Consider the following 57218-nt stretch of genomic DNA (forward strand, 5'->3'; position numbering starts at 1 on the left):
CGGTCTGCACCAGCCAGCATTGCTGGCACACCGCAACCTTGAGCGGCACCCATTGCTCGGCCTGTTCCAGGCGCTCGGCGTGCACGTAGGCGTTGGACGGTGGCGAGGTGCCGAGGTCGATCAGCGGCAGGCTCAGCGGTGCGGCGCACCCACGGCAGTTCATAGACGCACTCCGGCAAAGTGTTGATCGAGCGCGGGATGGCTGGCATCACGCGCTGACAAATTATTGACAGGCAACGGCCAGGCAATCGCCAGCCGTGGATCGTTCACCGACAAGCCGCCCTCGTGCTCCGGCGCGTAATCGGCACTGTGCAGATAAAGCAGTTCGGCGTCGTCGGTCAGGGTCTGGAAACCGTGGGCGAAGCCGGCCGGAATCAACAGGCTGCGACCATCGCCAGCCTTGAGGTGCTCGGCGTGCCAGTGCAGAAAGGTCTCGGAATCCGGACGCAGATCCACCGCCACGTCCCACACTTCACCGCGCAGACAGGTGATCAGCTTGGCTTCCGGCGCATTGCCATTCTGATAATGCAGACCGCGCACGCTGCCCTTCTCGCGGGTGCAGGAATGGTTGATCTGGCGGATATGAAATTCGCTGCCGAACGCGCTCAGGCTGCCTTCGCAGAACAGCCGCGCGAAGTGCCCGCGCTGATCTTCGAAGCGTTTGTGCTGGACGCTGAACAGCCCGGCCAGCGGCAGCTGTTTCAAGGAAAACTCGCTCACAGCGCGCCTCGGTACAGGTTCAGTTGGCCGAGAGTGACATTGCGCATGTCATCGCCGTTCTGCCACGCCAGATGCCAGTCGAGGGTCTGGGTCAGGCATTGCTGCAAGGTCCAGCGTGGCTGCCAGCCCAGCACCTGACGGGCGCGGCTACTGTCGAGGCGCAACAGACCGGCCTCGTGCAGTTCGCTTTTCTCGATGCGCAAACCGCGTGCCTGTGGCCAGCGGTTGGCAAGCAGTTCGACCACTTCGCCGACGCTGCACATGTCGGCCTCGCCCGGGCCGAAGTTCCACGCCCCGGCGTATTCCGGGCCTTGCTCGTAGAGGCCGGCAGCCAGTTGCAGGTAACCGGCCAGCGGTTCCAGCGCGTGCTGCCACGGGCGCACGGCTTGCGGGTAACGCAGGGTCACCGGCTCGTCTGCGGTCCAGGCTTTCAGCACATCGGGAATCAGCCGTTCAGGGGAAAAATCGCCGCCACCCAGAACGTTGCCGGCGCGCGCGGTGGCCAGGGCCAGACCGTGTTCGGCGTACTTGTCAGCCGGGAAAAACGACGCGGCGTAAGACTGCGCCAACAGTTCACAGCAGGCTTTGCTGCTGCTGTAAGGATCGTGGCCGCCAAGCGCTTCGTCTTCGCGGTACGGCCACAGCCATTCCTTGTTGGCGTAGACCTTGTCGGTGGTCACCAGCACGCAGGCGCGCACGCAACCGACCTGACGAATCGCTTCGAGCAGGTTCAGCGTGCCCATGACGTTGCTGGAATAGGTGCCCAGCGGGTCGCGATAGCCTTCACGCACCAGTGGCTGCGCAGCCAGGTGCAGGACGATCTCCGGCTCGGTATCGGCGATGATCTCCAGCAGCGCGCCGAGATCGCGCAGATCGCCACGTTGATCGTTGATCCCTTCATGGACCCGCGCCAGTTCATACAGGCTCGGTTCAGTCGAAGGATCCAGCGAGAAACCGCTGACTTGCGCGCCAAGGCTTTGCAGCCACAGGGTCAGCCAGCTGCCCTTGAAACCGGTGTGACCGGTGACCAGTACACGCTTGCCGCGCCAGAAATCCGCACTCAGGCCCATTGCTTCCATGGGGCCTCCCCGCTCTGCCACAGCGCTTCGAGGTGGTTCTTGTCGCGCAGGGTGTCCATCGGATGCCAGAAGCCTTCGTGTTCGAAGGCGTTGAGCTGTTCGTCCTGAGCCAGACGCGCCAGCGGCTCGGCTTCCCAGGTGGTTTCATCGCCAGCAATGTAGGACAGGACTTTGGGTGACAGCACGAAGAAGCCGCCGTTGATCCAGCCACCGTCGCCGCGCGGTTTCTCGGTGAAACCCAGGACCTGATCGCCTTGCCGCTCGAGGGCGCCGTAACGTCCCGGCGGCTGCACCGCGGTGACAGTGGCCAGGCGACCGTGGGCTTTGTGGTAATCGACGAGTTGAGCAATGTTGATGTCGGAAACGCCGTCGCCGTAGGTGAAGCAGAACGCTTCTTCATCCTTGAGGTAACGCCCGGCACGCAGCAGACGGCCACCGGTCATGGTTTCCTCGCCGGTGTCGATCAGGGTGACGCTCCACGGCTCGCTGTAGTTCTGGTGCACGTCCATGCGGTTGTTGCGCATGTCGAACGTGACGTCGGAGGTGTGCAGGAAGTAGTTGGCGAAGAAGTCCTTGATCGCGTAGCCCTTGTAGCCCAGGCAGATCACGAAGTCGTGAATTCCGTGGGCGGAATACTGCTTCATGATGTGCCAGAGAATTGGCTTGCCGCCGATCTCGATCATGGGCTTGGGCTTGAGGTGCGACTCTTCACTGATGCGCGTGCCGAGGCCACCCGCCAAAATAACTGCCTTCATCGTCTCCCCTCTCGTTCGTCACCGGGCTGCGCATGGCTTGGTTGAGCGATGCGGGCCGTCTGGCTAACCCTTTTGCCGCCTGCGGCGCCGCTGCGATGACCGCGAGCGCTCGTTTTATGGCGATTTGAGGGGGACTTGCAGGAAACGCGCCAGCTCCGCGAGCGCTGCGTCGGCGGGAGTTCAAGGCATGAAAAAGGGATGAGTCCGTTGCCGGAATCATCCCCTTCATCAAGCGACTTCAATGAATCGGACGGATCAGCCAAACATCGCGAATCCATCGATCGTGGCCGGCAGGTCGTAGGACTGGCCGTCAGCGGTCTGCAGATGTTCGATGTTGTTGTACCCACCCACATACCAGTCCACCAGTTTCACGCCATTGGCCGGCACACCGCTGCTGCCGTCATTGGCGCCGTGCAGGTAGGCATCGTCGCCGACGCGCGTGACGCTCAACTGACTGAGGTTGGCAATGGTGTTCATGATCAGGGTGTCGTTGTAGCTGCTCGCCATATCCTGAATGGATACCAGGCCTGGGGCATTCACCACATAGGTGTCATCGCCATCGCCACCTATCAGCGTATCGTTCTGCGGCGCCTCGCCATCCAGACCGGATGCCAGGCCTCCATAAAGAATGTCCGCACCTGCGCCACCCTGAATGAAATCGTCGCCCGCACCGCCTTCCAGAATGTTGTCGCCCCAATCACCTTGCAGCACATCATTGAAATGGCTGCCACGCAGGTTTTCGATGTCGATGTACGTGTCGTAGAGAGCGATCCCGCTCTGCGGGCCCCAGCCGAGAGAAACGCTCAAACCCTCAGTGCTGTCTTCATAGCTGACGGTATCGACACCGGCTCCGCCTTCGAAGCGATCGCCACCCGCGCCGCCGAACAGGACGTCGTTGCCGGCGCCCGAAACGATGACGTTGTCCCCGTCATTGCCATAGCCCGTGAAGTCTGCGGTGCCGGTATACGTCATTTTTTCAATGAAGGGGTCCATGTGCAGCGACGACAGGCTGGTGTACACATGGTCGATGCCACCAAAGAGGTCTGTCTCGACGATGCTGACACCGGTGCTGTTGATGGTGTACACATCGTCGCCCATTCCACCTTCCAGCGTCACGCCCGCGATGTTGGCCGTGAATTGGTCAGCGGACGATGTGCCGATGACCTTCTCCACGTTCAGCAACGTGACACCCGCGGCACCGGCACGCTGGCCGATGTCGACGCTGACGCCATCCCAGGATTGGCGATAGCTCACGGTGTCGTAGCCATCGGCGCCATCCACGGTCATGGCGTTATCGAGCAGGTACACCTCGTCATCGAAATTCGATCCCTGGATTGCCTCGATGCCGGTGAACGTATCGCCATAGGCAATGGTCAAGCCATCGTAGTTGGCAAAGTCCAGAACCCGAACACCTTCAAGGCTGTCGGTGTAGCTGACAGTATCGTAACCATCGCCACCGACAAAGTGGTCGGCACCGGCGCCGCCCCACAGCCAGTCATTGCCCGCACCGCCAATGATTTCGTTATCACTGGCGTTGCCGTAACCCTTGAAATCGCCGGTACCGGTAAACGTCAGCTTCTCGATGAACGGATCCATCTTGATCGTGTTGAGGCTGGTGCGCAGTTCGTCGTAGCCACCGTAGTTTTCTTCAACGAGGGTCACGCCTTCGGCGTCGACGATGTACAGATCATCACCGCCGCTGCCCTCCAGCGTCACCCCGCCCACGGAAACGGTGAACGTGTCGTTGTGGTAACTGCCGGCCACCTTCTCCACCGACACCAGCGTATCGACCTTGCCGTCAGACCCTGTGACCGTTGCCGCACCGGTGCCAAACTCGACGTTGACTCCCGCCCCCATTGCGTAATAGTTCGCCGTGTCAAAACCTTCACCACCGTCGAGCAGGTCGGATCCCGCACTGGCCAGCAGTTGATCGTCGGACTCCAGTCCATGGAGTTCGTCATTGCCATCGGTGCCCGACAGGACATCCGCTTCACTCGTTCCATTTACTACTGCCATTTGCTTCTTCCTTGCGTTGTTGTCGAATCCGGAAATCGGTCACCTCAGACACTGGCCGGACAGGTCTTCGCTGACCGTGCCAATTGAGCGCATGGAAAGGTATCGACAGAAAAATCCCGATGCTTGAGCCCGCCGCCAAAAAAAGTATCCGGCTTGATACAAAAACTTTTTGCCATGCAAAAAAAAACAGGCGACTCGAAAGTCGCCTGTTTTTCAGTGGGCCGTGCGCGAATCGATCAATCCGCCAGCCAGCCATACTCCCAATACCGCAGGTTATCGCCACGCAACACGTAGTCACGCAGCACTACCTCACGCAACTCATCACCCATGCGGTAACTGGCATCCGGATCGGCCAGGTGCATGCGGATCGCTTGCAGCCACTCGTCCGTGCTGTTGGTCTTGATCCGGGTACACGGCAGATAACCACGGTAGGCCTCGGTGTCGGTGCAGATCACCGGATAGCCGCAGGCACCGTACTCCAGCAGCCGCAAGTTGCTTTTGCAGTCATTGAAGACGTGGAATTCCAGCGGCGCGAGGGCCAGGTCCAGGTTCAGGCTGGCCAGCTTCGCCGGGTAGACCTCCAGATCAATCACGCCGTGGAACTCATGCATGTACGGCAGCAGATCGTCCGGGCACATGCCGAAGAAAACCCAGTCGACTTCGTTGGCCAGTTCGCGCACCACATCGGCGATCACCGCCAGATCGCCGTGGTGACTGGTCCCGCCGCCCCAACCGACCCGTGGTTTCTTCGAGGTGCGGCGTTGACTGTGCAAGTGGCTCCACAAGTCCTTGGACAGCATGTTCGGTACGACACGAATGTCGTGGTGCATGTCGGACAGCACGTTAGCCAGAGGCTGGGTCGATACGACCACACGATCACACAGACCGATGGCACGGCGCACCATACGCTCCATGTCCTGCTTGCTCGGCATGTTGCGGATGTGCGCATTGCGGTGGGGAACGTCGATGACGTAGTCATCGAGCTCGAAGATGCGCCGCGCATTGAAGTATTTTTTCAGAGGCGGGATTTCATCGATGGCGTGTTCCGAATAGCGCCCTTGCAGCACGATCACATCAGGCGACTGGCGCTCGATATCAATGATCGACGGCAAACCGTAGCAAATGCGCCCCTCGACTCTGTTAGCCGCCTGCAACTCGATCATCGGCTGACTCATGCGGTAATGGCCGATGGCCGAGGCGTTGATCGGCACCACCAGCACATTCGGCAACTGCGCTTTGGAAAAGGCACTCCAACCGGTTCGCAGGCCAGGCTCAAGACTGAAGTTGGTGGCACCGACACCCTGCAGAGTCAGGTTAATGTTGTAGGCCGGATCGCGGGCGATGGTTGGCAACCAGCGCTGGTAGAAGGTTTCCCTTTCCTCGGCGAACAGCGCTTCGTCTTCAGTCGTCGCCGCGGCGCTCGGGCGTGCGCCCACGGCGAGCATGGCGTGGGGATTCAATACCACCAGGTAGCCTTCGCGGCCGACCCGCAAACACAGATCCACGACGTTCAACGTCTGCTTCAGATCCTGTTCGTCGAGCCCACCGGCAACCTCGAAGACCGACTTGCGAATCATCAGGCAATCGCCGCCAACCGCGCTCAGGTCATGCACCGCTTGCAGGCGGAACATGTACCCGTCCGACTGCACGGGCTGGCCATAGAACGGCAGCCCGACCGGGCCGTTCAAACCGAGAATCAGCCCGGCGTGCAGCACACCACCGTCCGGGTTGAACAGCTTCGCACCGACTACACCGACTTCCGGGCGTTGCGCATGATTGAGCAGTTCGTCGAGCCAGTCGGCCTGAGTGATCACCGCAAAAGCATTGAGCAGCAACACATACTCGCCACGCGCATGGCTGACCGCAAAGTTGTGCGCGGCCGCCGCATTACCCTTTTGCGGATAGCTCAGCACACGAATTCGCTCGCTGCCCAGTTGCGCCATGCCGTCCAGCCACACCCGCGCCTCGGCGCTTTCGCTGCCGTTGTCGACCAACAGTAATTCGTACTCGGTGTAAGCGGTCTTTTCCAGCAGCATTTCAACACAGCGCTGCAATGCAGCCGTCTGGTCTTGAGTGACAATCACCACCGACACCAGCGGTCGTCGCGCATGAAGATAATCCACGCGGTTGAGCAGTTCGCTGCCGCCACGGCGGATGTCATGGGCAATCCCCAGGCGTTGCAGATGCGCTTCGAGAATCCGCGGGCTTTGCGCCACGACACCGGGCTCGGTCAGCCACTGGGAGAGGTCGAATTTGGACTCGAGCAACACTTCGGCGATGTGCCCCACGACGTGCAAGCCGTCGTTCTCGACCATCCGCCACAGCGCATCATGCGGCGCCAGTTCGGCAAACGTCGGCGTAAAGCCGCCGAGCGCCAGAAATCGCTCACGCTTGAACGCCAGGGCGCGCCCGACGTAGGGATAACTGCGCATCAGGTCGAGGTTGAAATCCGGTTTGAACGCAGGTTCCGCCGACTCGCCGTTGCGCAGGCTACCTTCGTCGCTGTACAGACATGTCAGGGTTGGGGTGTGCGCGATCCGGTCGGCCATGACCAGCAACGCCGGCGCCACCAGGCGATCGCCTGGCTGCAACAGATAGAACCAGTCAGCCCCTTCGAGCTGCGGCAGCAGTGTGTTGATCTGCTCCAGCCCATCATCCTGCAACGGCATGTGGAACACTCGCCCGTCAAGGCGCGCCTCGGTACACGAAGCGGACAGGACCAGGATCAGCTCTGGCGGATAATCCTGCGCAGCGAGCGCCTCCAACGTGCGCTCCAGACCATCGCGGCTGCCCTGCCCGTCAATGATGATCGGTACGATGCGCGGCTGGCAGGGCCAACTGGCGAGCGTTTCCGGCAACCAGTGGCGTTGCTGCTCGGTGAGCACCCGACATGCCAGCCACTGTGCGTACAGTTCGCCGAAGCTGAAGCTGTTGACGCCCACTCCCCACTCCTGACGGCTCTGCTTGGAACCCAGCGTTCGACTCAGGGGCAACTCTTGCCAGACCCGGGGCAACTCATCGGCCCGGGACAGCGGAACATAACGCACCCATCCCGGCGCAGGCGCCGATTCACCGCTGCGCGCCTTGAGCATTTGCGAAATCCACTCGCGCTCGACTTGCGCAGCATCCTTCATCGGTTGCTGTGCACTCAGACGCTCCGGGTAGAGGCGTTCGGCACTGAGTACGCTGTTGGACACCGCCAGATTGCCGCGCCGCAGCAGGCAGACATACAGGGCAAAATCCAGCGTCGCGACGAAGCAGGCGCCATCCTCGGTCAATGCTGGCAACAGCTCGACGACGTCGGCACGACGCATCAGCGCATTGCTGAATCCACCGAGCACGTTGACCGGGAATTTTTCAAAGATGCCCAGTACGTCGTCGCCCTTGAGCAAGCCACTGACTGGCGACAACGGCGTGTTTTCGATGCGCGCCGGCAGAATGATGTCGTTTGCGTCCCAGAGCAGCCGTTGCGCCACCACCAGGCTGACTTCTTCACGCTGCATTTCATGGGCCTGCTGCTCGATGCACGCGGAATAGAGCAGATCGTCATCGCACAGAAACTTGATGTACTCGCCCTGCGCCTGCTCGAGACAAGCCTTGAGGTTATCGACCAGCCCCAGCGTCCGCGGATTGCGCACGTAGCGTACGGCCACACCTGTCTGTTCGGTCACAGACGCGGTGATGGCTTCGATCTCGTCGCCGCGACTGTCGTCGCACACAATGATTTCGAGTTGGCCATAAGTCTGGCTCACCGCACTGTTCAAGGTCCGCTCGAAGAAGCGCGGATTGAAGGCGGGAATGACCAGACTGACGAGAGGAAGTGAATTCACGGCGGGCTCACAGGCGGTACGAGCCCGCTCGGTAAAGCGAGCCCATGAAACCGCAAAAAACATTAACTGAGGGACGAGACAAACGGGCGCCGAGGCGCCCGTCAAACGTCAGATCTTGTTGAACAGACCCAACTGACTGATCTTGCTGAACGCCAGTTGCGAGGCTTGCAGCATGGTCTGTTGCAACGTCAGGCGGGTCATCACCTCGGCCGGATCCGAATCACGGATCGAACCCTGGGTCGTGGTGTTGGCCTGGATCAGGCTCTGGTTGGTCGTGTTCTGATCCTCCAGCGACTGGCCGCGAGCACCGATCGAGGTCACCGCTGCGCCGATTTGATTGGACGCGCTGTCGAGGTTACCCAGCGCCGATTCCATGGCCCCCTGGAACTGCTGCTTGACCACCGGATCACCGTCGACCGGCAGGTTCAGCGCCGTGACCATCTGGCCCAGGGTGTCGAGCACGTTCTGGGTCTGGTGGTTGTTGGACTGGATCGAGAACTGATCGCCCGCGCCCGGCGTACCGCCAATGGCGAAGGTCACACCGGCGGCCGTGGCGTTGCCGCCGACCATGGTGCCCGACGACACCGGCTTGCTGTCGGCGGTAACAGGTGCCGCGTACAGGTCGAAATCGGTGGCGCTGGTGAATTTCAGCACTGCCCCGCCGCCCGACGGGAAGGCTGCGCTGTAGGCTGCCTGGTTGGTCACACTGGAGCCGGTGATAACCGCCGTCGACGGGTTGCCCGGGCTGCGCGCGGTGGTAAACGAGTCAGGCGTGGCCGACAGCTGGAAGCTGTGACCGGCGATGACCGCATCCGGGTTGGTGTCGCCGGCTTTGAGGTTGATGTTCAACTTCATGTCGACGCCACGGAAGCTGACGGTCTGGTTGGCACCATTGCTGTTGCTGATCAGGCCGTTCTGGCTGGCCTCGGACGTCACGTCGTTGCCCAGGGCATCGGTGATTTTCAACTGCGTGCTGCTGATGAAATCCACGGTGTATGGCTGGCCCGCCGTGAACTTGGCGTTGTAGGTCGCCGCGGTGCCAACCGTACCGTTGGACAGCACCACACGACCGTCATCCACCGCCGGAGCGGTCATGTTGGTCTGCGTACGGCTGGTGTTGATGGTCTGCTGGAACGCATCCCAACCGGTGGTGTTGGTCGCGACCGACATGCCGTCGCCAATGCCCAGGTTGATCTGGGTCTGGTCACCGTTGTAGGTGTAGGTGCCGTCGACGTTTTGCGAGTACGGCGCGGTATCGGTCTTGGAACCGGAGAACAGATAGTTGCCGTTGGCATCCTTGGAGTTCATCAGGCCCAGCACTTGTTGCTGGATCTGGCTCAGTTCTGCCGCATAGGCCTTGCGGTTGTCGTCGGTGGCGATGCCGTTGTTGGCCGCCAGGCCGATTTCCTTGGCGCGCTGCAAAGCCGTGGTAATGGAGTTCAGAGTGGACTCCTGCACGGTCAGCGCACTCTTGGTGGTGTCGATGTTGCCCTGATACTGGTCGAGCATCGCACTTTGCTGACCCAGCTTGAGCAGACGACCGGCGCCGATCGGATCGTCGGCAGCGGTGTTGATGCGCTGCAGGCTGCTCGCTTCGTTGGCGGTCGCGACCGTCTTGCTGTAGTTGCGCTGATATTGAGCAGCTTGCGTCGCGTAATACTGGGCGGTGGAAATGCGCATGAATTACGACTCCTTAAAGACTGTTGATCAGCGTGGCGAAAGTTTCCTGCGCAGCTTTGATGATCTGCGAAGACGCTGTGTAGTACTGCTGATACTTGACCAGGTTGCCGGTCTCTTCATCGAGGTTGACCTGGGACAGCGAATCACGCGCGCCCTTGGCCTGATCGAGGATCACCGAGGTGGCGTCGTTGTCGGACTTGCTCTGCGCAGCCTTGGTACCGACGTTGGTCACCAGTTTGTTGTAGGCGTCGGTCAGGCTGATGCCTTTGCTGCCGCTGCCGGTGTCCACGGTCTGTTTGGTCTGCAGGCCAACCAGTGCCTGGGCGTTGCGGTTGTCCGAAGAGGCCGCGCCGGTCAGGTTGATGGTGAAGGTTTCGCCGGCCTTCGGCGTCGCGCCCACGGTGGTCTGTACGGTGAAAGTCTTCTGCACGTTCGGCGTGACCGTGGTGTCCATCACCGGCGCGCCGGTGGAGTCGACCATGCCGACCTTGAGGTTCAAGGTGTTGGCCTGCCCCGGCACGATGGTGCCCGAACCGATGGTGTTGCCCTTGGCGTCGACCATGTTGTACGACTGGCTGCCACTGGCGACCGCACCGAACACCAGCTTGACCGGTGTCGAATATTTGAGCGCATTTTGCAACTCGGTCTGCGACGCCGGGTTGTAGATGTCGATCGAGTCGGTCAGCGTCGGCTGGGTGTAGGTACCGGAATTGTTGGCACTGGCCACGCCGGTCAACGGTGCTGCCGCCGCGACTTTCTTCGGATCGGTCAATACGGTCTGAATCGAGCTCGCCGCGTTACGGGTCGGCGTCACCTTGAACGTGTCGCCCGCGCTCAGGGCGCCGCCGTTGAGGGCCAGAGTGAAACCGTCAATCACAGGTGGCGGCGTGGTCGTGGTGCTGAACGAGCCCATGTCGGTGCCATCGGAGCGCTTGACCGAATAATTGGTGGCGCTGGTGAAGGTCACCTGGTAATCGCTGGTGGTCAGCTTGCCGGTGTCCTTGATGGTGACATCGAGGTTGCCCGAGCCGGCGCTATTGCCCGCCTGCGCGATGCTGCGCTGGCTGATCAGCGCGGCACTGTTGATGTTATTGAAAATCGCTGCACCGAAGTCACCGTTCTTGTCGATGCCCTGGGCCTGCTGGCTGTTGACTTGGTCGGCCACCACCAGCGCGACACGGCCCAACTCATTGAGCGACGGATCGAGCACTTCTTTGCGATAGGTCAGCAGACCACCGATTTCGCCACCGCTCATGGCCGACGTGATGTCGATGACGCTTGAGCCACGGTCCATCTGAATGGCCATGCGCGTCGGATCGTCCTTGCTCGGCACGGTGCTCAGGGTGTTGGTGGTGTTGCCGATCACCAGCGGCTGGCCGGTGCCGATGTACACATCAAAACTGGTGCCACGCTCGACGACCTGTGCACCGGTCAGCTCGGAGAGCTGACGCACGGCTTCGTTACGGCTGTCGAGCAGATCGTTCGGCTGACCGCCGCTGGTGGAAATCTCGCCGATCTTCTGGTTGAGATTGGCAATCGAGGTGGCCAGTTTGTTCACTTGCGACGTCATGTCCGCAAGGTTGCCGTTGATCGTGGTGTTCTGATCGTTCAGCTGTTTGGCCAGCGCATTGAAACGGCTGGTCAGCGCCTGCGCACCGGTCAGCACCGACTGACGGGAAGTGTCGTCAGTGGCCGAGGTCGCCACGCCCTGCATCGAGGTGAAGAACTTCTGCAGCACACCGGTCAGGCCGGTGTTGGTGTCGGACATCGAGGCATCCAGCGCAGTGGCCTGGGCACCGTACGCAGCCGCTTCGCTATTGAGCGAGGTGGCGGTATGCAGCTGGTTTTCGAGGTAAGAGTTGTAGACCCGGCGCACGTCGGCCAGGGTCGTCCCCGTCCCGATGAAGACGTTGCCGAACTGCTGCGAGGACTTGGTGCTCTGCACGGTTTGCTGGCGTGAATAACCGGCGGTGTCGACGTTGGCAATGTTGTTACCTGTGGTCGCGAGAGAGGAAGAACTCGCGGACAACCCCGACATCCCGATATTGAGCAAACTCATGATTCAAACCTTACCGTGTGTTTATAGAGGCGTCGTTGAAACGCCGGCCGCAGCGTAGTTTTCGAAACTGTTCATCTGCTTGGCTATCTGCGAAATCTTCGTCGCGTAGTTCGGGTCGGTCGCGTAACCGGCCTTTTGCAACTCGCGTACAAACTGTTCTGGGTTATCGGCCGACTTCACGACATCTTGATAGCGATTGTTGGTCTGCAGCAAAGTCACCAGATCGTGGAAACTGTCCTTGTACGAGGCATAGGAACGGAACTGCGCCGTCTCCTTGACCATCTGCCCGTTGCGGAACTCGCTGGTGATTGCCCGGGCCGAATCGCCGATCCAGTTGCTGCTGGCCTTGATGCCGAACAGGTTGTGGCTGCTGCTGCCATCCTGCGCACGCATGACCGATTTGCCCCAGCCGGTTTCCAGTGCGGCCTGCGCCACCAGATAACGCGGATCGACGCCAATACGCGCGGCGGCTTCTTTGGCCATCGGCAGCATGGTGTTGACGAATTCATCGGCGGAGCTGAAGGCGCGCTTGGCCGGCGCCAGCGGAATCTGCGCCATCGCTCGGCCGTAAATCTGCATCTGCCCGCCGGACGCCTTGGCGTCTTCGGCACGGGCCAGCCAGTCGCCGTTGTACAGCGGACCGGCGCCGGTGGTGGCCGTCGTTGCGGCACGTTGCGGCAAGGCATTGGCGACGGTCGGCGTGGCGGAAGGCACCAGACCGGCGAGCAAACGATCGGCCAGTTTCGGCGGCAAGGCCAGACGACGTTTGTTGATCATGGCCATGTCATTGCTGTGCGAGGCTTCGGTCGTGGCGACACGCCCGGAACGCGACGCCCACAACGGACGCTCACCATTGAGCCGCGATAACGGCCCGCTGGTGGCGGTCGTGCCGGCCGCAATTGGCGTCTGCACCGCAGCCGCTTTCGCCGCCTCTTGCTTGGCGGCGGACGCTGCCGCCGCCTCACCTGGCGCCAGCGGTTTATTCCTCGACATCTGCTTCATCAGCACGTCGGCCAGACCGATACCCCCGCCCTCACGGGACAGCGAGACCGCCAGTTGCTGGTCGTACATTTCCTGATATTGCTTGGCCGCCGGGGTGTTCATCGGGTTGTCTTTACCCAACGCCTCGGTGGCCGAACGCATCGACTTGAGCATTTCGCCAAGGAACAGCGATTCGAATTCCTGCGCCACCTTGCGCATGTTCGCATCGCTGTTCTTGTCGCCGACCTTGAGCTGATTCAGACGATTGAGATCGGAGTACGAACCCGAATCGCCCGTGCCCACCAGACTGCCTTTGCGCATATCCATGGTCGCCGTCCTCAGATCACGATCAGGTCGGCTTGCAACGCGCCGGCCTGCTTCAGAGCTTCGAGAATGGCCATCAGGTCACCCGGTGCCGCGCCCACCTGGTTCACCGCCCGCACGATCTCGTCGAGGGTGGTGCCCGGGCCGAACTTGAACATCGGTTTGGCTTCCTGCTGGGCATTGACCCGCGAGCGTGGCACCACGGCCGTCTGCCCATTGGATAACGGGCCCGGCTGGCTGACGATCGGGTCTTCGGTGATGGTCACGGTCAGACTGCCGTGGGTCACGGCGGCCGGCGAGACTTTCACGTTCTGGCCGATGACGATGGTACCGGTGCGCGAGTTGATGATGACTTTCGCCACCGCCTGCCCCGGGTCCACTTCAAGGTTTTCGAGGATCGAAAGATAGTCGACGCGCTGGCTCGGATCGAGCGGCGCCGTCACACGGATCGAGCCGCCGTCGATGGCTTGCGCCACGCCAGGGCCGAGCATGTCGTTGATCTTGTCGACGATGCGCTTGGCGGTGGTGAAGTCGGAGCGGTTGAGGTTCAGCGTCAGGCTGTTGCCCTGGTTGAAACCGCTCGGCACCGAACGTTCTACCGAAGCACCGCCCGGAATACGACCGGCCGACGGAACGTTGACGGTGATCTTCGAACCGTCACGCCCTTCGGCATCGAAACCGCCGACCACCAGGTTGCCCTGAGCGATGGCGTAGACGTTGCCGTCGATACCTTTGAGCGGGGTCAGCAACAGGGTGCCGCCACGCAGGCTCTTGGAGTTACCGATGGAGGACACGGTGATGTCGACCTGCTGACCCGGTTTGGCGAACGCCGGCAGATCGGCACTGACCGACACCGCGGCGACGTTTTTCAACTGCACGTTGCCCGATCCCGGCGGCACCTTGATGCCGAACTGCGAGAGCATGTTGTTGAAGGTCTGCAGGGTGAACGGGGTTTGCGTCGTCTGGTCGCCGGTGCCGTTAAGCCCGACCACCAGGCCGTAACCGATCAACTGGTTGGAACGCACGCCGGAAATGCTGGCGATATCTTTCAGCCGCTCGGCGTGGGCACCAAAGGCAGCGGACAACAGGGCCGCCGCCAGCATGAGGCTCTTGAAATTCAAAGTCGCCACCTAGAAAGGGAACAGCGGGCTGAGGAAGAAACGGTCGAACCAGCCTGGCTGACTCGCATCGGCAAACGAACCGGTGCCCGAGTAGGTGATGCGCGCATCGGCGACACGGGTCGACGACACGGTGTTGTCGGTGGCGATGTCATCGGCACGCACCAGACCTGCGATCCGCACCAGCTCGTCGCCGGTGTTGAGGGTCATCCACTTCTCGCCGCGCACGGCGATGATGCCGTTGGGCAGCACGTCGGCCACGGTCACGGTGATCGAGCCGGTCAGGGTATTGCCCTGCGCGGCCTTGCTGTCGCCCTTGGTTGCACGGTCGCCGCTGTAACCGACGTCGAGGCTCAGGTCATTGCCACCCAACGGGTTGTTGGTGGTGCCACTGCCGCCAAACAGCGAGGTCAGACCGATGCCGGTCTTGCTGTTCTTGGCCACCTGGGAGTTGGCGTTCTTGCTCGCCTGAGTCTTCTCGTTCAGGGTGATGGTGATGATGTCACCGACCCGGAACGCCTTGCGGTCGCTGTACAGGTTCTGCTCGAAGCCGGCCTGATAGATCGAGCCGTTGTTGGCCGCCGCCGGCAATGGCGTGCGTGGCAACACCGGAGCGTAGTAAGGGTCATTGGGCTTGGGCGTCGGTGCGACGCAGCCCGCGAGCGAGACGACCCCACCCAATGCCAGAACAGATACGAAGCGTTTCATGACCCTACCTCACGGTGTTGCTGGCGGCCTCAGGCCGCCCCATAGACTTGATTACAGATTCTGCGTTACGAACGAGAGCATCTGGTCGGCGGTGGAGATCACCTTGGAGTTCATCTCGTAGGCGCGCTGAGTGGTGATCATGTTGACCATCTCTTCAACGGTGCTGACGTTGGAACCTTCCAGGGTGTTCTGCAGCGTGGTACCGAAACCGTTCAGGCCCGGGGTACCGATTTGCGGCGCGCCGGAAGCAGCGGTTTCCAAGAACAGGTTGTTACCCACCGCCTGCAGACCGGCCGGGTTGATGAAGTCGGCGGTTTGCAGGTTGCCGATCACTTGAGCGGCCGGGTTGCCTGGCACGGTGATCGAGACGGTGCCGTCGGTGCCGACAGTGAAGCTCTGCGCGTTGTTCGGGATGACGATGGCCGGCTCCAAGGCGAAACCGCTGGCGTTGACGATCTGGCCGTTGGAGTCGAGGTGGAAAGTACCGTCACGGGTGTAGGACGTGGTGCCGTCCGGCTGCAGGATCTGGAAGAAACCGCGACCGTCGATGGCCATGTCCAGCGGCTGCTCGGTGGTTTGCAGGCTGCCGGCGGTGAAGTTTTTCTGGGTACCGACGATGCGCACACCGGTACCCAGTTGCAGACCCGACGGCAGTTCGCTGTCCTGGGTCGACTGGGCGCCTGGCTGACGCTTGATCTGATACAGCAGGTCCTGAAACTCGGCACGGTCACGTTTGAAACCCGTGGTCGAGACGTTGGCCAGGTTGTTGGAAATGGTGGTCAGGTTGGTGTCCTGGGCGGACAGACCTGTTTTGGCAACCCATAGAGCCGGAAGCATTCGATTCTCCTCGTGCGCCTGTTTTACGGCGCGACGTTCTGATAATTAGCTGATCTGCAAGACCCGAGCCATGGCCTGGTCGTCGTCTTTGGCGGTGTTCATCATCTTGACGTGCAACTCGAACTGCTTGGCCAGGGCCAGCACCGAGGTCATTTCTTCCACGGCATTGACGTTGCTCGACTCGAGGAAACCCGACACCAGTTTGACGTTGGCGTCGGCCGGCGCCGGCTGACCGTCCTTGGTGTAGATCGAGCCGTCGAGGCCTTTGTTGAGGTTCTTGATGTCCGGGTTGACCAGTTTGATCCGGTCGACTTCCGCCATGACGCGCGGGCCTTCGCCCATCGCACGAATACTGATGGTGCCGTCTTCACCGACTTCGACCTGCTGCTCCGGCGGCACGGCGATCGGACCGCCGTTGCCCAATACCGGCATGCCGTTGCCGGCGCGCAATACGCCGAGGGCGTCGATGTTGAGGCTGCCGGTGCGCACGTAGCTTTCGCCGCCGTTGGGGTTCTGCACGGCAATAAAACCGTTGCCGGTCACGGCCACGTCGAGATCACGCCCGGTCTGCACCAGCGAACCGGCGGTGAAGTCGGTGGCGGGCCGTTCGCTCATGGCAAACGCACGCGCCGGAAAGCTGTCACCGAACACCGGCATCGAACGCGCCTGCTCCAGGTCGCGCTGAAAACCATTGGTGGAGATGTTCGCCAGGTTGTTGGCATGGGCCTTTTGCGCCAGTGCGTTCTGACTGGCGCCGGTCATTGCCACATAAAGGTACTTGTCCACACTCTTTCCTCTGCATGCCGGACGTTTGCCGCCCACCGCTGTACTGCTGAGCCATAAGCAATTTGCAGACCAACTTTTTTCTGGCGGCTTGCGGCCCGGTAAACAAAGGACTTGCGGGGTTTTGCGGGGCAATTGGAAATGTATCGAAGTCGAAAAACCGGCGGTGTTATGCCGCTTGGCGGCAAAGGATCAAAAGATCGCAGCCTTCGGCAGCTCCTACATTGAAATGCTTCCCCCTGTAGGAGCTGCGGCACGCTGCGATCTTTTGATCTCAAGCTTCAGAGTCTTTACCGACCTCATACTCGCGCAGCTTATTGGCAATGGTGGTGTGCGAAACACCCAGCCGCTTGCCGAGTTGCCGACTGCTCGGGTGCTCGGAATACAGTCGCTCCAGTACGGCTTTCTCGAAGCGCCCGACAATTTCGTCCAGCCCGCCCTCCAGCGAGAAATCGCCAAGCGGCTGACGCACGCCGTAGTCCGGCAAGCGAATATGCTCGGCCTTGACCGTGCCGCCATCACACAGCGAGACCGCCTGAAACAGCACGTTCTCCAGCTGCCGCACGTTGCCCGGCCAGTGGTAGTGACTGAGACGCTCCATCGCCGCCGGCGCCAGTTTCGGCAGCGAGCAACCGATCTGCCGACTGGCCTGATCGAGGAAGTGTTCCACCAGCGGAGTCAAACCGTCGAGGCATTCGCGCAGCGGCGGAATGTGCAGCGACAACACGTTCAAGCGGTGATACAGATCCTGACGAAACTCGCCGCGCGCGCACAGCTCGGACAAGTCGACCTGAGTGGCGCAGATCACCCGCACATCCAGATACACCTCTTCATCGCTGCCGACCCGGCGGAAACAGCCGTCCTGCAGAAAGCGCAGCAACTTCACCTGCAAGCGCGGGCTCATCTCACCGACGCCATCGAGGAACAGTGTGCCGCCTGCCGTCAGTTCCAGCAGACCGAGTTTGCCTTCGGCGCGCGCGCCTTCGAACGCGCCGGGGCCGTAGCCGAACAGTTCGGTCTCGGCCATCGACTCCGGCAGCCCCGCGCAGTTGAGCGCCATCAATGGCGACTGCCCGCGTGGACTGGCGAGGTGACAGGCCCGCGCCAACAATTCTTTGCCGGTGCCGGTTTCGCCTTCGATCAACAGCGGCGCATCCAGTGGCGCCATGCGCCGGGCCTCACGCACCACCGCCGCCATCACCTTCGAACTCTGGAAGATACTGTCAAAGCCACGCAGCTCCTGTTTGCGCACGTTATAGATGCGCTCGCCGACGCGGTCGGCGCGGTGCAGGGTCAGCACCGCACCGGCCATGGCTTCGCTGTCGTCGTGCTCCGATTGCAGTGGCGCGATGTCGGCGAGAAAGATGTCGCCCTTGACCTTGACGCGCATGCCGTTGATTCGCGATTTGTTGGCGCGTACCAGTTCCGGCAGGTCGAAATCCTCGGCGTAGCGCGACAGCGGAATCCCCGGCACCTCGTCCACGCGCACCCCGAGCAACTGCGCGGCCGCGCGGTTGGCGGCAACGATCGAGCCACCCATGTCGATCGACAGCACCGGAAATTCCAGCGCGCCAAGCAACGCATTCAACTCCATGTGCCGACGCTCACTGGGCATCAACCCGACGCGCTTGACCCCAAACACCCCGGCAATCGCTTCGAACTTCGGCCGCAGCGCCTGGAACTGAATGTTGATCAGGTTCGGGCAGTGCAGGTAGATCGCATTGCCATGCTCGCCGCCGACCTCACCGCGCGCAACGTTAATCCCGTACTCGACCAAGAGATTGAGAATGTCACGCAGGATGCCGATGCGGTTCTGGCAGTGGACTTTGATACGCATATGAATGACCCGACAAACCAGCAATAAGGTTGAACACAGACCTGTGGGAGCGAGCCTGCTCGCGAAGGCGGCTGCACACTCAGCATAGGTGTGTCAGACAGACCGCATTCACGAGCAGGCTCGCTCCCACAGGGGGTGGCGCCTGACTTTTCTGTCGAGGCGCGCAGATAGTTGTCAAGATTATGTGACAGCCACAGCCCTTTTCAAACCTTGAAATCAGCGCAAACGCGAGATATCCGCCAAAGCGTAACGATTTATTTACAAAATACGGTGATTGTTCCTACAACGACCGCGTTCAACCTGCTGCATACCGCCCCACTCTCGGGTAATCCTGACTCCATCGCTGGACATAACAAGAACGAATTCCCCTAGCAGGAGAGCAGTATGAAGCAGACGCAATACGTGGCCCGCGAGCCCGATGCGCAAGGTTTTATCGACTACCCCGCCGAAGAACATGCGGTGTGGAACACGCTGATCACCCGCCAGCTGAAAGTGATCGAGGGTCGCGCGTGCCAGGAATACCTGGACGGTATCGAAAAACTCGGTCTGCCCCACGACCGCATTCCGCAACTGGGCGAGATCAACAAGGTGCTCGGTGAGACCACCGGTTGGCAGGTTGCCCGCGTCCCGGCACTGATCCCCTTCCAGACCTTCTTCGAATTGCTCGCCAGCAAGCAGTTTCCGGTGGCTACATTCATTCGTACCCGCGAAGAACTGGACTACCTGCAAGAGCCGGACATCTTCCACGAGATCTTCGGTCATTGCCCGCTGCTGACCAATCCATGGTTCGCCGAATTCACCCACACCTACGGCAAGCTCGGCCTGCAGGCCACCAAGGAAGAGCGCGTATACCTGGCGCGCCTGTACTGGATGACCATCGAGTTCGGCCTGATCGACACCCCGCAAGGCAAACGCATCTATGGCGGCGGCATCCTGTCCTCGCCGAAGGAAACCGTTTATTCGCTGTCGGACGAGCCCGAGCATCAGGCCTTCGACCCGCTGGAAGCCATGCGCACGCCGTATCGCATCGACATCCTGCAGCCACTTTATTTTGTCCTGCCCAACCTCAAGCGCCTGTTCGACCTGGCCCACGAAGACATCATGGGCATGGTCAAGCAAGGCATGCAGTTGGGGTTGCACGCACCGAAGTTTCCGCCAAAACCGAAAGCCGCGTGATCCGCGACTTTTGCTGACAATTGAGTCTGTCAGTCGCCGCCACTTTGGTTTAGCGTGACGGCATTGACGGGCCGATAGTTTCTATAAAAAAAACACACTCGATTTCAGGAATCACACCATGTCCACTTTGAACCAAGCCCACTGCGAAGCCTGCCGTGCCGATGCGCCACAAGTCAGCGACGAAGAACTGCCGATCCTGATCAAGCAGATCCCTGACTGGAACATCGAAGTACGCGACAGCATCATGCAGCTGGAGAAAGTCTTCCTGTTCAAGAACTTCAAGCACGCACTGGCCTTCACCAACGCCGTCGGCGAGATCTCCGAGGCCGAAGGTCACCACCCGGGTCTGCTGACCGAGTGGGGCAAAGTCACCGTGACCTGGTGGAGCCACTCGATCAAAGGCCTGCACCGCAACGACTTCATCATGGCCGCGCGCACTGATGAAGTGGCCAAGACCGCAGAAGGACGCAAGTAATGCACTTTGACGCCATCGGCCGGGTACCCGGCGACCCGATCCTCGGTTTGATGGAGGCCTATGCGCAGGACAGTAACCCACGCAAGTTCGACCTCGGCGTTGGCGTCTACAAGGATGCGCAGGGCCTGACGCCGATCCCCGAGGCGGTGAAAATCGCCGAGGCGCGGCTGGTCGAACGCCAGGACACCAAGACCTACATCGGCGGGCACGGCAACCCATTGTTCGGCAAGGTCATCAATGAGCTGGTGCTTGGCGCCGACTCGAAGCTGATCACCGAACAGCGCGCCGGCGCCACCCAGACCCCGGGCGGCACTGGCGCCCTGCGTCTGGCCGCCGATTTCATCGCCCAGTGCCTGCCGGGCAAGGGTGTCTGGCTGAGTAACCCGACCTGGCCGATCCACGAAACGATTTTCGCCGCCGCCGGGGTCAAGGTCAGTCACTACCCCTACGTGGGCAGCGACAACCGCCTCGACGTCGACGCGATGCTTGCCGTGCTCAACGAAGTGCCGCAAGGCGACGTGGTGCTGCTGCATGCCTGCTGCCACAACCCGACCGGTTTCGACCTGAGTCACGACGACTGGCAGCGTGTGCTCGACGTCGTGCGCCGGCGTGACCTGCTGCCACTGATCGACTTCGCCTACCAGGGCTTTGGCGACGGGCTGGAGCAGGACGCATGGTCGACCCGGCTGTTCGCTGCCGAAGTGCCCGAGTTGCTGGTCACCAGCTCCTGCTCGAAAAACTTCGGCCTGTACCGCGACCGCACCGGGGCGCTGATTGTTTGCGCGAAAACCGCCGACAAGCTGATCGACATTCGCAGCCAACTGGCCCACATCGCCCGCAACCTGTGGTCGACGCCACCGGATCACGGCGCGGCCGTGGTCGCGACCATCCTCGCCGACCCGGAGCTGAAAGCGCGCTGGGCCGACGAAGTGGAAGCCATGCGCTTGCGCATCGCCCAGCTGCGCAGCGGTCTGGTCGAAGCACTGGAACCGCACGGTCTGCGCGAGCGCTTTGCGCACATTGGCGTGCAACGCGGCATGTTCTCCTACACCGGCCTGTCGCCGGAGCAGGTCAAACAATTGCGTGAGCAGCACAGCGTGTACATGGTCAGCTCGGGCCGGGCCAACGTCGCCGGGATCGACGCCACGCGCCTGGCGCTGCTGGCACAAGCCATCGCTGACGTCAGCAAATAGGTCCAGCTCCTACAGTTGTTTCGCGGTGACCCTCCTCCCCTGCGGCCATCTGTCGCATTAATTTGAATTAAAAGTCTGATTGTCATTTTTCCTGCTGTATCCTGCGCAGGCTTTCAAGAAGCGCGGATCTACCAGATCTATCAACAGACTTAGCGAGGAGCGCAACCATGCACGAGATTCCTAATCTCCCCTTCCCAAGCCTGCACGTACCTGAGCAGACGACCACGCAACAAGCCGGTGCCCAACAGCCCGAGCCGAAAGAAGCCGTTGACAGCCGCCAGGCCGACCACGAAGAGTAAAACCCCGCCGTACAGACCGTGTGGAAAGCGCTAAGATGCGCTTTCCACACTGCCTGAAACCGAGCCCGCCATGACCGACGAATTCTCCGAAAGCCAAGCTGCCGTCCTGATCGGCGCGACCGAGAAAATGATCGAGATCTGGCAGCGCCTCTCCCCGGAAAAACAGGCTGCTTTGCTCGCCCGTTTCGGCAGCGAAGAAAACGCCCTCGCCGCCCTCGTCACCACGCAACTGGTCGCCCCGGCCAAACCCCGATACCCCCTATCCGGCAAATAGTTTTACTTTTCCCCGCCCCAGATGCGTTCGCGCCGGTATCATAAGCAGCCTATCTAATCCTGCTTTGCCGTGGATCGTTCCCCATGTCGCCCTCTATGCCACAACCCCAGCGCCCCCTGGCGGTCACGCTGCAAGTCGTGTCCATCGTCCTCTTCACTTTCATCGGCTACCTGAACATCGGCATTCCGCTCGCGGTGTTGCCCGGTTACGTCCACAGTGATCTGGGCTTTGGCGCGGTGATTGCCGGACTGGTGATCAGCGTGCAATACCTCGCCACCCTGCTCAGCCGTCCGTACGCCGGCAAGATCATCGACAACCAGGGCAGCAAACGCGCGGTGATGATTGGTCTGGCCGGTTGCGGCTTGAGTGGTGTATTTATGCTGATTTCGGCCTGGACACCCAACTTGCCGATGCTCAGCCTGATCAGCCTGTTGATCGGCCGTCTGGTGCTGGGCAGCGCGGAAAGCCTGGTCGGCTCCGGCTCAATCGGCTGGGGCATCGGCCGCGTTGGTGCGGCGAACACCGCCAAAGTCATCTCGTGGAACGGCATCGCCAGTTACGGCGCGCTCGCGGTGGGTGCGCCGTTCGGGGTGTGGCTGGTCGGCCAGTTGGGATTGTGGAGCATGGGCGTCAGCATCATTCTGCTGGCGGCGCTGGGCTTGCTGCTGGCGTGGCCAAAAACCGCGGCACCGATTGTCGCCGGTGAGCGCCTGCCATTCATGCATGTGCTAGGTCGCGTGTTCCCGCACGGCTGCGGACTGGCACTGGGCTCGATTGGTTTCGGCACCATCGCCACCTTCATCACCCTGTATTACGCCACTCGGCACTGGGATAACGCGGTGTTGTGCCTGAGCCTGTTCGGCGCCAGCTTCATCGGCGCACGGCTGCTGTTCGGCAACCTGATCAACCGCCTCGGCGGCTTTCGCGTGGCGATTGCCTGTCTGTCGGTGGAAACCCTGGGCCTGTTGCTGCTGTGGCTGGCGCCCGACGCACATTGGGCGCTGGCCGGGGCGGCGCTGAGCGGTTTCGGCTTCTCGCTGGTGTTCCCGGCGCTGGGCGTGGAAGCGGTGAACCTGGTGCCGGCCTCCAGCCGTGGCGCGGCCGTTGGCGCTTATTCGCTGTTCATCGACTTGTCACTGGGGATCACCGGGCCGTTGGCCGGGGCCATTGCGTCGGGCTTCGGTTTTGCCTCGATCTTCCTGTTCGCCGCCCTCGCCTCCCTGAGCGGTCTGGCGTTGAGCGTGTACCTTTACAAGCACACGGCGAAGTACCGCGAAGACTAGAAATCCACCTTGCCCCGCCCGGCCTTGATGCTGCCACGCTTGGTCTTGGATTCGAGCCGGCGCTTCTTCGAACCGAGGGTCGGCTTGGTCGGGCGGCGTTTCTTTTCGACCTTGGTGGCGCTGAGAATCAGCTCGGTCAGACGCTGCAGCGCATCGGCGCGATTGGCTTCCTGCGTGCGGTATTGCTGAGCCTTGATGATCAGCACGCCATCGCTGGTGATGCGACTGTCACGCAGCGCCAGCAGCCGCTCCTTGTAGAACTCGGGCAAGGACGAGGCCGGAATGTCGAAGCGCAGGTGCACGGCACTGGAGACCTTGTTGACGTTCTGCCCGCCGGCGCCCTGCGCGCGAATGGCCGTCAGTTCGATCTCGGCATCCGGCAGATGCACATTGTTGGAAATCACCAGCATGGAAAAGCGTCCGTATTCAGAAGCAGCAGGATACGCCATCAACAGGCGCAATAAAAAACCCGGCACATTGGCCGGGTTTGTTGTTTGTTGCCTCAGCGCTTACTTCGAAACACTCGCCGCGTGCAGCGCCTGCTGCGCCCCACGCTTGTTCTTGATCACGTAGCAGACCCACATGAACACGACCCACACCGGAATCGCGTACACCGAGATCTGGATGCCCGGGATCAGCAACATCACGCCGAGAATGAACGCGACGAACGCCAGGCAGACATAGTTGCCGTACGGGTACCACAGCGCCTTGAACAGCGGCGTCTGCTGCGTCTTGTTCATGTGCTGGCGGAACTTGAAGTGCGAGAAGCTGATCATCGCCCAGTTGATCACCAGGGTCGCCACCACCAGCGACATCAACAGTTCCAGCGCCTGTTGCGGCATCAGGTAGTTAAGCAACACCGCCACCAGCGTGACCGCCGCGGACGCGAGGATCGAACGCACCGGCACGCCGCGCTTGTCGATTTTCGACAGGGCCTTAGGCGCATCGCCCTGTTCGGCCATGCCCAGCAGCATGCGGCTGTTGCAGTAGGTGCCGCTGTTGTACACCGACAGCGCCGCGGTCAGTACCACGAAGTTGAGGATGTGCGCGGCGGTGTTGCTGCCGAGCATCGAGAACACCTGCACGAACGGGCTGCCGCTGTACGAATCGCCGGACGCATTGAGCGTTTCCAGCAGACTGTCCCACGGGGTCAGCGACAGCAGGATCACCAGCGCGCCGATGTAGAAAATCAGGATGCGGTAGATCACCTGGTTGATCGCTTTCGGGATCACGGTTTTTGGCTTGTCCGCCTCGGCTGCAGTGAAACCGAGCATTTCCAGACCGCCGAAGGAGAACATGATGATCGCCATCGCCATCACCAGACCGCTGACGCCGTTGGGGAAGAACCCGCCGTGCGACCACAGGTTACTGACCGAGGCCTGCGGGCCGCCATGGCCGCTGACCAGCAGGTAGCTGCCCAGCGCGATCATGCCGACGATCGCCACGACCTTGATGATCGCGAACCAGAATTCGGCTTCACCGAAGACCTTGACGTTGGCCAGGTTGATCGCGTTGATCAGCACGAAGAATGCAGCGGCGGTGACCCAGGTCGGGATGTCCGGCGCCCAGTAGTGGATGTACTTGCCGACCGCGGTCAGCTCCGACATGCCCACCAGAATGTACAGAATCCAGCAGTTCCAGCCCGACAGGAAACCGGCAAAACCGCCCCAGTACTTGTGCGCGAAATGGCTGAAGGAACCGGCCACCGGCTCTTCGACGATCATCTCGCCGAGCTGGCGCATGATCATGAAGGCGATGAAGCCGCAGATGGCGTAGCCGAGGATCATCGACGGGCCGGCGGATTTCAGGACCCCGGCCGAGCCGAGGAACAATCCGGTACCGATCGCGCCACCGAGGGCGATCAGTTGAATATGGCGATTTTTCAGGCCGCGTTTCAGCTCGCCTGATTGCGAGTTTTGTCCACTCATGAAAAAGGTCCCACGCAAGGTTTGATGATGTTCAGTAGACGTTGCTGCAAGGTTGCGATTTCAGACAACCCCGATCAAACCCCAGCGCAAGCACCAGGAATTCAGCGTTTTTACAACGGTCATGCGTCACCTGTTTGTTTTTATCTGTGACGAAATCGAACCCGACACGCTTGTGACGTGGCGGAGTGAACAAGGCGGATAGCCCTGAGGTTTGCGCGATTACGCAGAGGGTCACAGTTAAAACGCGGCGCATTGTACACCGCTAACCCCCTGCTGCCAGACCCCGCTGGATCAGCGTGGCGCTTGCCGGGATTGCGTGGGTCCGCCTCGAGACACTCGGGCGGCTGCAAAAATTGAGTCAGGCCTTTGCAGGCCATCGACGGGGACGAGCGAAAAACCGCCCCACGGAGAGAAGTGAAGATCAATCTCGGCGTTCATTGCGCCTCCTTCTTGTTATGCACCTGCACGACAGGCATGAGGCGCATCTCACCCTGCAAACGAGGCTGAAACAAGCGCGCCAGAGCCCTGCGCGGGGCCTTTGCAGCCGGGCCTCGGCAGGTTTTCCTTACAGCGTCGGCAAGGACGTGAATTCACTGGGATTTACCGGGGTTTCCGTAAATTTTTCTTTACAACGCGTAACGCAGATTTTCCATTTCGGAAAATTCTGTAGGACGTCTGCAAATTGACGGTAGCTAGCTTGCTAATGAAAGTGGCCGCTTAGTTTTTTGTTTTCAAATAAGAAAAACGCCGCTTAAAAACAGAATAAAAAGTTTATTTAAATTTTAAATAAATAATTTTTTGCATTACAAAACACCCTGAACTAGGTTCTTCACGTCTTGCCGGCCACCTCGACCGGCCAGTCATAACCGTGAACGTCATCTAGGAGATCGACCATGCAAGCACTGGAAAAAGACCTGGACACCGAACTGCAACTGGACGAATGGTTTGAAGCGCCAACCCATGAGGCCGCCGTGGAAATGATGCAAGCCGACGCGGTGGTTCCGTTCGGCACGGCGATGTGGCCTCTGTAAAACATCCCCGGGCAGGCACGATCCGGCCGGTCGTGCCTGCCGCTTTCTCACGGTCAGTCAGGGAGGACTCATGGATAAGCCCCGCGCGATCTCGCATTTCCTTTACTACCTCGAACATCACCCTGCCCTTGCCGGTCTCGACTCGGCGAAGGTACTGCTCGGCCACACCACCGATTACGAAGCCCTGACCGGCGCCATCGCCGAACAGGCCGGCGATCATCCCCGCTTCACCTTCAGCGCCAGACGCCTGGACCTGGAAAGCACCGCAACGCTGACGGCGGCGATTGCCGACAGCGATCTGTACATTTTCTTCTACGACTCTTCCACGCTGCCCAACCCGCGCCCCGACGGCCCGGAGTTCGTGCGCGCCCTGCAAGGCGTGATGGCGGAAAACTGGAAGAAGTCGCTGTTGTTCAAAGATTACGGCGACTATTTCTACGACACCTTCAGCGTGACGCCGCAGCGTATCGCCGGGCTCAACAGTCACTTGATCCAGCGCATGTCCCAAGCGACCACGCTGAGTTTCAAGGACGACCACGGCTCATGGTTTGAAACGCCGCTGAGCAGCATCAAGAAGTGGACCGACATCAACGGCGTCGGCAACTTCGACCTGGCCCCCGGCGAAATCGCCACCCACAGCGAAGCCATCAACGGCCATGTGAAATTCAAGGGCACGTTCCTCAGCACCATCCCGTTTGCGCGCAAGTACGGCGTGCTGGAGTCGCCACTGGAACTGTGGATCGAGAACTCGACCATCAGCCGCATCGCCACAGATGTGCCGGGGCTGGAGCATGACTTCAACAAGTACCTGGACGCCAATCCGTCGAACCGGCGCATTGAGGAATTGGGGATTGGTACCAATGAAGGGGTGAAGGATCTGTATGCGCGCAATGCCGGTTTCGAGGAGCGCCATTGCGGCCTGCACCTGGGCCTCGGCGGTGGCGCCAAGGGCAGTCATCATTTGGACCTGATTTTCTCCGGCGGGGTGTTGGCGCTGGATGACAAGCCGGTGTTTGACGGACGCTTTGTGTTTTAGGCGACTGACGCCTTCGTGAGCAGGCGCGCTCCCACAGGGATTTGTGTTTGACGCAATTCCAGTGTGGGAGCGAGCCTGCTCGCGAAGAGGCCGAATCAGTCGCTACACAACTTCTGCCAGACAAAAAAAAACGCCAACCCTGCGGTTGGCGTTTTTCATTCAGGCACTAAACCCGATCACTCAGGCTTCTTGCGACCGAAGCCTGGACGCTGACCAGAACCGGCCGGTGCGCCACGGCGCTTGCCCGATGGCTTGTCGCCGTCGACCAATTTGATCCCCGGACGCTTCGGTGCTGGCTTGGCCGGACGCTTGTTGGTGGTGTCCGCAGGACGATCCGCCACTGGCGTACCGCGACCGGCCGGCGCACGACCTTCCCCACGCTCGGTGCGACCGTTGGCCGGACGCGGTGCGCGCTCGCCGTCACGGGCCACTGGCTTGCGACCCGGACGCTCGCCTTCGATCTGCGGCTCACGGCTCGGACGCGGACCGGTCGGCGCGCCAGCGGCGGGACGCAGGGTGCGCACGCGCTCGGTCTTGGCCATCGGCCGCGACGATTTACGCTGCATACGCTCCAGCTTGTCCTTGCTCTTGGCGTTGAGTTGCGGCATCGCCACCGGCGTCAAGCCGACTTCAGCGCTGAGCACGTCGACTTCGTACTGGCTCATTTCGCGCCAGCGGCCCATCGGCAGGTCGGAGTTGAGGAATACCGGACCGAAGCGCACGCGCTTCAGACGGCTGACCACCAGCCCTTGGGATTCCCACAGACGACGAACCTCACGGTTACGGCCTTCCATCACTACGCAGTGATACCAGTGGTTGAAGCCTTCGCCGCCCGGCGCCTGCTGAATGTCGGTGAAACGCGCCGGGCCGTCTTCCAGTACTACGCCGGCCTTCAGGCGCTCGATCATCTCGTCGTCGACTTCACCGCGGACACGCACGGCGTACTCACGGTCCATCTCGTAGGACGGATGCATCAGACGGTTGGCCAGCTCACCATCGGTGGTGAACATCAGCAGACCGGTGGTGTTGATGTCGAGACGACCGATGTTGATCCAGCGGCCTTCTTTCGGACGCGGCAGCTTGTCGAACACGGTCGGACGGCCTTCCGGGTCGTCACGGGTGCAGATCTCGCCATCAGGCTTGTTGTACATGATCACGCGGCGGACCGACTCGGCCGCCTCTTCGCGCTTGATCACCTTGCCATCGATGGTGATGGCGTCGTGCATGTCGACGCGCAGGCCGAGGGTGGCGTCTTTGCCATTGACCTTGATCCGGCCCTGGCTGATCCAGGCTTCGACGTCACGGCGCGAGCCGACGCCGATACGGGCGAGGACTTTCTGCAGTTTTTCGCCTGCCGGGCCGATTTCCTGGTCGTCTTTCTGATTGATGTCACTCATCTGGGCACCTCCCGGTGTGGTCTGTTCAGGCGGCGCCTGAAGCATTGAAATCTGATTTTCGGGCGAAGGGATCGCCGAAGGGTCGCGAATCATACGCGGATGTGCGCCATCGCGCATCAGAGACTAGCTGATCGATCGCCAGTTATTTCTTTTTCCGCCGACCGGCGCCACCGAGTTTGATCAGGCGCAGCGCGGCTTCCGCCAGCACTGTGCGCTTGTCATCCTTGTCGAGTTTCTTCCAGGCGCGGATTTCGCGCTTGTTGCGGCCACAGCCGAGGCAGATGTCGTCGGTGAATTTGCAGAGGCTGATGCAGGGGTCTTTGGTGGAACTCATCAGCATCTCCTGGCTGAACGTAGATCCAAATGTGGGAGCGAGCCTGCTCGCGAAAGGGTCCTGTCAGTCGACATCAACGCTGTCTGACACGCCGCATTCGCGAGCAGGCTCGCTCCCACAGTTGTTCGTTATCAGTCCTCGAACTCGCGGCGTTCGGCTTCGATGGCTTCCGCCAGCGCACGGGCCTCGGCTTCTTCTTCGCTCAGCTCGGGTTCAGGTGCTGGCGCCGGTTGTTCGAGAGCAGCGACGGCAGCGAGAAGTTTTTCCCGGGCCTCGGCAACGCCAAGAATGTCTTCTTCCGGTTCGGCTTCAGGCTCGGCCTCAAGTTCAACTTCAATCGCCGGCTCGACGGTCTCGACTTCCGGCTCAGCCGTCGACGCCTCCCCGTCCGCCGCATCGCGCAACAAATCATCGAAGTCGGTCTTGATCCCCTCCTCCATGCTGTCCAGTTCCAGCAGCAAGCTGTGGAAGCTGGTTTCTTCCTTCGGCTCTTCCGGCTCGGCGCTGGCGTCGGCCTGTTCCTGCAGGCCCTGCGGCACCGGTGCGTCGTCGAAATCGAGGACGGGCTCGGTTTCCATCTCGCGCAGTTCGGCCAGCGGCGGCAGGTCTTCGAGGTTCTTCAGATTGAAGTGATCGAGAAACGCCTTGGTGGTGGCGAACATCGCCGGTTTGCCCGGCACGTCGCGGTACCCGACGATGCGGATCCACTCGCGCTCGATCAACGTTTTGACGATGTTGGTGTTGACCGCCACACCCCGCACGTCTTCGATCTCGCCCCGGGTAATCGGCTGGCGATAGGCGATCAGCGCCATGGTTTCCAGCAGCGCACGGGAATAGCGCTGTGGCCGCTCTTCCCACAAACGCCCGACCCACGGCGAAAACTTCTCGCGGATCTGCAAGCGGTAGCCGGAGGCGACTTCCTTGAGCTCGAACGCGCGGCCCTCGCAGGACTTGGCCAGCAGGCTCAGGGCTTTCTTGAAGACCGGCGGTTCCGGGCGCTCACCTTCTTCGAACAGTTCGTAGAGGCGTTCAAGCGATTGCGGTTTTCCCGAGGCCAACAGAAAGGCTTCAAGCAGGGGCGCCAGCTCGCGGGGTTCAGTCAGGTTCATGTTTCGACTCGTTATTCGGCTCGGGCTCGCACGTGGATCGCGGCGAACGGCTCATTCTGCACCAGCTCGACCAAGGATTCCTTGACCAGTTCAAGGATCGCCATAAAGGTCACCACCACACCGAGGCGACCTTCTTCGGCGGTGAACAGCTCGACGAACGGCACAAACCCGCCGCCCTTGAGCCGTTCCAGCACATCGCTCATGCGTTCGCGGGTCGACAGTGCCTCGCGGCTGACCTGATGGCTCTCGAACATGTCGCCACGGCGCAGCACTTCGGCCATGGACATCAGAATTTCTTCCAGCGCGACATCCGGCAACAGCTTGCGCGCCCGGGCTTCCGGGGCGTCGAGCTTGGGCACCACAACATCGCGGCCGACCCGGCTCAGGCCATCAATGCCTTCGGCGGCAGCCTTGAAGCGCTCGTATTCCTGCAAGCGGCGGATCAGTTCGGCGCGCGGGTCGTCCTCTTCGTCTTCGACGGTTTCGGCCCGTGGCAGGAGCATCCGCGATTTGATCTCGGCCAGCATCGCGGCCATCACCAGGTACTCGGCGGCCAGCTCCAGGCGCACCGACTGCATCAACTCGACATAGCCCATGTACTGACGGGTGATTTCCGCCACCGGGATGTCGAGAATGTTGATGTTCTGTTTGCGGATCAGGTACAGCAGCAGGTCAAGCGGGCCTTCGAAGGCTTCGAGAAACACTTCCAGCGCATCCGGCGGGATGTACAGGTCCAGCGGCATTTCCGTGACAGCCTGGCCATAGACCATGGCAAACGGCAGTTCCTGCTGGGCGCCGGCCTGGGGATCGACAACGGTTTCCACTGCGGACATTCAGGCCTCGACCATGAACGGCGCGGGGTCGCCGCAACCGACGCGGATCACTTCCGGGTCGTCGCCGGTCAGGTCAATCACGGTGGACGCCTTGATCCCGCCAAAACCGCCGTCGATGATCAGATCCACCTGGTGCTCAAGCAATTGACGCATTTCGTACGGATCGCTCAGCGGATCTTCATCGCCGGGCATGATCAGGGTCACGCTCATCAGCGGCTCGCCGAGTTCGGCCAGCAACGCCAGGGCAATCGGATGGCTCGGCACCCGCAGGCCGATGGTGCGTTTCTTCGGATGCAGCAGCAAACGCGGCACTTCGCGGGTGGCGTTGAGGATAAAGGTGTAAGGCCCCGGCAGATGCGCCTTGAGAATGCGGAAGGTGCCGGTGTCGATCTTGGCATAGTTGCCCAGTTGCGACAGGTCGCTGCAGATCAGCGCGAAGTTGTGCTTCTCGTCGAGCTGGCGCAGACGGCGCACGCGCTCGATCGCGGTCTTGTCGCCGATCTGGCAACCGATGGCGTAGGAAGAATCTGTGGGATAAATCACCACCCCGCCCTTGCGGATGATCTCGACCGCCTGTTTGATCAGGCGCGCTTGCGGGTTTTCCGGATGGATCTGGAAAAATTGACTCACGTTTTCTACCTGTTCAGACGGCGGCAATAACTGTGTCATGTTTGAACCGACACCACAGGGGTGGAAGGTCCTCGGGAACCGGCCGGTACTGGCCAATCTCCGACCAGCCTCCAGGGCCATGGAAATCACTGCCGGCGCTGACCAGCAGACCGAACTCGCGGGCAAGGATCGCCAGGCTGCCGACCTGTTCTGCGGGCTGATGGCCATTGACCACTTCGATTGCATGCCCGCCCGCTTGAATATAGTCGGCAATCAGCTTTCGGCGCTTGCTGCGGGTGAAATCGTAGTGCCACGGATGCGCCAGACTGACCCACGCCCCGGCGGCACGCAGGGTACCGACGGTGTCTTCCAGCGTCGGCCAGTGCTGCTTGACGTCACCGAGCTTGCCGGCGCCAAGCCATTTGCGGAACGCCTCGGCGCGATCCTTGACAAAACCTTCACGTACCATCCAGTCGGCGAAATGCGGACGGGCCGGCGCGTTGCCGCTGTCGCCCAGTTCCTGCTGGATCTGCCGGGCACCGTCGAGGGCGCCGGGCATACCTTTGAGGCCGAGCTTGCGGCTTATTTCTTCCGACCGCAGCCAGCGGCCATCGTGCAATTTGGCGATGGCCTCGACCAGTGGCGCGGCGTTGACGTCGAAACCGTAACCCAGCACATGGATGGTCGCCCCGCCCCAAGTGCAGGACAGTTCGACGCCGTTGACCAACTGCATGCCCAGTTCTTCGGCAGCGCTGCGCGCTTCGGCGAGGCCTTCGAGGGTGTCATGATCGGTCAACGCCAGGACTCGCACGCCGTTTTCAAACGCACGCGCAACCAGAACCGCCGGCGCCAGGGCGCCATCGGAGGCCGTGCTGTGGCAGTGCAAATCAACATTCACGGGGAGTTGTAACCTCAAATCAGCTGGCGCTATCGCGCGCCCATATGTTTGTTATTATGCCGCCACATCCAGCTTCTGGCTCTCACTGTGAAACAATTCATCGATTTCATCCCGCTTCTGCTGTTTTTCATCGTTTACAAACTGGATCCACGGGTCGTCGACATCGCCGGCCATGAGGTGACTGTAGGCGGTATTTACAGCGCCACGGCGATGCTGATCATCAGCTCACTGGTAGTCTACGGCGCGCTGTTCATCAAGCAACGCAAGCTGGAAAAAAGCCAATGGCTGACCCTGATCGCCTGCCTGGTGTTCGGCAGCCTGACCCTGGCCTTCCACAGCGAGACTTTCCTCAAGTGGAAAGCCCCGGTGGTCAACTGGCTGTTCGCCCTGGCCTTCATCGGCAGCCACTTCATCGGTGACCGCCTGCTGATCAAACGCATCATGGGCCACGCGCTGACCCTGCCGGATCCGGTCTGGACCCGCCTGAACATCGCCTGGATCGCCTTTTTCCTGTTCTGCGGCGCTGCCAACCTGTTCGTGGCATTCACCTTCCAGAGCATCTGGGTCGACTTCAAGGTGTTCGGCAGCCTGGGCATGACCGTGCTGTTCCTGGTCGGTCAGGGTATCTACCTGTCCCGCCATCTGCACGACGCCGATACCACAACGCCAAAAACCGAGGACTGACATGCTCTACGCTATCATTGCCACCGACGTCGCCAACTCGCTCGAAGCCCGCCTCGCCGCGCGCCCGGCCCACCTCGAACGCCTGCAAGTGCTCAAGGGCGAAGGCCGCATCGTGCTGGCCGGCCCGCACCCGGCGGTCGACAGCAATGATCCGGGCGCGGCGGGTTTCACCGGCAGCCTGATCGTCGCCGAATTCGACTCCCTGAGCGCCGCCCAGGCCTGGGCCGACGCCGATCCGTACATCGCTGCCGGCGTGTACGCCAATGTGATCGTCAAGCCGTTCAAGCAAGTCCTGCCGTAAAGAGGCAACCTTGTGGCGAGGGAGCTTGCTCCCGCTGGGTCGCGCAGCGGCCCCGCTTTTCAAAGGCAATGGGACTGCTGCGCAGTCCAGCGGGAGCAAGCTCCCTCGCCACAGTTTCAACAGGTGCCTTATCTCTGCATTGCCCCCGGCACTGAACCTTCCCGCTTCTCACCGCTCTCAATCGCTCATTATTCTCGTTTGCCTGCCGACAACCTGCCCAATATCCATTTGCTAGCAGGAATCGCAATGCGCAAAGGTCCGTTGTGTCTGATGTGGGTCACGTTGACGATCATGGCGCCCGCCCATGGTGAAGAAACCACCGAAAGCGGCAGCTCCACGCCATTGTCGTTAAGTGCCGGCAGCCAGATTACCGAGTTGCAGCAGCGCCTGAAGGCCAGCGAGCAGCAGCGGGAAGAATTGAGCAAACAACTGCAAAATGCCGACAACACCCGCGAAAGCGCCCAGCTTGCCCGGTTGCGCCAGGAGAATCAGCGCCTGAAGCTGCAACTCAAGGAAGCCCAGGCAAGTCCCTTGCCGCGTTTGCTGACCGAACAGCAGCAATGGTTCGTTACGGGCGCCGGGGTAGCGCTATTGGCGCTGCTGTGCGGTATCTTTGCCAGTGGAGCAAGCCGAAAACGTCGGCAATGGCTAAATTGAGTGAGTCATGAGCGAGCTGTTACTGATTGATGATGACCAGGAGTTGTGTGAACTCCTGAGTAGCTGGCTGAGCCAGGAAGGCTTCCTGGTGCGTGCCTGCCACGATGGCCAGAGCGCGCGCAGGGCGTTGGCCGAATCGGCCCCGGCGGCGGTGGTGCTGGACGTGATGCTGCCCGATGGCAGCGGTCTGGAACTGCTCAAGCAATTGCGCAGCGAGCACGCAGAGCTGCCGGTGCTGATGCTTTCGGCCCGGGGCGAACCGCTGGATCGCATTCTTGGTCTGGAGCTGGGCGCCGACGATTACCTGGCCAAACCCTGCGATCCGCGTGAACTCACCGCACGTCTGCGCGCCGTGCTGCGCCGCAGTCACCCGGCCGCCGTATCCACCCAGCTCGAACTCGGCGACCTGAGCTTCAGCCCGGTGCGCGGCGTGGTCAGCATCGACGAGAAAGAACTGACCCTCACCATGTCCGAAAGCCGTTTGCTCGAAGCCCTGCTCAAGCAGCCCGGCGAACCGCTGGACAAACAGGAACTGGCGCAACTGGCCCTCGGCCGCAAGCTGACCCTGTACGACCGCAGCCTCGACATGCACGTCAGCAACCTGCGCAAAAAGATCGGCCCCCACCCCGACGGCCGCCCTCGGATCGTCGCCCTGCGCAGCCGTGGTTATTACTACAGCCTCTGAAGACACCTCGCTCCCTGTAGGAGCTGCGGCACGCTGCGATCTTTTGATCTTCAAAAACAAAGATCGCAGGCTTCGGCAGCTCCTACAGGGGATATGTGTAAGGCTGGAAACGAAGCGTCTTTACCCAAGCTTTACGCAGCGCTGACCGCCGCTGACCTTGATCTCCGTAATCTGTACTCATCCGGAACGTACCGGGAACGAGACAAGGAGATACACCATGCGCAAGACTCTTATCGCTCTGATGTTCGCTGCCGCTCTGCCCACCGTCGCCATGGCCATGCCACAGGATGGTGGCCCGATGGGTGGCCCGCTCGACGGCCCACGCCACGGCGGTCAGATGCACGGCGAACACGGCAAAGGCCCCTACAGCCAACTCGATCTGACCCGCGAACAGCGCGATCAGATCCGCAAGATCATGGGCGAGCAAATGCACGAGCGTCGCCAGGTGGTCGAGAAGTACCTGGAAAAACTCTCGCCGGCAGACCAGAAAGCCATGAAAGACGAGATGGCGGCCAACCACAAGAAAGCCGAAGCTGACGTACGCAACCTGCTGAAACCGGATCAACAGAAGAAATTCGACGAGATCCAGAAGAAACAGGCTGAACGCCGCGCCGAATGGGCCGAGTTCAAGGCGTGGAAAGCGCAACAGCCGCAAAAGGCGCAATAATGTTCTAATCACAGGCCCGACGGCTTACCCGGTCGGGCCTGTTTACATCCGCCCTCTGTAGGAGCTGCGGCACGCTGCGATCTTTTGATTTTGCTTCTGAAAAATAAGATCAAAAGATCGCAGCGTGCCGCAGCTCCTACAGGGGTTAAGCGTTTGATTGAGGATTTTCTGTGCGTTCATTGTTCTGGCGTATTCTCGCGAGCTTCTGGCTGGCCATCGCCCTGGTCGCAGGGCTGTCGATCCTGCTCGGGCACATGCTCAATCAGGACGCGTGGATCCTCAGCCGCCACCCGGGCCTCAACACGCTGGCCGCCGAATGGACGCAAACCTACGAAGCCCAGGGCGAAGACGCCGCGCAGGAAATCCTTCAACAGCGCAAACGCCAGTACCACATTGACGTCCAGGTGCTGAACGAAAGCGGCGACCCGGTGGTGCGTGGCACCTTCCCGCGTCGCGCCGCCGCCTTCGAAGCCAGACAGAACAACGATGACCGACGTCTGCCCTGGCGCCGCCTGACCGACGAATTCACCAGCGAAAAAACCGGCGACACCTACCTGTTCATCTTCCGCATCCCGCACCCGGAGCTCGATGCGTGGCACCGTGAAAGCCTGCTCTGGCCGCTGAGTGCGCTGGGTATCGCGCTGGTGGTACTGACCCTGTTCAGCCTGCTGGTGACCTTCTCCATCACTCGCCCGCTCAGCCGTTTGCGCGGTGCGGTGCATGATCTGGGGCAGACCACCTATCAACAGAACAGCCTGGCGAAACTGGCCAACCGTCGCGACGAATTCGGCGTGCTGGCCAACGACTTCAACCGCATGGGTGCGCGCCTGCAAAGCCTGATCGGCAGTCAGCGCCAGTTGCTGCGCGATGTGTCCCACGAGCTGCGTTCACCTCTGGCACGACTACGCATCGCGCTGGCGCTGGCGGAACGGGCCAATCCTGAAGAACGGGAAAAACTCTGGCCACGCCTGACTCGCGAGTGCGATCGGCTGGAAGCGTTGATCAGCGAAATTCTGGTGCTGGCGCGGGTCGATGCCGACAACGCCAGTGCTGAAGAAGTAGACCTGAATGCGCTGCTCGGCACCCTGCAGAAAGACGCGCAACTTGGCTCTCCGGAGCAGACAGTGCGCCTGGATGCGGAACCGCAACTGAGCATGACCGGATGGCCGACCATGATCGAGCGCGCCGTCGACAACCTGTTGCGCAACGCCCAACGCTTCAACCCGGTGGGCCAGGCCATCGAGATGCAGGCTACGCGTCAGGGCGAGCGGATTGTCGTGAGCGTGCGTGATCATGGGCCGGGCGTGCAGGCCGAGCACCTGAGCCAGTTGGGCGAACCGTTTTACCGGGCGCCGGGGCAAACGGCGGCGGGACATGGCCTGGGCCTGGCAATTGCCAGGCGGGCGGCGGAGCGGCATGGCGGGAGTCTGACCCTGGCCAATCATCCCGAGGGCGGGTTTATTGCCAGTCTGGAATTGCCGTTGGTGCCAGGCGCTATTGTCCAGCCTTAAAAGCCCCTCACCCCAGCCCTCTCCCGGAGGGAGAGGGAGCCGACCGAGGTGTTATGCGAATTGCATCGACCTGGCAAGCCGTGTCGACTATGGATTCAGCGAAGATCGCTCCGGTCGGCGCATCTCTGGAGTATTCCCCAATCAGTCCCCTCTCCCTCCGGGAGAGGGTTAGGGTGAGGGGCTTTTGATCTTCAAGCCTTGGACGGCCAGGCGCTGACGAACTCGGCAAGATCAACCTTCTCGGCCACACGCGGCTCCTTCTGCGGCGTGCCGAGATACAGGAAGGCAATCACCTGCTCGCCTTCAGCCAGGCCCAGCCCCTTGGCCACGTGCGCCGAATAGGCCAGATCACCGGTACGCCACACCGCACCAATCCCCTGCGCATAGGCTGCCAGCAGAATCCCGTGCGCCGCACACCCCGCCGCCAGCAACTGCTCGGCCTTCGGATACTTGACGTGTTCCTGCAGTTTCGCGATCACCACGACCACCAGCGGCGCCCGCAGCGGGCCGTTGCGCGCCTTGTCGATCATCGCTTCAGTGACTTCACCTTCCTGCATCTGCGCCGCTTCGGCCAGCAACTCGCCCATTTGCTCGCGCGCCGCCCCTTCGACGGTGAGGAAACGATACGGCTGCAGATGGCCGTGATCCGGCGCACGCAGGGCTGCACCGAACAGCGCTTCGCGCTGCTGCGCGGTGGGGGCCGGTTCGACCAGGCGTGGAACGGAAACACGGTTGAGCAACGCGTCGAGAGCCTGCATCGGCCACCTCCTGAGAAAAATGTGCGGCTATTCTAGCTTCATCTGCCAACGGGATGCCGGTTTACATGCCCTGCCTCACGGGTAGAATGGCGCCCTTCCCACTTCAGCCCGAGCGGACTTCATGGCGTTGCCGACCTTACGGATCATTGGTTTCATCATCGGCATCTTCCTGATCACCCTGGCCGTCGCCATGGTCGTGCCCATGGCCACCCTGGTGATTTTCGAGCGTACCAGTGACCTGCCGTCGTTCCTCTGGGCGAGCATGATCACCTTCCTCGCCGGCCTTGCACTGGTGATTCCCGGACGCCCGGAACACATTCATCTGCGCCCGCGTGACATGTACCTGTTGACGGTCAGCAGCTGGCTGGTGGTGTGTATTTTCGCCGCGCTGCCATTCCTGCTGACTCAGCACATCAGCTACACCGACTCGTTCTTTGAAAGCATGTCCGGCATCACCGCCACCGGCTCGACCGTGCTCAGCGGGCTCGACAACATGTCGCCGGGAATCCTGATGTGGCGCTCGCTGCTGCACTGGCTCGGCGGTATCGGCTTCATCGGCATGGCGGTGGCGATTCTGCCGTTGCTGCGCATCGGTGGCATGCGTCTGTTCCAGACCGAATCGTCCGACCGTTCGGAAAAGGTCATGCCGCGTTCGCACATGGTGGCGCGCCTGATTGTCGCGGCGTACGTCGGTATCACCATCCTCGGCAGCCTGGCGTTCTGGTGGGCCGGGATGAGCCCGTTCGATGCGATCAACCACGCGATGTCGGCGATCTCCACCGGCGGTTTCTCGACCTCCGACCAGTCATTGGCGAAGTGGACACAACCAGCGGTGCACTGGGTCGCGGTGGTGATCATGATTCTCGGTAGCCTGCCGTTCACCCTGTATGTGGCGACCATGCGCGGCAACCGTAAGGCGTTGATCAAGGATCAGCAGGTGCAGGGCCTGCTCGGCATGTTGCTGGTGACCTGGCTGGTGCTCGGCACCTGGTATTGGTGGACCACCAAGCTGCACTGGCTGGAGGCGCTGCGGCACGTGGCGCTGAACGTGACCTCGGTGGTCACCACCACCGGTTTCGCCCTCGGCGACTACAGCCTGTGGGGCAACTTTTCGCTGATGCTGTTTTTCTATCTGGGCTTTGTCGGCGGCTGCTCTGGTTCGACCGCGGGCGGGATCAAGATCTTCCGTTTCCAGGTCGCCTACATCCTGCTCAAGGCCAACCTTAACCAGCTGATTCACCCGCGCGCGGTGATCAAGCAGAAGTACAACGGCCACCGTCTCGACGAAGAGATCGTGCGCTCGATTCTGACCTTTTCGTTCTTCTTCGCCATCACCATCTGCGTGATCGCCCTGCTGCTGTCGCTGCTCGGCGTCGACTGGATGACTGCGCTGACCGGCGCTGCCAGCACCGTGTCCGGCGTCGGCCCGGGCCTGGGCGAGACCATCGGCCCGGCGGGCAACTTTGCCACCTTGCCGGATGCCGCGAAGTGGATCCTGTCGTTCGGCATGCTGCTCGGCCGACTGGAGATCATTACGGTGTTTGTGCTGTGTATTCCGGCCTTTTGGCGTCACTGACCGGCGCCTGCAACAGCCGCGCCCGGTAATCGCCGGGCGTGGTGTCAAACCAGCGACGGAACGCGCGGAAGAAGTTGCTCGGATCGGCAAACCCCAGCAGATACGCAATCTCCAGCAGGGTCATGCTCGGCTGGGCCAGGTATTGCTCGGCGAGTTCGCGGCGGGTGTCGTCGAGCAACTGCTGAAAACTCGTGCCCTCCTCCTGCAACCGCCGCTGCAAGGTGCGCTGCGACAGATGCAGGGTCTGCGCCACCGTATCGCGCTTGGGTTCGCCCTGCGGCAACAAGCGACACAGCACCTGCCGAGCCTTGTGGGTCACGCGGCTTTCGGAAAACCGCGCCAGGTACTCCCCGGCAAACCGGTCGTGCAGCAGCGCCATGGCTTCGTTGGCGGTGGGCAGCGGTGCTTCCATGTCGGCCCGTTCGAAAATCAACGCATCGTACGGCGCGTTGAACATCAGCGGCGCATGGAAGGCTTGCCTGTAAGGTTGCAGGTCGGCGGGCTCGTCGCCCTGAAACAGCACTTTGACCGGATGCAGGGTACGCCCGGTCAACCAGCTGCACAGGCCCAACGCACAGGCCAGCGAGGCTTCGGCGCTCTGTCGGGTCGGTGGCAGGTGATCGCCATGCACCGTCAGAATCAGCGCGTAGCCTTCTTCGAGCAGGCGAAAACTCAGGTCGGCACTTTCGGCAATGATCCGCTGATAACGCACCAGGCGTTGAAAGCCTTCGGCCAGGGTGTTGCTCGACATCAAGGCGTAGCCGGCAACGTGGAATGAGGCCGGACGCACCACTTTGCCCATGTTCAAGCCGATCGCCGGGTTGCCGGACAGCTCGACCGCCCGTTGCCAGAGTCGGGTCATGGAATCTTGCGGGAAACGCGCATCCGGATCATCGAGGGCCGCGTAATCGAGCCCCAGTTGCTTGAACAGTACCCGGCAATCCAGGCCGTCCATCTCCAATGCTTTGACAATCCCCATCGCCCAGCTTGCAGAAGTCGTTCGTTCGCTCATGGCGTTATTCTTTTACATGATGGATCACATGTTGCGACCCGATTAGCGAAGGATACTAAAGTGGCGCCCATTGTCACTGGCTGATACCAGTGTTCACTCTAGACTCAAATAGGCTACCCGCCGAACAACTTGCCGTCAGAACAATAACCACAGAGATCGCAGTCGTGGAAAACATCAAGCCATTCAACAGCTTCGCCGAGTTCTATCCGTATTACCTCAGCGAACACACCAACAGTACCTGCCGCCGATTGCATTTTATCGGCACCACGCTGGTGATTTTCATTCTGGCCATGACCCTCGCCAAGGGCGCCTGGCTACTGTTGCTGGCCCTGCCGCTGGCCGGTTACAGCTTTGCCTGGGTCGGGCACTTCTTCTTTGAGAAGAACCGTCCGGCGACTTTCCAGCATCCGCTGTACAGCCTGCTCGGCGATTTCGTCATGTACCGCGACATGATCCTCGGCCGCGTGGCGTTCTGAAACCCGACACACCAGGAGGCTTGCCGATGAACGCCAATGCCCGCTTCACCCACATGCAGGATGGCACGCAGGAAGACTGGGCGATCATCGCCGCCGACTTCAGCGCCTACGCCCGGCAATTGCCGTCGCGGATCGTCGCGCATCTGAAGTTGCTGGAAGGTGATTTCGGCGGCTTCCCGGTAGATCGCCTGACCCACTCGCTGCAAACCGCGACCCGCGCCTATCGCGATGGCCGTGACGAGGAATACGTGGTCTGTGCGCTGCTGCATGACATCGGCGACACCCTGGGCTCTTACAACCACCCGGACATCGCGGCGGCGATTCTCAAACCGTTCGTCAGCGCCGAAAATCTGTGGATGGTCGAGAAGCACGGGATCTTTCAGGGTTACTACTTCTTCCATCATCTGGGCATGGATCGGCACCTGCGCGAGCAATTCGCCGCGCATCCGCAGTATCAGGCGACGGCGGAATTCTGCGCCAAATACGATGCGGCGGCGTTCGACCCGGCGTATGACAGCCTGCCGCTGAGTTTCTTCGAGCCGATGATGGAACGGCTGTTTGCGCAGCCCAAGCATTCGATCTACAAGGCGGCGATGGAAGAACACGCCCCCGCCTGAGAACACCACAACTCAACATGTGGGAGCGAGCCTGCTCGCGAAGGCGTCGTGTCAGGCGACACTGCTTTGCCTGATGTAACGCTTTCGCGAGCAGGCTCGCTCCCACAGGGGATCTGTGTCGTTCAGGCGATCTCGGCGACCTTGGCCGCCTTGAGCTGCGCCTCCCGCGCCTGCGCATCCGCCAGGCGATACAGCTCGATCGTGCCATCCCAATGCTCGATCAACGCCGTGCACGACTCCACCCAGTCGCCGCAATTGAGGTAATCCACCTCACCGACCTTGCGGATCTCGGCATGGTGAATATGCCCGCAGACCACGCCGTGCAATTCGCGTTTCACACATTCGTGGGCGATCGCTTCTTCGAAGTCGCTGATGAAGCTCACCGCCGTCTTCACCTTGTGTTTCAGGTACGCCGACAACGACCAGTAGCCGTAGCCATAACGGGCACGCCAGTGATTGAGCCAGCGGTTGAGGGTCAGGGTAAATTCGTAGGCCGAGTCGCCGAGAAAGGCCAGCCAGCGGTGATAGCGGGTGATCACGTCAAACTGATCGCCGTGAATCACCAGCAGGTGCCGGCCATCCGCTGTGACATGCACGGCCTCATCGACCAACTGGATGTTGCCGAGGATCAGCTTCGAATAACGGCGCAGGAATTCGTCGTGGTTGCCGGTGACGTAGATCACCTCGGTGCCGCGCTTGCTCATGGTCAGCAGGCGGCGGATCACGTTGGTGTGCGCCTGTGGCCAGTACATGCCGCCGCGCAGCTTCCAGCCGTCGATGATGTCACCGACCAGGTAGATCTTGTCGGCGTGATAGCCCTTGAGAAATTGCGACAAGTGCTCGGCCTGGCAATCCCGCGTGCCCAGGTGCACGTCGGAAATCCACAAGGTGCGCACCCGTTGTTTACGGCTGGGTCTGGCGAGCTCGGCGCTGGTCATGGGCAACCCTCTGCGATGTTTTCGCCACTGTGCACGCGCCGGGTGAATCGACCATGACAGGCAGGCGTCAGTCGTGTGACAGCGCGCAAGCCCGTTGCCCCGGTGTAGACTGGCGCTCACTTCGGAGACCTCTGCCATGCGCCCGATCCTGACTCTGCGCCAATACACCCACGACCTGATCGTCCACAGCCACGACCACGCGCAACTGGTGTTCGGTCTGTCCGGCGCGCTGGATTTCGAAGTCGAGGGTCAGGGCAGCCAGGTGCGTCAGCAGAGTTTCGTGGTCGTCCCCGGCGGCGCGCATCATGCCTGCGGTAGCCCCGATGGCAGCCGTTGTCTGGTGCTGGACGTACCCGACGGGCCATGGCTGAACGATTCGCTGGGCGAGCACGCCGACGCCAGTCAGCGCTTGCTCGACCAGCCCGCGCGGTTGTCCCTTGATGCCGGGCAAAGCCAGTTGGTCAACTGGCTGGCGCACAGCCCGGTCACGGATCCGCTGATCGCCCAGCAAGGCGCGGTGTTGCTGCTCGCCAGCCTGAATCACGCCAGACCTGCCGAACATTCGGCGCGGCGCCTGCCCTACGCAGCGCTGGATGCGCACATCGAACAATACGCCGCCTACCCGCTGCAAGTGGCCGATCTGGCGCAGATCGCCGGGCTGTCCAGCGCCCGCCTGCACGCACGGTTCATGGCGGAATGCGGGCAGACGCCGATGGACTACATTCGCAGCCGGCGGCTGCACAAGGCGGTTTGCCTGCTGCGCGACACGGCGCTGCCCATCGGCGAAATCGCCTGCCGGGTCGGCTACAGTTCGCAAAGTGCGTTCGCGGCGGCGGTATTGCGGGAGTTTGGCGCATCACCGGGCCAGTTGCGCCGCGATTCCTGCGACAAAAAACGCTAGTTCGCCGACAGACTTCTGAGCCGCAACACGTTTCAATGTTTGCCCATGCTCCCTGTAGGAGCTGCCGAAGGCTGCGATCTTTTGACTTTGACTTTTCAAGATCAAAAGCAAGATCAAAAGATCGCAGCCTGCGGCAGCTCCTCCATTTGAAACCGTGTTCGGATTAAGGATTGCAATGACTCCGCGTACCGCCCTCGGCGCCCTGCATATCGGCGCTCTGATGTTCGGCCTGACCGGTGTGTTCGGCAAACTCGCGGCCGCCTCACCGGCGGTTATCGTCTTCGGACGTGCGGCGTTTGCCGTGCTCGCCCTGGCCTTTTTCGCCCGCTTCGCCAGCCAGCACGGCTGGCAGAAACTGCAGGCGGTCGATTGGCGCCGTCTGGCACTCAGCGGCGTGTTGCTGGCCGGGCACTGGGTGAGTTTTTTCATCGCGGTGAAAGTCGCCGGGGTGGCGATTGCGACCTTGGGCTTCGCGAGTTTCCCGGCGTTCACGGTGATTCTTGAAGGGCTGATTTTCCGCGAACGCATCCGCGCCAATGAAATTGTGCTGGTGGTGCTGGTCAGCGTGGGTCTTGTGCTTGTAACTCCGGCGTTCGATCTGGCCAGCGGCGCCACCACCGGATTGCTCTGGGCGGTGCTGTCGGGCTTGCTGTTCGCCCTGCTATCGCTGACCAACCGTGCCAGCTCCGGACGTATCCCGGCGGTGCAGGCGGCGCTGTGTCAAAACGTGGTGGTGGCGCTGTGTCTGCTGCCGGTCGCGGCCCCGCAACTGAGCGAAGTACACGCGATGGACTGGCTGTGGATCAGCCTGCTCGGGGTGTTCTGCACCGGCGTTGCGCACAGCCTGTTTGTCGCCAGCCTCGCGGTGATCAAGGCGCGCACCGCCGCCGTGGTGTTCGCCATGGAGCCGGTTTACGGCATCACCGTCGCCTGGCTGCTGTTCGATGAAAACCCGACTGTGCGCATGCTGGTCGGCGGCGCGCTGATCATCGTCGCCATCGTGGTCTCCGCGCGGATGTCAGGCAGCGCCGACAAGAAAACCGTCGCGGCCGAAGCCGCGTCTCACTGAGTGCGGTCGTTGTGGCCGAGGTCGCGCTCAGGGTCGATCTGATCGCGGACCCGCTGCTTGAGCACCTTGGCCTCGGGAAAACCACCGTCGGCCTTGCGCTCCCAGATCTGCACATCGTCGCAGCTGATGTGAAATACCCCGCCGGTGCCCGGCACCAGAGACACCTTGCCGAGGTCGTCGCCGAAGGTGCTGAGCAGTTCCTGCGCCAGCCACGCGGCGCGCAGCAGCCACTGGCATTGGGTGCAATACGTGATGACGATTTCCGGTTTTGCAGCAGACATGTTCGCTGAAACTCCTGAGACAGAGGGCGCCGCTATAATAGCCGGCTTTATCGCTTGCCCCGAGACTCACCATGCGCCGTTTGCTGTTCTGCCTGCTGCTTGGCTTGCTGCCGTTATTTGTGAATGCCACCGAAGCCACCCGCCCGAAAGTCGGCCTGGTGCTGTCCGGCGGTGCTGCCCGTGGCCTGGCGCACATTGGCGTGCTCAAGGCCCTTGAGGAGCAAGGCATCAAGATCGATGCGATTGCCGGCACCAGCATGGGTGCAGTGGTCGGTGGCCTGTATGCCTCGGGCTACAAGATCGATGAGCTGGAAAAACTCGCGTTGAACATCGACTGGCAACAGGCGCTGTCCGACGCCCCGCCCCGGGAAGACGTGCCGTTTCGCCGCAAACAGGACGACCGCGACTTTCTGGTGAAACAGCAACTGAGTTTCCGCGATGACGGCAGCCTCGGCCTGCCGCTGGGGGTGATTCAGGGCCAGAACCTGGCGCTGATGCTGGAAAGCCTGCTGGCGCATACCAGCGACACCCGCGACTTCGACAAACTGCCGATCCCGTTCCGCGCCGTCGCCACCGACATCGCCAACGGCGAAAAAGTGGTGTTCCGCAAAGGTCACTTGCCGCAGGTGATCCGCGCCAGCATGTCGATCCCGGCGGTGTTCGCCCCGGTCGAACTGGACGGCCGGCTGCTGGTGGACGGCGGCATGACCGATAACATCCCGCTCGACGTCGCGCGGGAAATGGGGGTCGACGTGGCAATCGTGGTCGACATCGGCACGCCACTGCGCAACCGCAAGCAACTCGCCACCGTGGTCGATGTGCTGAACCAGTCGATCACCCTGATGACCCGGCGCAACTCCGAAGAACAACTGGCCGCCCTCAAACCCGGCGACGTGCTGATCCAGCCAGCGCTGGCGGCGTTCGGCGTCACCGACTTCGGCAAGGCCCAGGAGATGATCGACGCCGGTTACCGCGCCACGCGGATTCTCGACGCCCGCCTCGCTCAGCTCAAACCTCACGAATCTCAAGACGCCGAACTCAATGCGGCTCGCGCCCCGGGCCAGCGCACGCCGATCATCACCGCGATCAAGGTCGAGAACAATTCGAAAGTCGGTGACGACGTGATCCGCTACTACATCCGCCAGCCCATCGGTGAGCCATTGGATCTCGGTCGACTGCATTCGGACATGGGCACGCTGTACGGCCTCGATTACTTTGAACAGGTGCAGTACCGCGTGGTGCACAAAGGCCAGGATCACACGCTGGTGATCAGCGCCCGAGGCAAACGCAGCGGTACCGATTACCTGCGGGTCGGCCTGAACCTGTCGGACGACATGCGCGGCGACAGCGCTTTCAACCTCGGCGCCAGCTATCGCATCAACGGCATCAACCGTCTCGGCGCGGAATGGCTGACCCGGGCGCAGATCGGCGACAAACAGGAGTTGTACACCGAGTTCTATCAACCGCTGGATGTCGGCTCGCGCTACTTCATCGCGCCCTCACTGGTGTTCCAGGCGCAGAACGTCGACGCAGTGCTCGACAACGATCCGATCGCCCAATACCGGGTCGAACGCTACGGTATGGCCCTGAATGTCGGACGGCAGATCGGCAACAACGGCGAAGTGCGTTTCGGCGTCGGCGAAGCCTGGGGCAAGGCCGACGTGCGCATTGGAGATCAGGACCTGCCGAGCGAACACTTCAATGAGGGCTTCTACTCGCTGAAATATTCGTTCGACTCGCTGGACAACGTTTACTACCCCCACGACGGCAAAGACATCAGCCTGACCTTGCTGCAATTCGAACCAAGCCTGGGTTCGGACACGCGTTACCGCCAGTGGGAGTTCAAGCTGGACAAAGCCATGAGTCGCGGTCCGGATACGCTGATTCTCGGTGGCCGCTATGGACGTACGCTGGATGACACCAACGTGGTGACCTCAAGTTTCCTGCTCGGCGGCGCACGGCAGTTGTCGGGTTTTCGCGAAGACTCGATCTCCGGGCAAAACGTCAGCCTGATGCGCGCGGTGTATTACCGCCGGTTGACCCCGCGCTCCTACCTGCCACTGGACTTCCCGTTGTATGCCGGCGCCTCGCTGGAACGAGGCCGGGCGTGGAACAACGACAATGAATTCGACAGTGGCTACATCAATGCCGCCAGTGTGTTCATCGGTTTCGATACGCCGCTGGGACCGTTGAATTTCACCTATGGCTTGAATGATGCGAATGAGCAGGCGGTTTATCTGAACCTGGGGCAGACGTTCTGATCATCAGGTGGATTGATTTTGTCTGCCCTGACGCCTTCGCGAGCAAGCTCGCGCCCACATTGGAACGCATTCCAACTGTGGGAGCGAGCTTGCTCGCGAAGGCGATAGTCCAGTCACCGCACAATTGCGCTGATTCAACCGTCAGCGAATACCCGCGAGTAACGTCCGCGCCGTTTGCTTGAGGGGCTCGTCCCCTTCCTTGAGCAACTCATTGAGCAAGGCAATGGCGCTGTCGATATCCCCGTCATCAATACAGGTTTGCGCCTGTTCAAGCTTCACCGAAGCGACAGCAGGTTCCGGCTCCTGCAGTGTCAGTGGCTCCAGCGCCAGTGATGGCGGCGGGTCGCCAAATTCATTGAGAAAGTCATCATCCAGTGGCTGTGCGTCGGGTTCGGGAATCCACTCCAGCTCCGTCTCGTCACTCGCGGCGACTTCGGGCAACTCGAAGTCCACCGGCAGCACTTCAAGGCTCGGGTCCGACGCGGGGGCGCCTGCGGATGGCTGATCTGCGACCGTCCGACTGTCCTCAAGATCCCAACTTGAAGCCATCGACAGCTCACCCAGGTTCAATTCGAAATTGTCCTCAGGCGCCGGTGGTGCGGGCGCAATCGGTGCTGCAGCGATGACAGGCAACACCGGTGTGATCGCTGCAACACGGGTGAGCTTTGGATGACGCGCCCGAATCGCCTCCAGTTCCAGAGGATCGACTCCTGCCCCGCGCAATTGGTTTTCCTGCTGCTCATAAGCGGCACTGTCGCCCTGACGCCCCAACACTTCAAGCAATTGCACGCCCAGATCGGTGCGCTCCGGCTCTTTGTCCAAGGCATCGCGCAACAGCCCGACGGCCTCGTTCAGGCGTCCGTAGGCCAGGTAAATTCCCACCGCCTCCAGCACATCCCCCGCCGCCGGTTCTTCACGATGCTCGGGTGTTGCACCGAGGCCGATCGAGGTCGCAGTGGGTCTGTCGTCCAGATCCGGCTCGTGACCGGTCGGGGCAAGCGCCAGCGGCACTGCCTTCTCGGCCAGTTGACGGCGACGGCGCACGAACAGCCCACCCACCAGCAAACCCAACAACAGCAACAAGCCACCGAACAGCGGCCAGTTGAGATCATTGCCCTCGACTGGCGGCGCGGCGGGTGCTGGCGCTGGGGTTGGCGGCGTAACCACCGGTGCCGGAGGCTTTTGCACTTCGATCAACCGCGCTTGCAGATCACTGACCTGTTTTTTACTGTCGGCAATCTGCACATCCTGCGCCTGCAGTTTGACGTTGAGTTCGTCCACCGTCTTTTGCAGTTGCTGATTGAGCAATACGCTGGCCGCCAATTGCTCCGCGAGGGCATCGCTGGCGGGTGAAGCCGCCGCTGGAGATGCCGGCGCCGAGGACGGTGCATCGCGTTTGCCCTGGGCTGCCTGAGGTGCCGCGGTGGCAGGCTCGACGGCGGGAAATTCAGAGGATTGCGGATGGGGATCGGGTTCATCCGTGGCCGGTACGATACTGGACGATCCAGGCGGATCGATCAGCACCGTGTACTCGCGCAGCAGGCGGCCATTGGGCTGATCGAGCTGCAGCAGAAAATTCAGAAAGGGTTCTTTGACCGGCTTGCGCGAGGTCACCCGGATCATCTGCCGATTGCCATGCAGGATCGGGGTGAACTTGAGGTCATTGAGGAAGAACACCCGTTCCACCCCGGCCCGGCCGAATTCATCTGCCGTGGCCAGGCTGGCCGAGAGATCGCTGGCACTCAGGCCAGCGGCATCCACCAGCGCAATGTCGGCCTTGAATGGCTGATTGAGACCCGAGTGAACCGTGATATCCCCCAGGCCCAGTGCCATCGACCAGGTCGAATAGCTGAATACGCCAGCGACCAGCAGCCATTTGGCGCCACTGCGCAGTACCACGTGCCGACTTGCGTGCATGAGCATCCCTTAGATAAGCAAAACCGGTTTCTATGCGTTCGCACATCCGGTACGAACACGATATTGCCCAGTAGTTCTTATAGTCTGCTCAGCGCGATCTCTCAAAAAACCGGCACGCGGTTATGCCTCAAGATTTTTCCAGGTTGCCCAGAATGTGCCCGTGAACCCGCATGCACACCTTCAAATCCGCCTCGTCGACGCCTTCGAACAATTCGTGGCGCAGTTGCGTGGCAATGGTTTCGATTTGTTCGATCAGCGGCAGCGCAGGTGCGCAGAGCACGATTTTTTTCGCCCGGCGGTCTTCCATCACCGACTGGCGTTGCACCAGGCCCTGGCTTTCCAGACTGTCGAGCAAACGCGCGAGAGTCGGCCCCTCGACGCCGACGCTTTGCGCCAGCTCGCGTTGGGTCGGCGCATCTTCAAATCGCGCCAGATGCAGCAGCACCAGCCAGCGCGCCTGGGACAATCCCAGGCCCGCCAGTCGGCGATCCAGTTCGGCGCGCCAGCCACGGGACATCTGGGCCAGTTGCATGCCAAAGCGGTGTTGATCGGTTAACGGCATAAAACACTCATGGGTAGACTGACAAATAGAGAAAAACTAATTATTAGTCAGCTAAGCATGACATTTGGCTATAGGCAAGAGCCGACCTGTACTGAATCGTTACAACTGCCTGACGGTTGGCGCAAACGCCCTCTTACATTTCAAACTCAGATTGCAACGCAGCCCTGACGCAATAAAGAACGCCTTCCGGAACCCGACCGGCGAACAGCTCGGCGACTTCGGCGACCGACGGCAACTCGCCTTCGCCGTCGAGGAACGCATCCTGCACTTCGCCCATCAGTTCTTCAGGCAGGTCGAGCGCCTGCTCCAGCGACAATTGCTGTTTGCCAATGGCCTCGGCGAGCATGGTGTAGACGTTCTTTTCCGAGCACTGCAATTGCCCGGCAATCTGCATCGGGGTCATGCCGGCGCGGGCCAGAGTGATCAGTTCGTGACGCACGTCGGCCACCACTTTCGGCGCCTCGGCCTCGCCGCCGAGGATCTCGAGGAAGGCCTCGCCGTAACGCTCCAGCTTGCGCGCACCAACGCCGCTGACCCGCGCCATGTCGGCCAGCGAGGTTGGCTGGCTGCGGAGCATTTCCAGCAGCGTCGAGTCGGGGAAGATGACGTACGGCGGCACGCCATGCTCTTCGGCCAGTTTGCGCCGCAGGGCGCGCAAGGCTTCCCACTGTTCGCGCTCTTCGCCACGCACCAGTTGACTGGCCGGGCTCTTGCTCGCGGTCTTGGCGGTGACCTGCGGCTTGAGGTCGCGGCGCAGTTCCAGCGTCACCTCGCCCTTGAGCAATGGCCGACAGGTGTCGCTCAGGCGCAAACCGCCGTAGCCCTCGTGATCGACGTCGGCCAGACCACGCGCCACCAACTGTCGAAACAGCGAGCGCCATTCGCTTTCGCTCAGCGCCTTGCCGACGCCATACACCGACAGATGCTGATGACCGAAGCTGCGGACCTTCTCGTTGTCCTTGCCCAGCAACACGTCCACCAGATGGCCGACGCCATAGCGCTGGCCGGTGCGATAGATCGCCGACAGCGCCTGGCGCGCCGGTTCGGTGGCGTCCCAGGTCTGCACGCCGTCGACGCAGTTGTCGCAGTGGCCGCACGGCTCGGGCATGTCTTCATCGAAATAGGCCAGCAGCGTCTGCCGGCGGCAGCGGGTTTCTTCGCAGAGCGAAAGCATGGCGTCGAGCTTGTGCTGCTCCAGGCGCTTGTGGCGCTCGTCGCCTTCGGAGTTCTGCAGCATCTGCTTGAGCATCACCACGTCTTGCAGACCGTAGGCCATCCACGCATCCGCCGGCAGGCCATCACGACCGCCGCGCCCGGTTTCCTGATAGTAGGCTTCAAGGGATTTGGGCAGGTCGAGGTGCGCGACGAAACGCACGTTGGGCTTGTCGATGCCCATGCCGAACGCCACGGTGGCGACCATGATCAGGCCTTCCTCGTTGAGGAAGCGCTTCTGGTGATAGGCGCGCAGATCATTGGGCAGACCGGCGTGATACGGCAGCGCCGGAAAGCCCTGCTCGCTGAGGAACGCGGCAACTTCTTCAACCTTCTTGCGCGACAGGCAATAGACAATGCCGGCATCGCTGCGCCGTTCGGCAAGGAAGGCGAGCAACTGCTTGCGCGGCTGCTCCTTGGGCACGATGCGGTAGAAGATGTTCGGCCGGTCGAAGCTCGACAGGAAGCGCTCGGCGTTCTGCAAGTGCAGGCGGGTGACGATTTCTTCGCGGGTACGCTTGTCGGCGGTGGCGGTCAGGGCGATGCGCGGCACGTCGGGGAACATTTCCGCCAACTGGCCCAGTTGCAGGTACTCCGGGCGGAAGTCATGACCCCATTGCGATACGCAATGCGCCTCGTCGATGGCAAACAGCGCAATGTTCAGCCCTTGCAGGAACGACAGCATGCGCGGCTGCACCAGACGCTCGGGCGCCAGATAGAGCATTTTCACTTCGCCACGCTTGATCCGTGCCGCCAGATCGCGCTGCTGTTCGGCGCTCAACGTGGAGTTCAGCGCGGCCGCAGCCACGCCCAGCTCTTCGAGGGTGGCGACCTGATCGTCCATCAGCGCGATCAACGGCGACACCACCACCGCCAGGCCTTCGCGCAGCAGCGCCGGGACCTGGAAGCACAAGGACTTGCCGCCACCGGTAGGCATCAGTACCAGCGCATCACCACCGCTGGCCACGCGCTCAATGATTGCACCCTGACGGCCACGGAAACTGTCGTAGCCGAAGATGTCCTTGAGGACGCGTTGAGCCTGTTCGAGCATAAAAACTCCAAAAATCTACCGAAACATCCCTGCACAGGCTGGTTCAGGACAGCCAGGGCTGCTTAAACAAAACGTAAGAGCGCATTGCCAGACCACCGCAATACGAGCAGGGAGCGCAAAACGCGGCAGTATACCCGAGCCCTTCCCGGCGAGGGGTGCCGCTGAGTAGAGTCATTCCTACACCCCTCCTACAGGGATCATCGGTGGATCTGCAGGTCCTGACGGGGCAAATCTGCCATGCGGCTGGCTTGAGCGAGCAAGAAGGCCTAGAATTCCCGCATTGTTTATTCCCCCAAGGTAGCCCCGTAATGTCCTTCGCTGAGCAACTGACCCGCCTGCAAGTCTTTCTCGACGCCGACGAGCTGCACGAAGAGGCGCTGGATTACGTGGCCGCTCACGGTTACCTGACCGCCCTCTCGATCTGTGCAGAAGACGTCCCGGAGCGTGAGTGGATCGACGCCCTGTTCGCCGAAGAGCCGCATTACAGCAGCGAAGCCCAGCGTGAAGAGATCGAAGCCACGCTGATTGGCCTCAAGGCGCACATCGCCCGTCAACTGGCGTCCGACGAAGAATTCGAACTGCCGTGCGACCTGGACCTGGGTGACGACCCGGACGACTCCGAACTGCGCGGCTGGTGCATCGGTTTCATGGAAGGTGTGTTCCTGCGCGAAGCGGCCTGGTTCGAGACCGCCGAAGAAGAAGTCAGCGAAATGCTCCTGCCGATCATGGTCGGTTCCGGCCTGTTCGACGAACAGCCAGAGTTCGAAGACATCGCCAAAGACGCCAACCTGATGGACGACATGATCGTGCAGATCCCCGAAGCCCTGACCGCGCTGTACCTGCTGTGCCAGGCGCCCGACGAAAAACCGGCGATCCTCAAGCCACGTCACCACTAAGATCCGGCCTATGGACAACCCCATAGGCAACCGCTCCCTGATGCTGCGCTACATCCTGCTGGCCATCGGCTGGCTCAGTGTGGCATTGGGGGTGATCGGGATTTTCCTGCCGGTTCTGCCCACTACCCCCTTCCTTCTGCTCGCCGCGGCCTGCTTCGCGCGCAGCTCTCCGCGCTTTTATCAATGGCTGGTCGGGCATCCCCGGCTCGGGCCATGGATCCGTGACTATCTGGACGGCAACGGCATACCGCTCAAGGGCAAGGTCTACGCGATCGGGCTGATGTGGGTGAGCATTCTGTTCTCATGCTATCTGGTGCCGCTGCCATGGGCGCGGGGGTTCATGTTGACCAGTGCGGTGCTGGTGACGGTCTACCTTCTGCGACAGAAAACCCTGCACAAACGCTGAGCGCTCAGCAACCGTTCGTCGAAAAAACCTGCTCGCCTGTCAGATCTGACAGTAGCCAGGCGATCAACTTCGATCCTTAAATCACTCCGTCGCCCATCCCTCGACAGGAGTGTCTGCCATGTTGAAAAAACCTGCGAAAAGAATTCCCGCGTTGGCACTCGCCGAGCTGGAAATCCCCGACAAGCAACCCGAAAAACTGCCTTCCGGTGAGTGGGGGATCAATTGGGCCGCAGCGATGGGGGTACACCCCGAAAAAGGACTGCTGACTTACATTTTGCCATGGAGCGAGATGGGCATCGGTGACGACGTCGAACTGTTGAAGGATGGTAACGTCGTTGCTCAGACCACCATCAGGGAAGCCGCCGAGGTGAATCAGCGCGTGACACTATTCGTCGCCCCCCGGCACGCCCGGACCGGCTCGCATACCCTGAATTACCGAGTTAAACGAATCAATCAAGCGTGGGAACCCCAGAATCCGCCGACCCCAATATACGAAAAACTCGAGATTCCGGGCGGGCAAGATACGTTGCCAGGCCCCGGCCACTCCGGGCTGTATATGTATATCGATCCGGAAATTGTCAATGGCGGCGTGGATAAGGACATCGCTGAAGAAGGCGTGCCGATTATCGTCCGCGCTCAATCCGGTTCCGGCGTGCCTTATCCTGACGTGGCGGTCGGTGACAGGATAAAGGTGACGTGGGGTGGAGTGTTCAAAGAATCCGAACCGGTCACCGCCGAGCAAATCAGTGATCCCGTCAACAATCCGATCGAAATCGTGGTCGACAAAGCCATGATCGAGAAGGCCGGCGATACCGATGATTCAGGCCTTGCTGTGAGCTTCATTGCTTTCGACATCACGGGAAACATCGCAGAAGACTGGTGCACGGCAACCCGGATCGTAGTCTCGGTGGGTACAAATCTTCTGCTCGCCCCTATTGTCGCGCCGGCCATCAACAACGTGCTTGATCTTGAGAAATTAGGTGACGACAACGTCGTCGTTCAAGTGGTAGCCAGAGCCCCGGACTTCAAGCTTGACGACAAAATCGAACTGAAGATGCACGGCACCACGGTAGAGGGCGATCCGATCGAAGCCGTTGCTCCCTTGGTGACCATTGACAACTTGCCACACACCTACGAGTTGGTGATCCAGAACTCGGCTGCGCGAAAGCTGGCAAAAGCCCAAGCCACTTTCTCTTACCGCCTGATACGCGATGGAAGCACAGACCCGCTTCGATCCAAGGGCCAGTTCGTGCAGATTGTGGGCGAACCGGATCAACTGGCCGCACCAACTTTCGATGATGAGGAAAATGGCGCTATTGACCCCGAACTCACTCAAACCGCTTTTCGGATTCCGCACGATCCGATTATTGAAGTAGGCATGGCAATCGAAGTTGAATGGTTCGGCAAGCGCCCAAATGGCACTATCTATAACCCAAGCTTCGACTGGTATTTTCCGGACAAGGACGAAGTAAGCAACGAAAATGGTTTTGTCATTCCTATCGACGGCATACACATTTCCACCCTCAACGGCGGAACTGTCGAAGGGTCCTATACACTGCTGGCGGACGAAGACGGCGAAATCATCAGGCGCCGCTCTCGAACTGCGGCCCCCGTCAACGTCGGCGAACCGCTGTTCGAGCTGGAGATGCCCATCGTTCCGGACGTGCAGAATGGTGGGCTGGAACCCGGCGACCTTCCCGCAGGCGCCACTAAAATCATTGCGCCAAGACCCACCGGTACGCCAAGCAAGTCTGGCGACATAGTCACCTATACGTGGGATGGCGAGGTCACAGGCAAGAAGGAAGACTCCACCACTCTCAACGCCCTCTCGGCCGACAAGGATGTGCCCTTCACGCTGAATGCCGCTTTCGTAGCGGCACACATTGAACCCAACCGCGGAAAGAAGATAACTGTCACTTACCGGATCTGGCGCAAGGAAACCGATACCACCAGCTACTCCAATCCGTTGACCTTTGTCGTCGGCAAGGCAGAGCAACCACTGCTGGAACCAGCGGAAGTGGTGCAAGCCCCCGGTGGAATCCTCGACCCCGCCGATGCCCCGGACGGTGCACCCGTCAAAATTCCCGCCAACCGGCCAGAAAACGCCGGCGATCATTTTTACATGACGTGGGCCACAACGGATGGAGTGACCGTGCACACGGCTGACAGATCCGTCAGCTCAAACAACAAGGGCAAACCCGTCGAGTTCACGGTTGAGCAATCCATCCTGCTCGCCTGCCTGAACAAAGATGTGGTAATCAGTTATTACGTAGCATTGTTGGAGGGTGGCCAGGCCCCCGGTGCGGATTATCCGCTGAGAGTCGAGGCAACGGAGTTCAAGCTGCCAGACGCCACATTCAGGGAGGCAACCGGTCTTCAAAAAGATCAGTTGAACCCCGACGATGTTTATCCAGACGGCGCAACAGTGGTGATACCGGCAACCGCCCTTCTGAAGACAGACGACGAAATCAGGGTAACGGTCGAGGGTCAAACCCCTACCACGTATCCGCATACCGTGACGTCCGCGCAAGCCGACAAAGAGCTGGCCGTGATCAAGGTGCCGCATAGCGTGATCAACGCCAACGACGGGCGAAGCATCGCCTTGAGCTACGAAATCAAACGCAAGGCCGGCGGAACCGATGGTCCTTCCAACCCGACGGTCTACGATGTGCGCAAGGTGATCGGCAGCGGCAAGTTGCGGGTCATCGGGGCGCGTTACAACAAGGGGATTTATCGGGAGAGCAGTTCCAGCTGGCTCATATCCGCCTTCAACGCAGACACCTTGCAACGCGTAGAGGCAGAGTGGAAATATGCTGACGACAGCACCTGGACGACAGCGCAGATCTGGGCCGATACCGACCCGTATGCCCCCTTGCAAGTTCGCACCAGCGACGACCAGGTCACCCTGAACAGAGTCAATATATTTGGCACCGGCGGCCCTGGCACTCCCGCCAATGACGGCGCATTCGTGGCGCTGCGGGACAAGAACAATCTGGCAGCGTGGGGTAACCCATTGAATGGCCAGAAAATCCCGCCAACCTTTCAGACGTTCACCGACATTGCCAGAGCGGCTTGTTCAGGCAATTCTTACGCGGTGATTCGCACCAACAATTTCACCGTGGCATGGCCCGGGACTGCTGGTCAGGGTGGAGAAATGGGCACGGTGGACCCTACGGACTTCAAACTGCTTGCGGGCAACAGCGTTGCAATTGCGGGCATCAAAACCGATGGAACAGTCCATGCCTGGGGCACCGCTGACAAAGGCGGAACCCCGTCCGCCGAAATCCTGGCCTTGAGAGATGCGGTCGAACTGACGCCAGCCGGAAATGCTTTCGCCGTTCTCAGAGCGACCGGCCAGGTGATGGCCTGGGGAGGTGGAGTGGGGTTCGGCGGTGTTGTTCCTCCAGATATCGCCAGCCTGACCGATATCAAACATGTGATCGGCAATGGCTTCGCGTTCGCTGCACTTCGGAATAACGGCAGTGTGGTCGCCTGGGGCGATCCCGTGAAAGGCGGCGCCGTATCCGACGATGTCGCCGGCCTGACCGACATCAAGGCGCTTGCCTGTGCAAATGCTCAAGCCTTTATCGTCATGCTCTTGAGCGGACAAATCGCAGGCTGGGGGCCCTCAACGTATGGCGGCGAACTTCCTGCTGAGATCCGTTCCCTGACGGATATCATCTCAGTCGTCTCCAGTTCGAATGCCTTTGCAGCGCTTCGACACAGCGGTCACGTCGTTGGATGGCCCGCGGCCAATTCGGGTGGCCTGATACCTGACCCGATTGCCGGCAGGGACGATCTTGTTCAATTGGCCGCCACCGCTGGAGCATTCGCCGCAGTGTGCAAAGATGGAACCGTCGTGGCCTGGGGAGACCCGTCGCTCGGCGGAGATACCACGCCCGTAGCGGACAAACTGCTCAACGTCACCGCCATCTACGCCAACCGTCATGCCTTTACGGCGCTCACTTCCGACGGCGAAGTAGTGACCTGGGGCAATGCGCTCGCCGGTGGCGACAGCAGCGCCGCTCAAGACCGGCTAAAAGGCCAGGTGTCGTACTACGCCAATGCGGCCACGCGCGGGCTGGCCCTCAAGGCCAGCCATTTGGCCAGGCTCAACACTCCCTGACATTCTCAACGATGCCTTGCTGTGCGGCGCTCACCCGAGCGCCGCCTATCTG

General features: G+C 61.0%; 52 protein-coding genes (1 of these 52 cut by a window edge). 23 read left to right on the forward strand and 29 right to left on the reverse strand.

The annotated features are described in order from the left end of the window. From ACM6HV_RS01860 to ACM6HV_RS01925, 14 genes are all read right to left on the reverse strand, one after another. On the reverse strand, positions 1–163 hold the beginning of the coding sequence (locus ACM6HV_RS01860; RefSeq protein WP_414903207.1) for a methyltransferase domain-containing protein. Its footprint begins 1064 nt before the window's first position; 163 of the gene's 1227 nt are visible here — the first part of the coding sequence; it begins with the start codon at positions 161–163; its stop codon lies off the left edge, out of view. Further along, on the reverse strand, positions 160–720 hold the full coding sequence (gene rfbC, locus ACM6HV_RS01865) for a dTDP-4-dehydrorhamnose 3,5-epimerase (protein WP_414903209.1): 561 nt from the start codon (positions 718–720) through the stop codon (positions 160–162). The genes ACM6HV_RS01860 and rfbC overlap by 4 nt, the downstream gene beginning before the upstream one ends. Beyond that, positions 717–1799, reverse strand: coding sequence for a CDP-glucose 4,6-dehydratase (gene rfbG / locus ACM6HV_RS01870; protein ID WP_414903211.1), 1083 nt, complete (start codon positions 1797–1799; stop codon positions 717–719). The genes rfbC and rfbG overlap by 4 nt, the downstream gene beginning before the upstream one ends. After that, on the reverse strand, positions 1781–2554 hold the full coding sequence (gene rfbF, locus ACM6HV_RS01875) for a glucose-1-phosphate cytidylyltransferase (protein WP_047292487.1): 774 nt from the start codon (positions 2552–2554) through the stop codon (positions 1781–1783). The genes rfbG and rfbF overlap by 19 nt, the downstream gene beginning before the upstream one ends. A 255-nt stretch (positions 2555–2809) precedes the next feature. After that, positions 2810–4570, reverse strand: coding sequence for a calcium-binding protein (locus ACM6HV_RS01880; RefSeq protein ID WP_414903214.1), 1761 nt, complete (start codon positions 4568–4570; stop codon positions 2810–2812). 236 nt (positions 4571–4806) lie between these two features. After that, positions 4807–8400, reverse strand: coding sequence for a glycosyltransferase (locus ACM6HV_RS01885; protein WP_414903216.1), 3594 nt, complete (start codon positions 8398–8400; stop codon positions 4807–4809). Positions 8401–8508: 108 nt separating this feature from the next. Then, positions 8509–10080 (reverse strand): flagellar hook-associated protein 3, encoded by a 1572-nt coding sequence (locus ACM6HV_RS01890; RefSeq protein ID WP_041073043.1) that lies wholly within the window; start codon positions 10078–10080, stop codon positions 8509–8511. A gap of 13 nt (positions 10081–10093) precedes the next feature. After that, complete coding sequence (gene flgK, locus ACM6HV_RS01895; protein WP_414903218.1) at positions 10094–12139, reverse strand: flagellar hook-associated protein FlgK; 2046 nt, start codon at positions 12137–12139, stop codon at positions 10094–10096. A gap of 21 nt (positions 12140–12160) precedes the next feature. Beyond that, complete coding sequence (gene flgJ, locus ACM6HV_RS01900; protein ID WP_414903220.1) at positions 12161–13447, reverse strand: flagellar assembly peptidoglycan hydrolase FlgJ; 1287 nt, start codon at positions 13445–13447, stop codon at positions 12161–12163. Between the two features lie 11 nt (positions 13448–13458). Then, on the reverse strand, positions 13459–14547 hold the full coding sequence (locus ACM6HV_RS01905) for a flagellar basal body P-ring protein FlgI (protein WP_161794916.1): 1089 nt from the start codon (positions 14545–14547) through the stop codon (positions 13459–13461). Positions 14548–14574: 27 nt separating this feature from the next. After that, a complete protein-coding gene (flgH, locus tag ACM6HV_RS01910) occupies positions 14575–15270 on the reverse strand; it encodes a flagellar basal body L-ring protein FlgH (RefSeq protein WP_007965503.1) in 696 nt (231 codons plus the stop codon). A gap of 51 nt (positions 15271–15321) precedes the next feature. Beyond that, the gene (gene flgG / locus ACM6HV_RS01915) at positions 15322–16107 is read right to left on the reverse strand and encodes a flagellar basal-body rod protein FlgG (RefSeq protein WP_003222804.1); all 786 of its coding nucleotides are present in this window, start codon (positions 16105–16107) and stop codon (positions 15322–15324) included. 45 nt (positions 16108–16152) lie between these two features. Continuing rightward, positions 16153–16893, reverse strand: coding sequence for a flagellar basal body rod protein FlgF (locus ACM6HV_RS01920; protein WP_007965507.1), 741 nt, complete (start codon positions 16891–16893; stop codon positions 16153–16155). A gap of 271 nt (positions 16894–17164) precedes the next feature. Next, positions 17165–18727 carry a sigma-54-dependent transcriptional regulator gene (locus tag ACM6HV_RS01925; RefSeq protein WP_108182020.1) on the reverse strand — a complete coding sequence of 521 codons (1563 nt, stop codon included), beginning with the start codon at positions 18725–18727 and terminating at the stop codon, positions 17165–17167. 384 nt (positions 18728–19111) lie between these two features. On the opposite strand from ACM6HV_RS01925, the gene phhA reads away from it, so the two are divergent. The 6 genes from phhA to ACM6HV_RS01955 all read left to right on the forward strand — a co-directional run bounded on the left by phhA (position 19112) and on the right by ACM6HV_RS01955 (position 23427). After that, positions 19112–19903 (forward strand): phenylalanine 4-monooxygenase, encoded by a 792-nt coding sequence (gene phhA / locus ACM6HV_RS01930; protein ID WP_414903224.1) that lies wholly within the window; start codon positions 19112–19114, stop codon positions 19901–19903. Positions 19904–20021: 118 nt separating this feature from the next. After that, the gene (locus tag ACM6HV_RS01935; protein ID WP_003222798.1) at positions 20022–20378 is read left to right on the forward strand and encodes a 4a-hydroxytetrahydrobiopterin dehydratase; all 357 of its coding nucleotides are present in this window, start codon (positions 20022–20024) and stop codon (positions 20376–20378) included. Further along, positions 20378–21571: an amino acid aminotransferase gene (locus tag ACM6HV_RS01940; protein ID WP_414903226.1), complete on the forward strand. Its 1194-nt coding sequence runs from the start codon at positions 20378–20380 to the stop codon at positions 21569–21571. Before ACM6HV_RS01935 ends, ACM6HV_RS01940 begins: the two co-directional genes overlap by 1 nt. A gap of 167 nt (positions 21572–21738) precedes the next feature. Next, positions 21739–21870, forward strand: coding sequence for a hypothetical protein (locus ACM6HV_RS01945; protein ID WP_260687720.1), 132 nt, complete (start codon positions 21739–21741; stop codon positions 21868–21870). A 70-nt stretch (positions 21871–21940) separates the two neighbouring features. Further along, positions 21941–22144: a hypothetical protein gene (locus ACM6HV_RS01950; protein WP_414903229.1), complete on the forward strand. Its 204-nt coding sequence runs from the start codon at positions 21941–21943 to the stop codon at positions 22142–22144. Between the two features lie 83 nt (positions 22145–22227). Then, the gene (locus ACM6HV_RS01955) at positions 22228–23427 is read left to right on the forward strand and encodes an MFS transporter (RefSeq protein ID WP_414903231.1); all 1200 of its coding nucleotides are present in this window, start codon (positions 22228–22230) and stop codon (positions 23425–23427) included. Here ACM6HV_RS01955 and arfB read toward each other — a convergent pair. Both arfB and ACM6HV_RS01965 read right to left on the reverse strand, forming a co-directional pair. After that, positions 23424–23837, reverse strand: coding sequence for an alternative ribosome rescue aminoacyl-tRNA hydrolase ArfB (arfB, locus tag ACM6HV_RS01960; RefSeq protein ID WP_041073058.1), 414 nt, complete (start codon positions 23835–23837; stop codon positions 23424–23426). The genes ACM6HV_RS01955 and arfB overlap by 4 nt on opposite strands. Positions 23838–23936: 99 nt before the next feature. Further along, positions 23937–25355: an amino acid permease gene (locus ACM6HV_RS01965; RefSeq protein WP_414903233.1), complete on the reverse strand. Its 1419-nt coding sequence runs from the start codon at positions 25353–25355 to the stop codon at positions 23937–23939. 893 nt (positions 25356–26248) lie between these two features. Here ACM6HV_RS01965 and ACM6HV_RS01970 point away from each other — a divergent pair. Together ACM6HV_RS01970 and ACM6HV_RS01975 are read left to right on the forward strand one after the other, a co-directional pair. Next, positions 26249–26386 carry a hypothetical protein gene (locus ACM6HV_RS01970; RefSeq protein WP_003222780.1) on the forward strand — a complete coding sequence of 46 codons (138 nt, stop codon included), beginning with the start codon at positions 26249–26251 and terminating at the stop codon, positions 26384–26386. A 70-nt stretch (positions 26387–26456) separates the two neighbouring features. Further along, entirely contained in the window at positions 26457–27422 is a 966-nt protein-coding gene (locus tag ACM6HV_RS01975; RefSeq protein WP_414903236.1) for a leucyl aminopeptidase, read from the forward strand. A gap of 176 nt (positions 27423–27598) precedes the next feature. Here the strand turns inward: ACM6HV_RS01975 and rluB are convergent, their stop codons facing one another. The 6 genes from rluB to ACM6HV_RS02005 all read right to left on the reverse strand — a co-directional run bounded on the left by rluB (position 27599) and on the right by ACM6HV_RS02005 (position 32602). Beyond that, positions 27599–28819, reverse strand: a complete 1221-nt coding sequence (gene rluB, locus ACM6HV_RS01980; RefSeq protein ID WP_003222775.1) for a 23S rRNA pseudouridine(2605) synthase RluB — start codon at positions 28817–28819, stop codon at positions 27599–27601. 142 nt (positions 28820–28961) lie between these two features. Beyond that, positions 28962–29153 (reverse strand): DUF1289 domain-containing protein, encoded by a 192-nt coding sequence (locus ACM6HV_RS01985; RefSeq protein WP_145593102.1) that lies wholly within the window; start codon positions 29151–29153, stop codon positions 28962–28964. A gap of 131 nt (positions 29154–29284) precedes the next feature. Continuing rightward, positions 29285–30262, reverse strand: coding sequence for an SMC-Scp complex subunit ScpB (gene scpB, locus ACM6HV_RS01990; RefSeq protein ID WP_414903238.1), 978 nt, complete (start codon positions 30260–30262; stop codon positions 29285–29287). Between the two features lie 11 nt (positions 30263–30273). Next, positions 30274–30972: a segregation and condensation protein A gene (locus ACM6HV_RS01995; protein WP_171061841.1), complete on the reverse strand. Its 699-nt coding sequence runs from the start codon at positions 30970–30972 to the stop codon at positions 30274–30276. A gap of 123 nt (positions 30973–31095) precedes the next feature. Continuing rightward, positions 31096–31725 carry an L-threonylcarbamoyladenylate synthase gene (locus tag ACM6HV_RS02000; RefSeq protein WP_007966016.1) on the reverse strand — a complete coding sequence of 210 codons (630 nt, stop codon included), beginning with the start codon at positions 31723–31725 and terminating at the stop codon, positions 31096–31098. 13 nt (positions 31726–31738) lie between these two features. Next, the gene (locus tag ACM6HV_RS02005) at positions 31739–32602 is read right to left on the reverse strand and encodes a PHP domain-containing protein (RefSeq protein ID WP_145593104.1); all 864 of its coding nucleotides are present in this window, start codon (positions 32600–32602) and stop codon (positions 31739–31741) included. An 87-nt stretch (positions 32603–32689) separates the two neighbouring features. Here ACM6HV_RS02005 and ACM6HV_RS02010 point away from each other — a divergent pair, with 87 nt between their 5' ends. The 6 genes from ACM6HV_RS02010 (at position 32690) to ACM6HV_RS02035 (ending at position 37107) form a co-directional block, all read left to right on the forward strand. After that, positions 32690–33286, forward strand: a complete 597-nt coding sequence (locus ACM6HV_RS02010) for a septation protein A (protein ID WP_027613975.1) — start codon at positions 32690–32692, stop codon at positions 33284–33286. 1 nt (position 33287) lies between these two features. Then, a complete protein-coding gene (locus ACM6HV_RS02015; protein WP_007966019.1) occupies positions 33288–33587 on the forward strand; it encodes a YciI family protein in 300 nt (99 codons plus the stop codon). Between the two features lie 246 nt (positions 33588–33833). Continuing rightward, positions 33834–34244 (forward strand): translation initiation factor 2, encoded by a 411-nt coding sequence (locus tag ACM6HV_RS02020; RefSeq protein ID WP_041073068.1) that lies wholly within the window; start codon positions 33834–33836, stop codon positions 34242–34244. A gap of 7 nt (positions 34245–34251) precedes the next feature. Then, complete coding sequence (locus ACM6HV_RS02025) at positions 34252–34929, forward strand: response regulator transcription factor (protein WP_414903242.1); 678 nt, start codon at positions 34252–34254, stop codon at positions 34927–34929. A 217-nt stretch (positions 34930–35146) separates the two neighbouring features. Then, positions 35147–35596 carry a Spy/CpxP family protein refolding chaperone gene (locus tag ACM6HV_RS02030; RefSeq protein WP_041073072.1) on the forward strand — a complete coding sequence of 150 codons (450 nt, stop codon included), beginning with the start codon at positions 35147–35149 and terminating at the stop codon, positions 35594–35596. Between the two features lie 170 nt (positions 35597–35766). Further along, entirely contained in the window at positions 35767–37107 is a 1341-nt protein-coding gene (locus tag ACM6HV_RS02035) for an ATP-binding protein (RefSeq protein WP_414903245.1), read from the forward strand. Positions 37108–37298: 191 nt separating this feature from the next. Here the strand turns inward: ACM6HV_RS02035 and ACM6HV_RS02040 are convergent, their stop codons facing one another. Next, entirely contained in the window at positions 37299–37865 is a 567-nt protein-coding gene (locus ACM6HV_RS02040) for a nitroreductase family protein (protein WP_414903247.1), read from the reverse strand. Positions 37866–37986: 121 nt separating this feature from the next. Between ACM6HV_RS02040 and ACM6HV_RS02045 the strand changes: the two genes are divergently transcribed. Further along, positions 37987–39441, forward strand: coding sequence for a TrkH family potassium uptake protein (locus ACM6HV_RS02045; RefSeq protein WP_145593107.1), 1455 nt, complete (start codon positions 37987–37989; stop codon positions 39439–39441). Here the strand turns inward: ACM6HV_RS02045 and ACM6HV_RS02050 are convergent. Beyond that, on the reverse strand, positions 39398–40453 hold the full coding sequence (locus ACM6HV_RS02050; protein WP_217325479.1) for an AraC family transcriptional regulator: 1056 nt from the start codon (positions 40451–40453) through the stop codon (positions 39398–39400). The two genes, ACM6HV_RS02045 and ACM6HV_RS02050, sit on opposite strands and share 44 nt — an antisense overlap. A gap of 164 nt (positions 40454–40617) precedes the next feature. On the opposite strand from ACM6HV_RS02050, the gene ACM6HV_RS02055 reads away from it, so the two are divergent. After that, positions 40618–40929: a DUF962 domain-containing protein gene (locus ACM6HV_RS02055; RefSeq protein ID WP_145593108.1), complete on the forward strand. Its 312-nt coding sequence runs from the start codon at positions 40618–40620 to the stop codon at positions 40927–40929. Positions 40930–40955: 26 nt separating this feature from the next. Beyond that, positions 40956–41546, forward strand: coding sequence for an HD domain-containing protein (locus ACM6HV_RS02060; RefSeq protein WP_414903250.1), 591 nt, complete (start codon positions 40956–40958; stop codon positions 41544–41546). 122 nt (positions 41547–41668) lie between these two features. On the opposite strand, the gene ACM6HV_RS02065 is transcribed toward ACM6HV_RS02060, so the two are convergent. Further along, complete coding sequence (locus ACM6HV_RS02065) at positions 41669–42484, reverse strand: UDP-2,3-diacylglucosamine diphosphatase (RefSeq protein WP_041073087.1); 816 nt, start codon at positions 42482–42484, stop codon at positions 41669–41671. A 136-nt stretch (positions 42485–42620) separates the two neighbouring features. On the opposite strand from ACM6HV_RS02065, the gene ACM6HV_RS02070 reads away from it, so the two are divergent. Together ACM6HV_RS02070 and ACM6HV_RS02075 are read left to right on the forward strand one after the other, a co-directional pair. Beyond that, entirely contained in the window at positions 42621–43385 is a 765-nt protein-coding gene (locus ACM6HV_RS02070; protein WP_041073089.1) for a helix-turn-helix transcriptional regulator, read from the forward strand. A gap of 175 nt (positions 43386–43560) precedes the next feature. Then, on the forward strand, positions 43561–44454 hold the full coding sequence (locus ACM6HV_RS02075) for a DMT family transporter (protein WP_414903253.1): 894 nt from the start codon (positions 43561–43563) through the stop codon (positions 44452–44454). Here the strand turns inward: ACM6HV_RS02075 and ACM6HV_RS02080 are convergent. After that, complete coding sequence (locus tag ACM6HV_RS02080) at positions 44448–44735, reverse strand: SelT/SelW/SelH family protein (protein ID WP_027613985.1); 288 nt, start codon at positions 44733–44735, stop codon at positions 44448–44450. The genes ACM6HV_RS02075 and ACM6HV_RS02080 overlap by 7 nt on opposite strands. 71 nt (positions 44736–44806) lie before the next feature. Between ACM6HV_RS02080 and ACM6HV_RS02085 the strand changes: the two genes are divergently transcribed. After that, positions 44807–46996: a patatin-like phospholipase family protein gene (locus ACM6HV_RS02085; protein WP_414903255.1), complete on the forward strand. Its 2190-nt coding sequence runs from the start codon at positions 44807–44809 to the stop codon at positions 46994–46996. Between the two features lie 141 nt (positions 46997–47137). Here the strand turns inward: ACM6HV_RS02085 and ACM6HV_RS02090 are convergent, their stop codons facing one another. The 3 genes from ACM6HV_RS02090 to recQ form a co-directional block, all read right to left on the reverse strand. Further along, positions 47138–48913, reverse strand: a complete 1776-nt coding sequence (locus ACM6HV_RS02090) for a FimV/HubP family polar landmark protein (protein WP_414903257.1) — start codon at positions 48911–48913, stop codon at positions 47138–47140. A gap of 127 nt (positions 48914–49040) precedes the next feature. Further along, on the reverse strand, positions 49041–49475 hold the full coding sequence (locus tag ACM6HV_RS02095) for a MarR family transcriptional regulator (protein WP_027613988.1): 435 nt from the start codon (positions 49473–49475) through the stop codon (positions 49041–49043). Positions 49476–49608: 133 nt separating this feature from the next. Beyond that, a complete protein-coding gene (recQ, locus tag ACM6HV_RS02100; protein ID WP_145593115.1) occupies positions 49609–51738 on the reverse strand; it encodes a DNA helicase RecQ in 2130 nt (709 codons plus the stop codon). A 308-nt stretch (positions 51739–52046) separates the two neighbouring features. Between recQ and ACM6HV_RS02105 the strand changes: the two genes are divergently transcribed. From ACM6HV_RS02105 to ACM6HV_RS02115, 3 genes are all read left to right on the forward strand, one after another. Beyond that, positions 52047–52634, forward strand: a complete 588-nt coding sequence (locus ACM6HV_RS02105; RefSeq protein ID WP_414903260.1) for a UPF0149 family protein — start codon at positions 52047–52049, stop codon at positions 52632–52634. Between the two features lie 10 nt (positions 52635–52644). Continuing rightward, the gene (locus ACM6HV_RS02110; protein WP_145593116.1) at positions 52645–53040 is read left to right on the forward strand and encodes a YbaN family protein; all 396 of its coding nucleotides are present in this window, start codon (positions 52645–52647) and stop codon (positions 53038–53040) included. Between the two features lie 118 nt (positions 53041–53158). Then, positions 53159–57166 (forward strand): RCC1 domain-containing protein, encoded by a 4008-nt coding sequence (locus tag ACM6HV_RS02115; RefSeq protein ID WP_414903262.1) that lies wholly within the window; start codon positions 53159–53161, stop codon positions 57164–57166. The last annotated feature ends 52 nt before the right edge of the window (positions 57167–57218 follow it).

Origin of the sequence: Pseudomonas sp. IT-P260, from assembly GCF_949768395.1 — a bacterium.
In the GTDB taxonomy this organism is placed as follows: domain Bacteria; phylum Pseudomonadota; class Gammaproteobacteria; order Pseudomonadales; family Pseudomonadaceae; genus Aquipseudomonas; species Aquipseudomonas parakoreensis.

Excerpts from the sequence above, each read along its gene's own strand:
- ACM6HV_RS02095 (WP_027613988.1), bottom strand. The coding sequence starts at position 49,475 with ATGCCGTTAACCGATCAACACCGCTTTGGCATGCAACTGGCCCAGATG.
- ACM6HV_RS01970 (WP_003222780.1), top strand. The coding sequence starts at position 26,249 with ATGCAAGCACTGGAAAAAGACCTGGACACCGAACTGCAACTGGACGAA.
- ACM6HV_RS02070 (WP_041073089.1), top strand. The coding sequence starts at position 42,621 with ATGCGCCCGATCCTGACTCTGCGCCAATACACCCACGACCTGATCGTC.
- ACM6HV_RS02015 (WP_007966019.1), top strand. The coding sequence starts at position 33,288 with ATGCTCTACGCTATCATTGCCACCGACGTCGCCAACTCGCTCGAAGCC.
- scpB (WP_414903238.1), bottom strand. The coding sequence starts at position 30,262 with ATGAACCTGACTGAACCCCGCGAGCTGGCGCCCCTGCTTGAAGCCTTT.
- rluB (WP_003222775.1), bottom strand. The coding sequence starts at position 28,819 with ATGAGTGACATCAATCAGAAAGACGACCAGGAAATCGGCCCGGCAGGC.
- ACM6HV_RS01955 (WP_414903231.1), top strand. The coding sequence starts at position 22,228 with ATGTCGCCCTCTATGCCACAACCCCAGCGCCCCCTGGCGGTCACGCTG.
- ACM6HV_RS02105 (WP_414903260.1), top strand. The coding sequence starts at position 52,047 with ATGTCCTTCGCTGAGCAACTGACCCGCCTGCAAGTCTTTCTCGACGCC.
- ACM6HV_RS02050 (WP_217325479.1), bottom strand. The coding sequence starts at position 40,453 with ATGAGCGAACGAACGACTTCTGCAAGCTGGGCGATGGGGATTGTCAAA.
- ACM6HV_RS01950 (WP_414903229.1), top strand. The coding sequence starts at position 21,941 with ATGACCGACGAATTCTCCGAAAGCCAAGCTGCCGTCCTGATCGGCGCG.
- rfbG (WP_414903211.1), bottom strand. The coding sequence starts at position 1,799 with ATGGAAGCAATGGGCCTGAGTGCGGATTTCTGGCGCGGCAAGCGTGTA.
- ACM6HV_RS02065 (WP_041073087.1), bottom strand. The coding sequence starts at position 42,484 with ATGACCAGCGCCGAGCTCGCCAGACCCAGCCGTAAACAACGGGTGCGC.
- ACM6HV_RS02030 (WP_041073072.1), top strand. The coding sequence starts at position 35,147 with ATGCGCAAGACTCTTATCGCTCTGATGTTCGCTGCCGCTCTGCCCACC.
- ACM6HV_RS02025 (WP_414903242.1), top strand. The coding sequence starts at position 34,252 with ATGAGCGAGCTGTTACTGATTGATGATGACCAGGAGTTGTGTGAACTC.
- ACM6HV_RS01925 (WP_108182020.1), bottom strand. The coding sequence starts at position 18,727 with ATGCGTATCAAAGTCCACTGCCAGAACCGCATCGGCATCCTGCGTGAC.
- arfB (WP_041073058.1), bottom strand. The coding sequence starts at position 23,837 with ATGCTGGTGATTTCCAACAATGTGCATCTGCCGGATGCCGAGATCGAA.
- ACM6HV_RS01890 (WP_041073043.1), bottom strand. The coding sequence starts at position 10,080 with ATGCGCATTTCCACCGCCCAGTATTACGCGACGCAAGCTGCTCAATAT.
- ACM6HV_RS01940 (WP_414903226.1), top strand. The coding sequence starts at position 20,378 with ATGCACTTTGACGCCATCGGCCGGGTACCCGGCGACCCGATCCTCGGT.
- ACM6HV_RS02110 (WP_145593116.1), top strand. The coding sequence starts at position 52,645 with ATGGACAACCCCATAGGCAACCGCTCCCTGATGCTGCGCTACATCCTG.
- flgH (WP_007965503.1), bottom strand. The coding sequence starts at position 15,270 with ATGAAACGCTTCGTATCTGTTCTGGCATTGGGTGGGGTCGTCTCGCTC.
- ACM6HV_RS01935 (WP_003222798.1), top strand. The coding sequence starts at position 20,022 with ATGTCCACTTTGAACCAAGCCCACTGCGAAGCCTGCCGTGCCGATGCG.
- ACM6HV_RS01905 (WP_161794916.1), bottom strand. The coding sequence starts at position 14,547 with ATGCTGGCGGCGGCCCTGTTGTCCGCTGCCTTTGGTGCCCACGCCGAG.
- ACM6HV_RS02080 (WP_027613985.1), bottom strand. The coding sequence starts at position 44,735 with ATGTCTGCTGCAAAACCGGAAATCGTCATCACGTATTGCACCCAATGC.
- flgK (WP_414903218.1), bottom strand. The coding sequence starts at position 12,139 with ATGAGTTTGCTCAATATCGGGATGTCGGGGTTGTCCGCGAGTTCTTCC.
- ACM6HV_RS01945 (WP_260687720.1), top strand. The coding sequence starts at position 21,739 with ATGCACGAGATTCCTAATCTCCCCTTCCCAAGCCTGCACGTACCTGAG.
- ACM6HV_RS01880 (WP_414903214.1), bottom strand. The coding sequence starts at position 4,570 with ATGGCAGTAGTAAATGGAACGAGTGAAGCGGATGTCCTGTCGGGCACC.
- ACM6HV_RS01965 (WP_414903233.1), bottom strand. The coding sequence starts at position 25,355 with ATGAGTGGACAAAACTCGCAATCAGGCGAGCTGAAACGCGGCCTGAAA.
- ACM6HV_RS02060 (WP_414903250.1), top strand. The coding sequence starts at position 40,956 with ATGAACGCCAATGCCCGCTTCACCCACATGCAGGATGGCACGCAGGAA.
- ACM6HV_RS02040 (WP_414903247.1), bottom strand. The coding sequence starts at position 37,865 with ATGCAGGCTCTCGACGCGTTGCTCAACCGTGTTTCCGTTCCACGCCTG.
- ACM6HV_RS01985 (WP_145593102.1), bottom strand. The coding sequence starts at position 29,153 with ATGAGTTCCACCAAAGACCCCTGCATCAGCCTCTGCAAATTCACCGAC.
- flgJ (WP_414903220.1), bottom strand. The coding sequence starts at position 13,447 with ATGGATATGCGCAAAGGCAGTCTGGTGGGCACGGGCGATTCGGGTTCG.
- ACM6HV_RS02075 (WP_414903253.1), top strand. The coding sequence starts at position 43,561 with ATGACTCCGCGTACCGCCCTCGGCGCCCTGCATATCGGCGCTCTGATG.
- ACM6HV_RS02085 (WP_414903255.1), top strand. The coding sequence starts at position 44,807 with ATGCGCCGTTTGCTGTTCTGCCTGCTGCTTGGCTTGCTGCCGTTATTT.
- ACM6HV_RS02045 (WP_145593107.1), top strand. The coding sequence starts at position 37,987 with ATGGCGTTGCCGACCTTACGGATCATTGGTTTCATCATCGGCATCTTC.
- ACM6HV_RS01975 (WP_414903236.1), top strand. The coding sequence starts at position 26,457 with ATGGATAAGCCCCGCGCGATCTCGCATTTCCTTTACTACCTCGAACAT.
- rfbF (WP_047292487.1), bottom strand. The coding sequence starts at position 2,554 with ATGAAGGCAGTTATTTTGGCGGGTGGCCTCGGCACGCGCATCAGTGAA.
- ACM6HV_RS02090 (WP_414903257.1), bottom strand. The coding sequence starts at position 48,913 with ATGCACGCAAGTCGGCACGTGGTACTGCGCAGTGGCGCCAAATGGCTG.
- phhA (WP_414903224.1), top strand. The coding sequence starts at position 19,112 with ATGAAGCAGACGCAATACGTGGCCCGCGAGCCCGATGCGCAAGGTTTT.
- ACM6HV_RS02020 (WP_041073068.1), top strand. The coding sequence starts at position 33,834 with ATGCGCAAAGGTCCGTTGTGTCTGATGTGGGTCACGTTGACGATCATG.
- ACM6HV_RS02115 (WP_414903262.1), top strand. The coding sequence starts at position 53,159 with ATGTTGAAAAAACCTGCGAAAAGAATTCCCGCGTTGGCACTCGCCGAG.
- flgG (WP_003222804.1), bottom strand. The coding sequence starts at position 16,107 with ATGCTTCCGGCTCTATGGGTTGCCAAAACAGGTCTGTCCGCCCAGGAC.
- recQ (WP_145593115.1), bottom strand. The coding sequence starts at position 51,738 with ATGCTCGAACAGGCTCAACGCGTCCTCAAGGACATCTTCGGCTACGAC.